This is a genomic window from Streptomyces sp. NPDC005799 (assembly GCF_040630525.1).
Taxonomy (GTDB): Bacteria; Actinomycetota; Actinomycetes; order Streptomycetales; family Streptomycetaceae; genus Streptomyces; species Streptomyces griseorubiginosus_B.
In genome coordinates, this window is sequence record NZ_JBEXXQ010000054.1 from 1 (window position 1) to 54,861 (window position 54,861).

General features: G+C 71.4%; 54 protein-coding genes and 5 tRNA genes (1 of these 59 only partly in view). 22 read left to right on the plus strand and 37 right to left on the minus strand.

Features of this window, described 5'->3' with window-relative positions; translation table 11 throughout:
- Positions 1–92 precede the first annotated feature (92 nt).
- From ABZ453_RS38865 to ABZ453_RS38875, 3 genes are read right to left on the minus strand one after another with little or no spacing between them, the layout of a single operon-like run.
- Positions 93–917 (minus strand): GNAT family N-acetyltransferase, encoded by an 825-nt coding sequence (locus tag ABZ453_RS38865; RefSeq protein ID WP_359022814.1) that lies wholly within the window; start codon positions 915–917, stop codon positions 93–95.
- A gap of 52 nt (positions 918–969) precedes the next feature.
- Positions 970–1,791 carry an aminodeoxychorismate lyase gene (locus ABZ453_RS38870; RefSeq protein ID WP_359022816.1) on the minus strand — a complete coding sequence of 274 codons (822 nt, stop codon included), beginning with the start codon at positions 1,789–1,791 and terminating at the stop codon, positions 970–972.
- A complete protein-coding gene (locus tag ABZ453_RS38875) occupies positions 1,788–2,840 on the minus strand; it encodes a chorismate-binding protein (RefSeq protein ID WP_359022818.1) in 1,053 nt (350 codons plus the stop codon). The genes ABZ453_RS38870 and ABZ453_RS38875 overlap by 4 nt, the downstream gene beginning before the upstream one ends.
- Positions 2,841–3,018: 178 nt before the next feature.
- On the opposite strand from ABZ453_RS38875, the gene ABZ453_RS38880 reads away from it, so the two are divergent.
- From ABZ453_RS38880 to ABZ453_RS38900, 5 genes are all read left to right on the plus strand, one after another.
- Positions 3,019–3,091: transfer RNA gene (locus ABZ453_RS38880), tRNA-Gly, on the plus strand.
- A gap of 39 nt (positions 3,092–3,130) precedes the next feature.
- Positions 3,131–3,204: transfer RNA gene (locus tag ABZ453_RS38885), tRNA-Cys, on the plus strand.
- A gap of 1 nt (position 3,205) precedes the next feature.
- Positions 3,206–3,277 (plus strand) — tRNA-Val (locus ABZ453_RS38890).
- A 23-nt stretch (positions 3,278–3,300) separates the two neighbouring features.
- Positions 3,301–3,372, plus strand: a tRNA-Val gene (locus ABZ453_RS38895).
- Between the two features lie 58 nt (positions 3,373–3,430).
- Positions 3,431–3,502: transfer RNA gene (locus tag ABZ453_RS38900), tRNA-Val, on the plus strand.
- A 53-nt stretch (positions 3,503–3,555) separates the two neighbouring features.
- On the opposite strand, the gene ABZ453_RS38905 is transcribed toward ABZ453_RS38900, so the two are convergent.
- The 4 genes from ABZ453_RS38905 to ABZ453_RS38920 form a co-directional block, all read right to left on the minus strand.
- Positions 3,556–3,858, minus strand: coding sequence for a zf-TFIIB domain-containing protein (locus ABZ453_RS38905; protein WP_133044921.1), 303 nt, complete (start codon positions 3,856–3,858; stop codon positions 3,556–3,558).
- An 80-nt stretch (positions 3,859–3,938) separates the two neighbouring features.
- Entirely contained in the window at positions 3,939–4,898 is a 960-nt protein-coding gene (locus tag ABZ453_RS38910; protein WP_359022820.1) for an aminoglycoside phosphotransferase family protein, read from the minus strand.
- A gap of 465 nt (positions 4,899–5,363) precedes the next feature.
- On the minus strand, positions 5,364–5,561 hold the full coding sequence (locus ABZ453_RS38915; RefSeq protein WP_356764376.1) for a hypothetical protein: 198 nt from the start codon (positions 5,559–5,561) through the stop codon (positions 5,364–5,366).
- Positions 5,562–5,758: 197 nt separating this feature from the next.
- Positions 5,759–6,034 (minus strand): hypothetical protein, encoded by a 276-nt coding sequence (locus ABZ453_RS38920; protein WP_359022823.1) that lies wholly within the window; start codon positions 6,032–6,034, stop codon positions 5,759–5,761.
- Positions 6,035–6,230: 196 nt separating this feature from the next.
- On the opposite strand from ABZ453_RS38920, the gene ABZ453_RS38925 reads away from it, so the two are divergent.
- Positions 6,231–7,646, plus strand: coding sequence for a protein kinase (locus ABZ453_RS38925; RefSeq protein WP_359022923.1), 1,416 nt, complete (start codon positions 6,231–6,233; stop codon positions 7,644–7,646).
- Positions 7,647–7,686: 40 nt separating this feature from the next.
- Here ABZ453_RS38925 and ABZ453_RS38930 read toward each other — a convergent pair whose 3' ends face one another.
- The 9 genes from ABZ453_RS38930 to ABZ453_RS38970 form a co-directional block, all read right to left on the minus strand.
- Positions 7,687–8,079 (minus strand): NUDIX domain-containing protein, encoded by a 393-nt coding sequence (locus ABZ453_RS38930; protein ID WP_133044925.1) that lies wholly within the window; start codon positions 8,077–8,079, stop codon positions 7,687–7,689.
- Positions 8,079–8,897, minus strand: a complete 819-nt coding sequence (locus ABZ453_RS38935; RefSeq protein WP_240863337.1) for an RNA methyltransferase — start codon at positions 8,895–8,897, stop codon at positions 8,079–8,081. The genes ABZ453_RS38930 and ABZ453_RS38935 overlap by 1 nt, the downstream gene beginning before the upstream one ends.
- A 64-nt stretch (positions 8,898–8,961) precedes the next feature.
- Positions 8,962–10,194 (minus strand): uroporphyrinogen-III C-methyltransferase, encoded by a 1,233-nt coding sequence (gene cobA / locus ABZ453_RS38940; protein ID WP_359022826.1) that lies wholly within the window; start codon positions 10,192–10,194, stop codon positions 8,962–8,964.
- 144 nt (positions 10,195–10,338) lie between these two features.
- Positions 10,339–14,649: a nicotinate-nucleotide--dimethylbenzimidazole phosphoribosyltransferase gene (gene cobT, locus ABZ453_RS38945; RefSeq protein ID WP_359022828.1), complete on the minus strand. Its 4,311-nt coding sequence runs from the start codon at positions 14,647–14,649 to the stop codon at positions 10,339–10,341.
- A 390-nt stretch (positions 14,650–15,039) separates the two neighbouring features.
- A complete protein-coding gene (gene cbiE / locus ABZ453_RS38950; RefSeq protein ID WP_359022830.1) occupies positions 15,040–16,251 on the minus strand; it encodes a precorrin-6y C5,15-methyltransferase (decarboxylating) subunit CbiE in 1,212 nt (403 codons plus the stop codon).
- 68 nt (positions 16,252–16,319) lie between these two features.
- The gene (locus tag ABZ453_RS38955; protein WP_359022832.1) at positions 16,320–16,958 is read right to left on the minus strand and encodes a GNAT family N-acetyltransferase; all 639 of its coding nucleotides are present in this window, start codon (positions 16,956–16,958) and stop codon (positions 16,320–16,322) included.
- Between the two features lie 163 nt (positions 16,959–17,121).
- Positions 17,122–17,958: a MetQ/NlpA family ABC transporter substrate-binding protein gene (locus ABZ453_RS38960; RefSeq protein ID WP_359022833.1), complete on the minus strand. Its 837-nt coding sequence runs from the start codon at positions 17,956–17,958 to the stop codon at positions 17,122–17,124.
- A gap of 77 nt (positions 17,959–18,035) precedes the next feature.
- A complete protein-coding gene (locus tag ABZ453_RS38965) occupies positions 18,036–18,773 on the minus strand; it encodes a methionine ABC transporter permease (RefSeq protein ID WP_359022835.1) in 738 nt (245 codons plus the stop codon).
- Positions 18,770–19,801, minus strand: a complete 1,032-nt coding sequence (locus ABZ453_RS38970; protein WP_359022837.1) for an ATP-binding cassette domain-containing protein — start codon at positions 19,799–19,801, stop codon at positions 18,770–18,772. Before ABZ453_RS38970 ends, ABZ453_RS38965 begins: the two co-directional genes overlap by 4 nt.
- A 363-nt stretch (positions 19,802–20,164) precedes the next feature.
- Between ABZ453_RS38970 and ABZ453_RS38975 the strand changes: the two genes are divergently transcribed.
- Entirely contained in the window at positions 20,165–20,524 is a 360-nt protein-coding gene (locus tag ABZ453_RS38975) for a hypothetical protein (RefSeq protein ID WP_359022839.1), read from the plus strand.
- Positions 20,505–20,948: a hypothetical protein gene (locus ABZ453_RS38980; protein ID WP_359022841.1), complete on the plus strand. Its 444-nt coding sequence runs from the start codon at positions 20,505–20,507 to the stop codon at positions 20,946–20,948. The genes ABZ453_RS38975 and ABZ453_RS38980 overlap by 20 nt, the downstream gene beginning before the upstream one ends.
- On the opposite strand, the gene ABZ453_RS38985 is transcribed toward ABZ453_RS38980, so the two are convergent.
- The 3 genes from ABZ453_RS38985 to ABZ453_RS38995 all read right to left on the minus strand — a co-directional run bounded on the left by ABZ453_RS38985 (position 20,938) and on the right by ABZ453_RS38995 (position 23,227).
- Entirely contained in the window at positions 20,938–21,435 is a 498-nt protein-coding gene (locus ABZ453_RS38985) for a GNAT family N-acetyltransferase (protein WP_359022843.1), read from the minus strand. The genes ABZ453_RS38980 and ABZ453_RS38985 overlap by 11 nt on opposite strands.
- A 58-nt stretch (positions 21,436–21,493) precedes the next feature.
- On the minus strand, positions 21,494–21,988 hold the full coding sequence (locus ABZ453_RS38990) for a sigma-70 family RNA polymerase sigma factor (RefSeq protein WP_359022845.1): 495 nt from the start codon (positions 21,986–21,988) through the stop codon (positions 21,494–21,496).
- Positions 21,989–22,063: 75 nt separating this feature from the next.
- Positions 22,064–23,227: a glycerophosphodiester phosphodiesterase gene (locus ABZ453_RS38995; RefSeq protein ID WP_359022847.1), complete on the minus strand. Its 1,164-nt coding sequence runs from the start codon at positions 23,225–23,227 to the stop codon at positions 22,064–22,066.
- A 330-nt stretch (positions 23,228–23,557) separates the two neighbouring features.
- Here ABZ453_RS38995 and ABZ453_RS39000 point away from each other — a divergent pair, with 330 nt between their 5' ends.
- On the plus strand, positions 23,558–24,229 hold the full coding sequence (locus ABZ453_RS39000; protein ID WP_133045042.1) for a lysophospholipid acyltransferase family protein: 672 nt from the start codon (positions 23,558–23,560) through the stop codon (positions 24,227–24,229).
- Positions 24,230–24,311: 82 nt separating this feature from the next.
- Here the strand turns inward: ABZ453_RS39000 and ABZ453_RS39005 are convergent, their stop codons facing one another.
- From ABZ453_RS39005 to argH, 4 genes are all read right to left on the minus strand, one after another.
- Complete coding sequence (locus ABZ453_RS39005; protein WP_359022849.1) at positions 24,312–25,835, minus strand: MFS transporter; 1,524 nt, start codon at positions 25,833–25,835, stop codon at positions 24,312–24,314.
- Positions 25,832–26,383, minus strand: a complete 552-nt coding sequence (locus ABZ453_RS39010) for a helix-turn-helix domain-containing protein (RefSeq protein WP_359022851.1) — start codon at positions 26,381–26,383, stop codon at positions 25,832–25,834. Before ABZ453_RS39010 ends, ABZ453_RS39005 begins: the two co-directional genes overlap by 4 nt.
- Before the next feature lie 100 nt (positions 26,384–26,483).
- The gene (locus tag ABZ453_RS39015; RefSeq protein ID WP_359022853.1) at positions 26,484–27,455 is read right to left on the minus strand and encodes an aldo/keto reductase; all 972 of its coding nucleotides are present in this window, start codon (positions 27,453–27,455) and stop codon (positions 26,484–26,486) included.
- 42 nt (positions 27,456–27,497) lie between these two features.
- The gene (gene argH / locus ABZ453_RS39020; protein WP_359022855.1) at positions 27,498–28,922 is read right to left on the minus strand and encodes an argininosuccinate lyase; all 1,425 of its coding nucleotides are present in this window, start codon (positions 28,920–28,922) and stop codon (positions 27,498–27,500) included.
- 236 nt (positions 28,923–29,158) lie between these two features.
- On the opposite strand from argH, the gene ABZ453_RS39025 reads away from it, so the two are divergent.
- From ABZ453_RS39025 to ABZ453_RS39035, 3 genes are all read left to right on the plus strand, one after another.
- Positions 29,159–30,064, plus strand: a complete 906-nt coding sequence (locus ABZ453_RS39025; protein ID WP_359022857.1) for a hypothetical protein — start codon at positions 29,159–29,161, stop codon at positions 30,062–30,064.
- A gap of 120 nt (positions 30,065–30,184) precedes the next feature.
- On the plus strand, positions 30,185–30,772 hold the full coding sequence (locus ABZ453_RS39030) for a pyridoxamine 5'-phosphate oxidase family protein (protein WP_359022859.1): 588 nt from the start codon (positions 30,185–30,187) through the stop codon (positions 30,770–30,772).
- 3 nt (positions 30,773–30,775) lie between these two features.
- Entirely contained in the window at positions 30,776–31,480 is a 705-nt protein-coding gene (locus tag ABZ453_RS39035; RefSeq protein WP_359022861.1) for a L,D-transpeptidase family protein, read from the plus strand.
- Here the strand turns inward: ABZ453_RS39035 and ABZ453_RS39040 are convergent.
- Positions 31,467–32,924: a HAMP domain-containing sensor histidine kinase gene (locus ABZ453_RS39040; RefSeq protein ID WP_359022863.1), complete on the minus strand. Its 1,458-nt coding sequence runs from the start codon at positions 32,922–32,924 to the stop codon at positions 31,467–31,469. The genes ABZ453_RS39035 and ABZ453_RS39040 overlap by 14 nt on opposite strands.
- A complete protein-coding gene (locus tag ABZ453_RS39045; RefSeq protein WP_356764337.1) occupies positions 32,921–33,661 on the minus strand; it encodes a response regulator transcription factor in 741 nt (246 codons plus the stop codon). The genes ABZ453_RS39040 and ABZ453_RS39045 overlap by 4 nt, the downstream gene beginning before the upstream one ends.
- Before the next feature lie 149 nt (positions 33,662–33,810).
- Between ABZ453_RS39045 and ABZ453_RS39050 the strand changes: the two genes are divergently transcribed.
- The 5 genes from ABZ453_RS39050 to ABZ453_RS39070 all read left to right on the plus strand — a co-directional run bounded on the left by ABZ453_RS39050 (position 33,811) and on the right by ABZ453_RS39070 (position 38,737).
- Complete coding sequence (locus ABZ453_RS39050) at positions 33,811–35,163, plus strand: ferredoxin reductase family protein (protein WP_359022865.1); 1,353 nt, start codon at positions 33,811–33,813, stop codon at positions 35,161–35,163.
- 19 nt (positions 35,164–35,182) lie between these two features.
- Positions 35,183–35,662: an FMN-binding protein gene (locus ABZ453_RS39055; protein WP_359022867.1), complete on the plus strand. Its 480-nt coding sequence runs from the start codon at positions 35,183–35,185 to the stop codon at positions 35,660–35,662.
- 75 nt (positions 35,663–35,737) lie between these two features.
- A complete protein-coding gene (locus ABZ453_RS39060; RefSeq protein ID WP_356764331.1) occupies positions 35,738–37,120 on the plus strand; it encodes a ferredoxin reductase family protein in 1,383 nt (460 codons plus the stop codon).
- 29 nt (positions 37,121–37,149) lie between these two features.
- On the plus strand, positions 37,150–37,944 hold the full coding sequence (locus tag ABZ453_RS39065; protein WP_359022870.1) for an FMN-binding protein: 795 nt from the start codon (positions 37,150–37,152) through the stop codon (positions 37,942–37,944).
- Entirely contained in the window at positions 37,937–38,737 is an 801-nt protein-coding gene (locus tag ABZ453_RS39070; RefSeq protein ID WP_359022872.1) for an FAD:protein FMN transferase, read from the plus strand. The genes ABZ453_RS39065 and ABZ453_RS39070 overlap by 8 nt, the downstream gene beginning before the upstream one ends.
- 107 nt (positions 38,738–38,844) lie before the next feature.
- Here ABZ453_RS39070 and ABZ453_RS39075 read toward each other — a convergent pair whose 3' ends face one another.
- The 8 genes from ABZ453_RS39075 to ABZ453_RS39110 form a co-directional block, all read right to left on the minus strand.
- Positions 38,845–39,384 (minus strand): arginine repressor, encoded by a 540-nt coding sequence (locus tag ABZ453_RS39075; RefSeq protein ID WP_208779647.1) that lies wholly within the window; start codon positions 39,382–39,384, stop codon positions 38,845–38,847.
- 19 nt (positions 39,385–39,403) lie between these two features.
- On the minus strand, positions 39,404–40,582 hold the full coding sequence (locus ABZ453_RS39080; protein WP_359022874.1) for an acetylornithine transaminase: 1,179 nt from the start codon (positions 40,580–40,582) through the stop codon (positions 39,404–39,406).
- Positions 40,579–41,523, minus strand: a complete 945-nt coding sequence (argB, locus tag ABZ453_RS39085) for an acetylglutamate kinase (protein WP_359022876.1) — start codon at positions 41,521–41,523, stop codon at positions 40,579–40,581. The genes ABZ453_RS39080 and argB overlap by 4 nt, the downstream gene beginning before the upstream one ends.
- Positions 41,520–42,671: a bifunctional glutamate N-acetyltransferase/amino-acid acetyltransferase ArgJ gene (argJ, locus tag ABZ453_RS39090; protein WP_359022878.1), complete on the minus strand. Its 1,152-nt coding sequence runs from the start codon at positions 42,669–42,671 to the stop codon at positions 41,520–41,522. The genes argB and argJ overlap by 4 nt, the downstream gene beginning before the upstream one ends.
- A gap of 88 nt (positions 42,672–42,759) precedes the next feature.
- On the minus strand, positions 42,760–43,788 hold the full coding sequence (gene argC, locus ABZ453_RS39095; protein WP_359022880.1) for an N-acetyl-gamma-glutamyl-phosphate reductase: 1,029 nt from the start codon (positions 43,786–43,788) through the stop codon (positions 42,760–42,762).
- Positions 43,789–43,833: 45 nt separating this feature from the next.
- Positions 43,834–44,226, minus strand: a complete 393-nt coding sequence (locus ABZ453_RS39100; protein WP_359022882.1) for a GtrA family protein — start codon at positions 44,224–44,226, stop codon at positions 43,834–43,836.
- Positions 44,227–44,237: 11 nt separating this feature from the next.
- The gene (locus tag ABZ453_RS39105) at positions 44,238–45,188 is read right to left on the minus strand and encodes a glycosyltransferase family 2 protein (protein ID WP_359022884.1); all 951 of its coding nucleotides are present in this window, start codon (positions 45,186–45,188) and stop codon (positions 44,238–44,240) included.
- A gap of 22 nt (positions 45,189–45,210) precedes the next feature.
- Complete coding sequence (locus ABZ453_RS39110) at positions 45,211–47,823, minus strand: YfhO family protein (protein ID WP_359022886.1); 2,613 nt, start codon at positions 47,821–47,823, stop codon at positions 45,211–45,213.
- Between the two features lie 212 nt (positions 47,824–48,035).
- Here ABZ453_RS39110 and ABZ453_RS39115 point away from each other — a divergent pair, with 212 nt between their 5' ends.
- Positions 48,036–48,488 carry a DUF6314 family protein gene (locus ABZ453_RS39115; protein WP_359022888.1) on the plus strand — a complete coding sequence of 151 codons (453 nt, stop codon included), beginning with the start codon at positions 48,036–48,038 and terminating at the stop codon, positions 48,486–48,488.
- Here ABZ453_RS39115 and ABZ453_RS39120 read toward each other — a convergent pair.
- The 3 genes from ABZ453_RS39120 to ABZ453_RS39130 form a co-directional block, all read right to left on the minus strand.
- Positions 48,470–49,063 (minus strand): histidine phosphatase family protein, encoded by a 594-nt coding sequence (locus ABZ453_RS39120; RefSeq protein ID WP_133044961.1) that lies wholly within the window; start codon positions 49,061–49,063, stop codon positions 48,470–48,472. The two genes, ABZ453_RS39115 and ABZ453_RS39120, sit on opposite strands and share 19 nt — an antisense overlap.
- 103 nt (positions 49,064–49,166) lie before the next feature.
- Positions 49,167–49,604, minus strand: a complete 438-nt coding sequence (locus ABZ453_RS39125) for a GNAT family N-acetyltransferase (RefSeq protein WP_359022891.1) — start codon at positions 49,602–49,604, stop codon at positions 49,167–49,169.
- Between the two features lie 40 nt (positions 49,605–49,644).
- Positions 49,645–51,081 carry a PLP-dependent aminotransferase family protein gene (locus tag ABZ453_RS39130; RefSeq protein WP_359022893.1) on the minus strand — a complete coding sequence of 479 codons (1,437 nt, stop codon included), beginning with the start codon at positions 51,079–51,081 and terminating at the stop codon, positions 49,645–49,647.
- Between ABZ453_RS39130 and ABZ453_RS39135 the strand changes: the two genes are divergently transcribed.
- On the plus strand, positions 51,080–52,012 hold the full coding sequence (locus tag ABZ453_RS39135) for a DMT family transporter (RefSeq protein WP_359022895.1): 933 nt from the start codon (positions 51,080–51,082) through the stop codon (positions 52,010–52,012). The genes ABZ453_RS39130 and ABZ453_RS39135 overlap by 2 nt on opposite strands.
- 90 nt (positions 52,013–52,102) lie before the next feature.
- Entirely contained in the window at positions 52,103–52,297 is a 195-nt protein-coding gene (locus ABZ453_RS39140) for a DUF1918 domain-containing protein (protein WP_133044965.1), read from the plus strand.
- Between the two features lie 9 nt (positions 52,298–52,306).
- Here the strand turns inward: ABZ453_RS39140 and ABZ453_RS39145 are convergent, their stop codons facing one another.
- Positions 52,307–53,581 (minus strand): family 10 glycosylhydrolase, encoded by a 1,275-nt coding sequence (locus ABZ453_RS39145; RefSeq protein ID WP_359022897.1) that lies wholly within the window; start codon positions 53,579–53,581, stop codon positions 52,307–52,309.
- A 186-nt stretch (positions 53,582–53,767) separates the two neighbouring features.
- Here ABZ453_RS39145 and ABZ453_RS39150 point away from each other — a divergent pair, with 186 nt between their 5' ends.
- Positions 53,768–54,628 (plus strand): 3-hydroxybutyryl-CoA dehydrogenase, encoded by an 861-nt coding sequence (locus ABZ453_RS39150; protein ID WP_359022899.1) that lies wholly within the window; start codon positions 53,768–53,770, stop codon positions 54,626–54,628.
- 224 nt (positions 54,629–54,852) lie between these two features.
- Positions 54,853–54,861, plus strand: the beginning of a protein-coding gene (locus ABZ453_RS39155; protein ID WP_133044968.1) for a hypothetical protein. Its footprint extends 249 nt past the window's final position; only the first 9 of its 258 coding nucleotides appear in the window; it begins with the start codon at positions 54,853–54,855; the stop codon falls past the right edge of the window.

Sequence of the window (54,861 nt, forward strand, 5' to 3'; positions counted from 1 at the left end):
GGGCCACCGGCCTGCCCACCCGAGAAATCTCTGCCCTGAACGAGCCGAAAGGGTCCGTCAGCAAGCTGACGGACCCTCATGCAAGATCGAGGCTAGATCAGATCCTTCTGCAGGTTGTGGGAGGTGGTCTCGTAGCCGAGCGACTCATAGAGCCGCTCGGCCGGGGCGTTGCCGGCGAAGACGTGCAGGCCGATCCGGTCCTTTTCGGCGGCGATCGCCTGGATCTCGGCGAGCAGCATGAGCGCCCGTCCGTGGCCGCGGCCGCGCCGGCGGGCGTCCGCCTCGACATCGAGCACGTACGCCATCTCCGACCACAGCCCCACCCACAGCGTCCCGACCGGCACGCCCTCGTGCTCCAACACGCTGATCAGGGTGTTCTCGCTGGCCAGACCGTCGGGCAGGAACGTGGCGTGGCCCTCGACGGCCTTCTTGCGAGCCTCCTCGGCGGACACTCCCCGCTCGACCATGCTGCGGACATACTGCTCGGCCTGGTACTCGATCCAAGGGCCGTACTCCGCCTCGGTCATGGGCCGGGCCGAGCTCCCCGTGGGCAGTTCCGGCGGGGTCGGCCCCAGCCGCTTGACCATGTTCCGGCTCCTGCGGACGTAGCCGAGTGCCGTGGCGAGGCGCAGGGCTCCCTCCGCCTCGCCGGGGACGGGTGCCTCGACGCGCTTGCAGCCCCAGGCCCGGGCGATCTCCTCCGCGGCCAGCACCGCCACCGTGCCGCGTCCGCGTCTGCGGTCCGGCTCCTCGATGCGCAGCTCGGTCAGCCGGGCCACCGTCGGGCCGAAGCCGGGGTCCGTGGACAGCCGTATCCCGCCCACGGGACGACTGTTCACACAGACCTGGTAGCGGCGCGACTGTGTGCCGTCCGCGTGGCGCTGAAGCGGCTCGGTCGGCCGCAGGGTCGTGGTCATCAGGGGTGTTCTACCCGCCCGGCAGGCTCGCGTCAGCCCGTTTTCCCGGGCCTCACGGGTCCAGGTCGGCGCCGGACCGCTCGTCGAAGATCCGCATGGCCTTGGCCGTCACCGGGCCCGCCGCGCCCGGCAGTTCGCGGTCGTCGACGCGGTGGACGGCCTGGACGTCGCGCAGGCTGGAGGTGAGGAAGACCTCGTCGGCCCGCTCCAGGACGTCCAGCGGCAGGTCGCTCTCCCTGGCCCCGGTCCACTCGACCGCCAACGCGCGCGTGATGCCCGCGAGACAGCCGGAGGCGAGCGGCGGGGTGTGGATCTCACCGTCGAGGACGACGAAGACGTTCGACCCGGTGCCCTCGCAGAGTTGGCCGACGGTGTTGGCGAACAGGGCCTCGGAGGCGCCGTGTTGGTGGGCGCGGGCGAGCGCGACGACGTTCTCGGCGTACGAGGTCGTCTTCAGGCCGGCCAGGGCGCCGCGTTCGTTGCGGGTCCAGGGGACGGTGATGACGGCCGTGGAATCCGGGCGGCGGGCGGTCTCGCCGAGGGCGACCACGAGGGTCGGGCCATGCTCGCCGCGGTCGGAGCCGAGGGGGCCGTGGCCGCCGGTGTAGGTGATGCGCAGCCGGCCGAGGGGTAGCGGGTTGGCCTGAAGTACGGCGGCGCAGGCGCGGCGGATCTCCTCGTGGTCGGGGTCGGGCAGACCGAGGCCGCGGGCCGAGCGGGTCAGCCGGTCGAGATGGCGGGTCAGCGCGAACGGCCTGCCGTCCACCGTCTTCACCGTCTCGAAGATGCCGTCGCCCACCGTCAGCCCGTGGTCGAACACGGACACGCGGGCGGACTCGATGTCCCTCAGCCCGCCGTCGAGCCAGATCTTCACGTCAGTCCCTCTCCGCTCACCAGGTCTCTGCCCGACGCTACCTCCAGCAGTCGGGCCGCCTTCAGCTCGGTCTCCCGCCACTCCCCCTCGGGATCGGAACCCCAGGTGATCCCGGCACCGGTCCCGAACCGCAGCACGGCCGTGCCGTCGGAAGCCCGGTCGATCCAGAACGTACGGATGCCGACGGCCAGCTCCCCTCTCCCCCGGTCGGCGTCCACCCAGCCGATGCCTCCGCAGTACGGGCCGCGGGGGGCGGTCTCCAGGACGTCGATGATCCGCAGGGCGCTGGACTTGGGGGCGCCGGTGACGGAGCCGGGCGGAAAGGCCGCCGTCAGCAGCTCGGGCCAGCCGGCACCGGCGCCCAGCTCGCCGCGGACCGTGGAGACGAGGTGGACCAGGCCCGGGTGCTTCTCCACCGCGCACAGGTCGGGAACGGTGACGCTGCCGGTGGCGCACACACGCCCGATGTCGTTGCGGACCAGGTCCACGATCATCACGTTCTCGGCGTAGTCCTTCTCCAGCAGGTCCGCCTCGGTGCGCCCGGTGCCCTTGATCGGCCCGGACTCGACGATCCGCCCGTCGCGGCGCAGGAACAGTTCGGGCGAGGCGGTGGCGATCTCGACGCCGTACCCGGGCAGCCGGATCGTTCCCGCGTACGGCGCCGGGTTGCCGCGGGCCAGCAGCGCGGTGAGGGCGTCCACGTCGGCGTCCGGCGCGACGGGTGCGGTCAGCACCCGGCAGAGGTTCGCCTGGTAGACCTCGCCGGCCTCGATGTGCTCCCGGATCCGGCGCACACCGGCCGTGTACGCGGCGCGGTCGAGGGAGGACGTCCAGTCACCGGGCCCGGGTCCCCGCCACTCCCCCGGCACCGGCGCGGGCACCGGCTCCTGTCGTACGTCCCGGAAGCGGGCGCAGGTCAGACGGCCCTCGAAGTCCGCGACGACGGCCCAGAAACCGGTGGAGTCGAGGGCCGCGGGGTCGCTGGTGACGTCGAGGAGGCCGGTGGCGACGCGGGTGCCGAAGCGGGCGAGGGGAGGTAGGTCGAGCACGCCGTCGAGTCTAGGGTGGGTGTCCGAAAGGTGACCTCGGCATGTCCCCGCGGATGCCCAGGCCACGCCCGTGAGCAGGCGCAGCGCAGCACGCTGCGCAAACGCGTTTTTGTACTGGCCCGGGAATCCGCTAGAGTTCAACACGTCGCCGGGCCGCGGGAGCGGAACGAAACGACAAGCGGACGTAGCTCAGTTGGTAGAGCGCAACCTTGCCAAGGTTGAGGTCGCGAGTTCGAGCCTCGTCGTCCGCTCGAAGGATCAAGGGGATCTTCCCGGACCCCCGCACTCCTGGTGGAGTGGCCGAGAGGCGAGGCAACGGCCTGCAAAGCCGTCTACACGGGTTCAAATCCCGTCTCCACCTCCAAGGACGATTAGCTCAGCGGGAGAGCGCTTCCCTGACACGGAAGAGGTCACTGGTTCAATCCCAGTATCGTCCACTGGAGCCTCACGGCTTCGACCCGCGCGATTAGCTCAGCGGGAGAGCGCTTCCCTGACACGGAAGAGGTCACTGGTTCAATCCCAGTATCGCGCACGCAGTACATGTGATCTTTTCGGCCTCGGCTTCGACTCGGCTGTCGATCACGTACCGAGGACGATTAGCTCAGCGGGAGAGCGCTTCCCTGACACGGAAGAGGTCACTGGTTCAATCCCAGTATCGTCCACACACGAAGAAGCCCCCGGCCCTGCGGCCGGGGGCTTCTTCGTGTGCCGGACGTCAGCTGGAGAACAGCATGTGACCGAAGCTCTTGTGGCGGTGGTGACCGCCGTGGTGGCCTCCGTAGTGACCGCCTCCGTGGCCGCCGTGCGGGGCGCCCCATGCGGGCGCGGGCGGGGCCGGGTAGGCCTGCGGGGCGGGCGGGGGCGGCGGCGCCGGCTGGGACCACTGCGACTCCAGGCGGGTCAGCGCCTCCAGCTCGCCGTAGTCGAGAAAGATCCCCCGGCAGCCGCTGCACTGCTCGATCTGGACGCCGTTGCGGTTGTACGTGTGCATCGGCGCATGGCACTTCGGACACTGCATGCTCGGCTCAACTCCTCGCCCGTCGGTCCTGCTTCGCGTTTCCCCAGGACAGACTCCGTCCTGGCGCGCTCGGTTGCACCTTACTTCGCGGAATCGGGGGGCAACTGCGGCGGGACGGAACCCATTCGGGCACATGCGTCGATCACCGACATCTCGATCTCATCCAGGCGGCGGTCCTCCGTGATCGCCTTGGTGACGGCCCGGGCGGCGGTCTGGACGGTGAGGGCGCGGGCCGTGGTGTCCAGCGCGGGCCAGGGGTCGCCCGTGGCGGGGACGGCCGTGCCGCCTTCCGCACGATAGGTGTCGAGGAAGCGGGTCCACTCGTCCGGCGGGAGGAGACCGCAGGCGTACCAGGCCGCCGGGCGGGCGAGGTCCCAGGCGGGGACGCCGGTGCCGAGGTCGTCGACGTCGATGAGGCGCCAGGGGCCGTCGGGGGCGGGGTGGCGGACGAGCTGGCCGAGGTGGAGGTCGCCGTGGCAGAGGGTGGTGGCGTCCGGCATCGGGGCCTCGGCGCGGGCCCAGGCGGGGAGGGTGTGCCAGGCGCGGAGGACCAGGCGTGCGGCGGAGTGGGGTGCGGCGGCGGTCGCGGTGGCGCTGATGAGGCGGGCGATGGCGTGGGCCGCCTTGGCGGGGCCGCGCATGGGTGGGACGGGGGTGGGGGGTGGGGTGCGGTGGAGGTGGGCGAGAAGGGTGGCGGCGGCTTCCCAGGGGGCGGCGTCTGGGTCGTCCGGGTCCACGGGGGTGCCGTAGGGCCAGAAGGTGACGAGGCGGTTGTGCAGGGCGGTGGGGGTGGAGGTGAGGGGAGGGAGGAAGAGGCTGGGGAGGTGGGCGGCGGTTTTGAGGCGTGGGGTGAGCGTGGTGTGGGACGTGTTGGGGGCGTGCGCCTTGGCGACGGTGTTCGCGTGGCGGACGACCGTGGTGTCGGGGCGGTCGGCGAGGGTGGTGGTGGGGCAGGGGCAGGTGGGGGCGGGGTTGGGGGTGAGAGTGTGGGCCTTGGCCTTGAGTTGGGTGGTGAGGTCGGGGAGCAGGGGGGTGGTCACGGGGTGTGGCTCCCTGGGGCGGGGTGTGTTGCTGGCGGAAGCGTACGGGGGGTGGGGCGGGTGGCGCTGTGGCTGGGGTTTCTCGCCCCCGCCGCCCCTACCCGTCCCATCCTCCAGGGGCTGCCGCCCCTTCGACCCCGCTCTCAGGCGGGCTCCGCCCCCTGGACCCCCGCCGGGGCTGCGCCCCTGGACCCCATCGGGGTTCCGCCTCTCGAGCCCATCGGGGCTGGGCCTCTCGACCCCATCAGCGCTCCGCCCCGGACCCGATCGGTCCTTCGGGCCCCGTCCTCGAACGCCGGACGGGCTGAAGACGCATGAACCGGCAGCCGGAGACGGGAAAAAGCAATGCCGGCGCAGCTCCCCAGCTGCGCCGGCATTTTTGCCGTCCGCCGCACCCCCGTCCCCACGGGGTTTCATGGGTGGATGTCCCCGCCCGGACCGCTCTTCCGGGCCTGGGGTCGCCGCTCAGCGCCCCAGCATCACGCCCACGGACGACGCCTGTGTGGCCACTGTCTCCCAGCCGTCGAAGACGAAGAAGAGCAGGGCCGCCAGGGGGAGGACCATGATCGTCGCCACCAACGGGTGGCGCCGGCCCGTGCGACGCGGACGGAGCGTCGTGCGCTCCAGCCTGCGGAACTGTGTCCGCGGTGCCGTCAGAGCCATGGTCCCTCTCCTGACCGTCTCAGTTGTCGTTGGCAGCGGCGGGTGTCTGACCTCGGGGGACGAGTGCTGCACCCGCCGCTTGACCTCAAATCTAGGCTTCCGGCGCTCTTCGCACGTCATGCCCTCGTACCGATTGCCGGGCCTCCCGGAGGATGAGCCGTGCGGTGGTGAGTACTCCCCTGGGTGGAGACGGGGACCTAGGTCTCAGGGTCTTCCCCGAGGGGACGCCCGCCGTGTACCGGCTTTTCCGAACTGTCCTCCCTGGGTACCGGCTGCTCCACCAGCGCCAGGACCCGGTTGGCCATGAAGCGGGCCGTGCGGACCACGGAGCCGTTGCGGGTGACTTCGCTCACTTCCACGACACCGCGCCGTACCGCCGTCTCCACCCTGCGGCCCGCTCTGCTCGCCACCACCTCGTAAGTGCGGGTCGTGTCCCCCGCGTCCACCACTATCTCCACGCGATCACCCTTCACGGGTTCAATCCCCCTTCTGTGATGGATGGTTGGGAGACCGGCAGGCATGAAGTGCGGTTGGTTCCGGGCCCCCTGACCACCCTTCAAGTCTCCCACCCGGCACTGACAATCGATCGGGACGAGAGGGCGCGGCCTCTGCGCGCGGGCGGCCGTGGAAACGTAAGCTGTGCCACGTCACACGGACCGGGCAGCGGGGATGAACATGGCGATGATGCGCCTGAGGCGCGAGGACCCGCGCGTCGTCGGCTCGTTCAAGCTTCACAGACGGCTCGGCGCGGGTGGGATGGGCGTTGTGTACCTGGGCTCCGACAAGAAGGGGCAGCGGGTCGCACTGAAGGTCATCCGGCCGGACCTGGCGGAGGATCAGGAGTTCCGCTCGCGGTTCGCGCGTGAGGTGTCGGCCGCGCGGCGGATCCGGGGCGGGTGCACGGCCCGGCTGGTCGCCGCCGATCTGGAGGCCGACCGGCCCTGGTTCGCCACCCAGTACGTGCCCGGGCCCTCGCTGCACGACAAGGTCGCCGACGAGGGTTCGCTGAGCGCGGCCGAGGTCGCCGCGATCGGGGCCGCCCTGTCGGAGGGGCTGGTCGCGGTGCACGAGGCCGGCGTGGTGCACCGGGATCTCAAGCCGTCCAACATCCTGCTGTCCCCCAAGGGGCCGCGGATCATCGACTTCGGCATCGCCTGGGCGACCGGGGCGTCGACGCTCACCCATGTCGGCACGGCCGTCGGCTCGCCGGGCTTCCTCGCGCCCGAGCAGGTGCGCGGGGCCACGGTCACGCCGGCCACGGACGTCTTCTCCCTGGGCGCGACCCTGGCGTACGCCGCCATGGCCGACTCGCCCTTCGGACACGGCAGTTCCGAGGTGATGCTGTACCGGGTGGTGCACGAGGAGCCGCAGCTGCACGGCGTACCGGACGCCCTGGCTCCGCTGGTGCGGGCCTGTCTGGCGAAGGACCCGGAGGAGCGGCCCAGCACGCTGCAGCTGTCGCTGCGTCTGAAGGAGATCGCCGCGCGCGAGGCGCAGGGGCTCGGTGAGGCAGGGCCGCCCTCGCCGCGTGCCGCGGAGGCGGACCGGCCCACCGGGCGGCTCGCCGACACCTATCCCGACCAGCAGCGGCGCCCGCAGGGGACGCCGCCGCCGAGGGGTACCTCGCCCTCGTCCCGGGGTTCGGCTCCGGTGCGGGGCGGTGGGGTTCCCTCGCGGGGTTCCGGTCCCGCGGGTCCGGGCAGTGGATCGCGGGACTCCGGCGTCTCCGGCCCGGGCGGTGCGGCACGGAACGGCGCGGCGCCTTCCTCGCGGGGTGGCTCCGCGCGCTCCGGCGCGCGGCCCACGCCGGCCTCGCGGGGCGGCACCCGCTCCGGCAGCGGGAACCGGCCCGCACCGCGCAGTGGTACGGGGCGTCCGGCGCCCAGGACCACGGGGACGGGCCGGCGTCCGGCCAATCCGCGGCTGCTGCGGCAGCGGCTGTTCGTCTTCGTCGTCGTGACACTGCTGGTCGCGCTCGGCATCGCCGCGGCACAGGGCTGCCAGGGGCCGGCGCACGGCCTGGGCGGCGGCCGGGGTGTCGTACAGGAGCAGCAGCGTCAGGCCGGGGAGCCGGGGCGCGCATAGGCGCGCCGTCCGGGCACGTTGCTGACGGCAGAGCCAGACGTCACAGCCCCGGAAGGATGCGCTCGAAGAACTCCAGGTCGCCCTCGAAGACGGGGGTCAGAGTCAGGAACTCCTCCGGGGTGACCCAGCGGAAGTCGGCGACCTCGGCCGGGTCGGGGACCACCTCGCCGGTGGGTGCGTCCGCCGTCCACCAGTGGAGGCGGAACACGCCGTCGTCGGTGTCGGACTCCCAGACCTTGGCGAGGGGTACGGCGGTGAGGCCGACCTCTTCCCTGATCTCCCGGACGACGGCCTCCCGCTGGGTCTCCCCCGGTTCGACCTTGCCGCTCAGGGGCTGCCAGTAGCCGGGGCGGGCGACCGACGCGGCGCGGCATATCGCCAGGACGCGGTCGCCGCGGCGCAGGACCGCGACGATCGCCTCGCGCTGCGCCATCAGCCCTGGGGGCGGCCGGTGGCCACCGCGTAGAAGGCGACCGCGGCCGCCGCGCCCACGTTCAGGGAGTCCACGCCGTGGGACATCGGGATGCGGACCCATTCGTCGGCGGCGACCAGGGCCTGGGTGGACAGGCCGTCCCCCTCGGCGCCGAGCATCAGGGCGACGCGGTCCATCTTGTGCGGGGCGGCCTCGTCGAGGGATCTCGCCTTCTCGTCCGGGGTGAGCGCGAGGAGGGTGAAGCCGGCCTCGCGGACCGACTCCAGACCTTTGGGCCAGGTGTCGAGGCGGGCGTAGGGCACGGAGAAGACCGCGCCCATGGAGACCTTGACGCTGCGGCGGTAGAGGGGGTCGGCGCAGTCCGGGGACAGCAGGACCGCGTCCATGCCGAGGGCCGCGGCCGAGCGGAAGATCGCACCGATGTTGGTGTGGTCGTTGACCGACTCCATGACGACGACCCGGCGGGTGGTCTGCAGGAGTTCGGCGGCCGTGGGCAGGGGTTTGCGCTGCATGGAGGCGAGTGCGCCGCGGTGCACGTGGTAGCCGGTGACCTGCTCGGCGAGCTCGGGGCTGACCGCGTACACGGGCGCCGGGAGTTCGTCGATGACGTCCCGCATCACGTCGACCCACTTGGCGGACAGCAGCATCGAGCGCATCTCGTACCCGGCGTCCTTGGCACGTCTGATGACCTTCTCGCCCTCGGCGATGAACAGGCCCTCGGCCGGTTCTCGTTTGCGGCGCAGTTCCACGTCGGTCAGGCCCGTGTAGTCGCGCAGGCGGGGGTCGTCGGGATCCTCGACGGTGATGAGATCGGCCACAGGGTGATACTGCCTTGTCCTGGGTGTGGTGCCAACGGCTCGGAACGGGTTGTGTTACCCGGGGTTACTCGACCGCTCGCGGGCCCACTCCCACGACCTCACCGATGACGATGACCGACGGCGCCTTCACCCCGTGCGTACGGACCGCCTCCGCGACCGTCGCGAGGGTCGCGTCCACCCGGCGCTGGGCGGCCGTGGTTCCCTCCTGGACCAGGGCGACCGGGGTCTCCGGGGCCTTGCCGTGGGCGACCAGGGTCTCGGCGATCTTCCCGATCTTGTCGACGCCCATGAGGACCACCAGCGTGCCGGACACCTTCGCCAGCGCCGGCCAGTCGATCAGCGACCGCTCGTCGTCGGGGGCGACATGCCCGCTGACCACGGTGAACGCCTGCGCGAGCCCGCGGTGGGTGACCGAGATGCCGGCCGCGCCCGGCACCGAGATGGAGCTGGAGATGCCGGGGACGACCGTGCAGGGGATGCCGGCCTCGGCGAGCGCCTGGATCTCCTCCATGCCGCGGCCGAAGACGAAGGGGTCGCCGCCCTTGAGCCGGACGACCGACCTGCCCTGTTTGGCGTGCTCGATCAGCGCGTTGTTGATGGCCTCCTGGGCCATGAAGCGGCCGTAGGGCAGCTTCGCCGCGTCGATCACCTCGACGTGCGGCGGCAGTTCGGCGAGCAGGTCGCGCGGGCCGAGGTGGTCGGCGATGACGACGTCGGCCTCGGCCAGCAGCCGGCGGCCGCGGACGGTGATGAGGTCCGGGTCGCCGGGTCCGCCGCCGACGAGGGCGACGCCGGGTGTGCGGCCGCGGTGGTGCGGGGCGACGAGGGTACCGTCGCGCAGCCCCTCGACGACCGCGTCGCGGATGGCCGCGGTGCGGCGCGGGTCAGGGCTGTGCGTGTCGGTGGTCAGGACGGCGACGGTGACGCCCTCGCTGTGGCCGGTGGCCGGCGTCCAGGCCGTCGCGGCCTCGGCGTCGTCGGAGCGCACGCACCACACCCGGTGGCGTTCGGCCTCGGCGGAGGCCCGGGTGTTCGCCTCGCGGTCGCCGGTGGCGATGAGGGCGTACCAGGCGTCGGCGAGGTCGCCCTCCTCGTAGGGGCGCCTCGCCCAGGTGATCTCACCCGCGTCCGCCATCGCCTCGACGGAGGGGGTCGCCTCCGGGGAGACGAGCAGGACGTCCGCGCCCGCCGCGATCAGGGCCGGCAGCCGGCGCTGGGCGACCTGGCCGCCGCCGAGCACGACCACTTTGCGGCCCAAGAGGCGGAGACCTACGGGGTAGGCGGGGTGTTCGGCCATGAGGTGCGGCTCCTCGTCCTGCTGGCAATGCGATGGGCGCTACGGCACTGGAGCAGCCCTGACGTGCGGATTTCGATGATGGGGTTCAGCGTACGGCCGGGGTGGGACGCGCGCAGGAGCGCGTACCCCACCCCGGTACGGGAGCTACTTCTCGGTGACGCCCGCGGAGTCGAAGGTCGCCACCTCGTGCATGGCCCGGGCCGTGCTCTGCACCAGCGGCAGGGCGAGCAGGGCGCCCGTGCCCTCGCCGAGCCGGAGGTCGAGGTCGACCAGGGGGCGCAGGCCCAGCTTGTTGAGGGCCGCCACATGGCCGGGCTCGGCACTGCGGTGACCGGCGATGCAGGCCGCGAGGACCTCGGGGGCGATGGCGCGGGCCACCAGGGCGGCGGCGCCGGCGCTGACGCCGTCCAGGATGACCGGCGTGCGCAGGGAGGCGCCGCCGAGCAACAGGCCCACCATCGCCGCGTGTTCGAAGCCGCCGATCGCGGCGAGCACGCCGATGGGGTCGGCCGGGTCCGGCTGGTGGAGTTCGATGGCGCGCCGCACGACCTCGGTCTTGCGGGCCAGCGTCTCGTCGTTGATGCCGGTGCCGCGGCCGGTGACCTCGGCGGGGTCGGTGTCCGTGAACACCGAGATGAGCGCGGCGGACGCGGTGGTGTTCGCGATGCCCATCTCGCCGGTCAGCAGCGCCTTGTTGCCGGCCGCCACCAGGTCACGGGCCGTCTCGATGCCGACCTCGATGGCCTGCCTGGCCTCCTCGCGGGTCATGGCGGGGCCCGTGGTCATGTCGGACGTGCCGGCGCGGACCTTGCGGGGCAGCAGGCCCGGGGTCGCGGGAAGGTCGGAGGCGACACCGACGTCCACGACGCACACCTCGGCGCCGACCTGACCCGCGAAGGCGTTGCAGACCGCTCCGCCGCCGAGGAAGTTGGCCACCATCTGGGCGGTGACCTCCTGCGGCCAGGGGGTGACGCCCTGGGCGTGCACGCCGTGGTCGCCGGCGAAGATCGCGACGGCCGCGGGCTCCGGGATCGGCGGCGGGCACTGGCGGGACAGCCCGGACAGCTGGGCGGAGATGATCTCCAGCATGCCGAGCGCGCCGGCCGGTTTGGTCATCCGCTTCTGCCGCTCCCAGGCCTCGCCGAGCGCCTTGGCGTCCAGCGGGCGGATCTGGGCGACGGTCTCGGAGAGCAGGTCGTGCGGCTCCTCACCGGGCAGGGCACGGCGGCCGTACGTCTCCTCGTGCACGACCCAGGACAGCGGACGGCGCTTGGACCAGCCGGCCTGCATCAGCTCGGGCTCGTCCGGGAACTCGTCGACGTAGCCGACGCACAGGTAGGCGATGACCTCCAGATGCTCGGGCAGACCCAGCGCGCGGACCATCTCCCGCTCGTCGAAGAAGCTGACCCAGCCGACGCCGAGGCCTTCGGCGCGTGCGGCGAGCCAGAGGTTCTCGACGGCGAGGGCGGCGGAGTACGGCGCCATCTGCGGCTGGGTGTGCCGGCCGAGGGTGTGCCGGCCGCCGCGGGTCGGGTCGGCGGTGACGACGATGTTCACCGGGGTGTCGAGGATGGCCTCGATCTTCAGTTCCTTGAACTGCTTGGCCCGCCCCTTGGGGAGCGACTTCGCGTACGCGTCCCGCTGGCGCATGGCCAGTTCGTGCATGCTGCGCCGGGTGTCGGCGGAGCGGATGACGACGAAGTCCCAGGGCTGCGAGTGGCCCACGGACGGGGCGGTGTGCGCGGCCTCCAGGACGCGGAGCAGCACCTCGTGCGGGATGGGGTCGGCGCGGAAGCCGTTGCGGATGTCGCGTCGTTCGCGCATCACCTTCAGCACGGCCTCGCGCTCGGCGTCGTCGTAGGCGGGCGCGGCCGGGCCGGTGGACTGGCGGACTTCTTCCACGGGGGCCGTGCTCTCTTCCTGGTCGGCGGCCCGGGTGTCCAGGTCGTCCGCGTGCTGTACGAGTTCGGGATCGGCCTCGCGCGGGGCGGGGACCGGCGCGACCGCCTCCGGCGCGTCCTCCGGGGGGAGGGTGAGCGCGTGGGGCGGGGTCGGCGCGAGATGGGGCGTGGTCGGGACCGAGCCCTCCACGGGGACGAACTGCCCGAGGGACTGGCCGGCTTGGGGCTCCGCCGTGAGTCCGGGCTGCTCCTCGGTGGCCGTTACGGCGGAGTCCGCGGAGTCTGTGACGGCTACGGGCTGGGGCGCGTTCGCCAAGTCCGCCGAGAGGGAAGCGTGGTGCTCCGGGGCGTTCATTACGGGGCCCTGAAGGGCGGTCGCCGGGTCCGGGATCGGGCTCGCGGCCGCTACGACCTGGAGGTCGGCGGGCGTGATCGGCTCCAGGCCCGGGGCGGGCTGTCTGTCCACGTGCTGGGACCGCGCGGGGACATCCGTGGAAACCGTGTCCTCGGCCGGCGCCGGAGAACCGTCCGCCGGGTGAGACGTGTGGGGAGCCGCCGGGAAGGGGGTGCTCTCCGGAGCTTCGGGGGTTACGGCGGTGTCGGGGCCCTGCGTCGGTACGGCCGTGTCGGTCGGCTGGGCGGGCGCGAGGTCGGCGGAGTCCGCGGCCTGGCCGGCGTCCGGCGCCATGACCTCCGGCGCCTGGATGGCCTCGACCGTGTCGGACACATCGCCGGCCTCGGATCCGCCGACGCCGCTCTCCTGATCGCTTTCGGGCGCCGCGAGCTCGGCGAGCTGGTGGTCACTCGCGAGTGCCGCGGGCTGAGCGTCCTCGGCCGGCTCGGTTGCCGGAACCGGTACGGCCTCCGTGAGCCGATCGGCGTCCGGGCCGGCCTCGCCTCCCAGGGCCGCCACGGTCTGCGCGGCAGGCGCGGCCTCGTCGGCCGGCCCGCCGTGCGGGTCGCCTTCGGCGCGGGGAGCCGGCTCCGCCTCGGGAACCGAAGCGGTCGTATCGGCCTGCTCAGCGACGGCTTCCGGGGTGGGCACGGCACCCGCGCCCTCTCCACGGGCAGCGGCGGAGCCGTCCGCGACCGGGTGCCCGGCTGCCACGACGCCGGCCGTCACGGGCCCGCCGTCCGCGGAGCCGGGGGCGGCCCCGAGCTGACCGCTCTGCGAGCTGTGCGCGGCACTGTCGGCGTCCGCGGACGCCACGACGGAACCGCCGAGAGCGACCTCGCCGTCCGGCCCGGAGCCGACACCATGCGCGAGCGCGGCGCTCAGCGCGGACTGGGCGGCATCACCGGGCACGGCGCCATGCCCGGACTCGGCGCCATGGCCGGGGTCGGCGACCTGGCCGGCCTCCGCACCCTGGCCCGGCTCACTCTCGTTTCCGGACTCCACACCGTGACCGGGCACACCGCCCTGTCCGGGCTCCTCGGCATGGCCGGGCCGAGCGACCTGTCCGACCTCCAGGCCCTGACCAGGCTCACCCTCGTGTCCGGACTCCGCGCCATGTCCGAGCACACCGCCCTGCCCAGGCTCCTCACCGTGACCAAGCGCACTGCCGTGCTCGGGCTGCGCGCCATGGCCGACCAGATCGCCCTGCCCGGGCTGGACGCCGTGGTCTGGCACAGCGCCCTGCCCAGGCTCCTCGCCATGGCCGAGTTCGCCGGCCTGCGAGCTCAGTCCGCTCGGGCCGCTCTGGTCGTTCGGGCCGCTCCCGGCACCGGGGGCGACGGCGTCGCCCTGCCCGGCCTCGGCCAGTGGCTCACCGTGCTGGGTCGCAGCACCATGGGCGTTCCCCGCAGCAGGCTCCGGACGGCCGAGTTCCCCGCCGTGCCCCGCCGCGGCCTGCGTGTTCTCGGCTCCGGTCATGGCCTGGGCGAACTCGCCCTGCGCGACGTACCCGGTCTCCTGTCCCTGGACGGCAGTGGCCTCGGTCGTGATGCGGGCCATCACCGCCTGGGCGGCGCCCAGGGGCTCCGCGGGGTGGCTCGGGGACGGAACAACCGTTTCCGCAGCCGGTGTCCCGGGGGCCACCGAGGGCTGGGGCGGGGCGCCCCAGGGGGCCGCACCCTGCGGGGGCGCGTCGAGGTATTCGGGGCCGACCGTCGGCGGACCGGGGTGGCGGACCGGGGCGCCCGCGGGGCCGCGGTCGGCGAGGGAGCGGACCGGGCTGGCGGACGCGTCGGGGGTGGGCGGGCCGAGGTGCAGCGGGCGGCGCGGGGTGATCGGCGGGATCGGCACGGACGGGGCCGCGGGCGCCGGGGCCGGGTCGGGCAGGCGGACGCCGCCGAGGTCGACCGAGCCGCTGTCGCGGCCCGCCGTCTCGTGCGGGCCCGGCTCGTGCACGGTCTCGACGACCGGCTCGGGCGCGGGCGGGGCGACCTCGTTGCCCCAGGGGCTCTGCGCGCCCGGCAGCAGCAACAGGTCTTCGTCCTCGGCGGTGGTCTCGGAGAGGTAGGTGTACGCACCGTGCGCGGGAACGCCCGGCTGTTCCACCATGCCTGAGTTCTCCGGCAGTCCCTCGCCCGGGACCTGGCCGGTGTCGGTCATGCGTACCCCTCGCCCATCGGTTAGTGCTTCTCGGTCCAGCCACCGGGAACGGCGCACCGACCGCCCCCGCAGTGAAGAACGAGCGTGCGTGCCCAGCGGCACGAACGACCCGCCCGTAAAAGGCGACAAAGCCATTCAGTGGCATTGTCCCGGTCGTCCCGCCGTCGCGACAGCTTGATCCGCGACGGTCCGCTGTGGACTGCGCCACGTTGCGCGTCCTCCGGTTTCGGCGTACCACACCCACCCCAAAAGGGGCGCGTTTTCCGGACATTGACGAACGAAACGCCGGGCCACCCGGTGCGGTACGACGGTCGGCCAGCCTACCGCGAGCGGTACGACGAGCGGATCACCGGGAGGGAAGAAAACAGGATCACTGGGACGGCAGTGGAATCACGGGGCGCGCTCCGGGAGCGCGCCGCTGAGCAGGAACGCGACGCTCCGCTCCGTCTCCGTCCAGGCCCTGGTGTCGAGTTCGACGGACTGCAGCAGGGCGCACTCGACCCGGTAGCCGTGCTCGGTGAGGTCCCGGCCGATGAGTTCGGCCTCGTCGCGGGTGGCCGCGTGGGTGACGATGCGCTGTGGCCGTCGGTCGGCGACCGCGGAGACCACGGCCGCTCCCCCGCCGCCGACGCGCACGACGTCGGGCTCGGGGAGGTTCTCCAGTACGTGCGGGGCGGTGCCCTGCACGACCTGGAGCTGGAGTCCGAAGGCGCGCGCGTTGGCATCGGTCCGTTCGCAGGCGCGCGGGTCGTGGTCGACGGCGATGACGGCGGCGCCGGCGCGGGCGGCCTCGGTGGCGAACGCACCGCTGCCGCAGCCGATGTCCCACACCAGGTCGCCGACGCGCGGGCCGAGCCGGGCGAGTTGGGCGGCGCGCAGCGGTTCCAGTTCGCCCTCGCCCATGAGACCGCCGTAGGACTCGGCGGGCAGCGTCCAGCCGCGGGGGGCCGCGGCGGGGTCGCGGCCGGCGATCCAGCCGCCGCCGTCCGCGGGGCCGGCGGTGCCGCCGACGACGATGACGACGTTCGGGTCGCGCCAGGTGTGGTCGGCGGCCTTGTCGGAGGTGACGACGGTGACCTGTTCGCGTTCGGTGCCGAGTTCCTCGCAGATGACGAAGGTGCGGTGCACGCCCTCCATGAGCAGGCCGAGTTCGGCGGGGCCGGCGCCGGGTGAGGTGAGGACGGCGACCTTGGTGTGGGCGCGGCACACGTTCACCGCGCGTCGCAGGGTGCGGCGGTGGGCGACGACCACTTGTGCGTCGTCCCAGGGCATGCCGGCGCGGGCGAAGGCGGCGGCGACGGAGGAGACGGCGGGGACCACCTCCACCTCGAGGCCGAACTCGGGTGCGCGCAGGGTCCGTACGACGCCGAAGAAGCCGGGGTCGCCGTCCGCGATGACGACCGCGGTGCCGCGGTGGCGGGCGACGCGGCGGGCGGCGAGGGCGACGCTGCCGAGCCGGATGCGTTCGGCGTGGGGCGGTACCTCGGGCAGCGCCAGATGGTGGGCGGCACCGGCCACCAGGGTCGCGGCGCCCAGGGCGGAGCGTGCCGCGGCGGTCAGCGGCGATCCGTCCCACCCGATCACCGTGACGCGGTCGGCCATAGTCGTCGGTCTCCAGGGGATTTACGCAGGTCGGGCTCCGTGAGGGTACCTCTCGGTGCCCCCAGGGTTCAGTTCCAGTCGGTGAAGGAGGTGAAACCACCGGTGTCAGCCAGTTGTTCGCTGACTCCGGCGAGGTCCTCCGGCAGGAGGCTCCAGACGATGACGTCGGTGCGTACGTCGGCCCATTCGCCGTCACCGGTCCTGGCACGGGCTATCCAGGCGTTGCGCAGGATGCCCTCGCTGATGCAGCCGATCTTCTGGGCCACCTGCTGGGAGGCGGTGTTGTCGGCGGCGGTGCGCAGCTCCAGGCGCTCGAACTTCTGGTCCTGGAAGAGCCACTGGGCGGTGACGAGCGCCGCTTCCGAGGCGTAGCCCTCGCCACGGGCCCAGGGGGCGATGACGTAGGCGATCTCGGTGGAGCGGACGCGCCAGTCCGTGTTCCGGAGGTGCACGATGCCGACGAGGCGTTGGGTGAGGAACTCCGTCACCGCGAAGACGATGCCACGGCCCTCGGTCCGTTCGGCCGGGGCGAGTTGGGTGGCCCAGCGGTGGGCGTCGGCCTCGGTGTAGGGGTGCGGGGCGGAGGTCCAGGCGACGACCTGCTCGTCGTTCATCATCTCGACCAGCGCGGACGTGTCGTCCTCGTCGAATGGACGCAGCACCAACCGCTCCGTGCTGATGGAGATGTTGGGGAAGGTGCTCGCCATGCGCCGCTCCGTAACCGCTGGAAAATGTTCAGGGTCCTGCTGAACTGCCCAGCATGCAGCATGGCCCCCCGGAACCGCACCACGGGGTCCACTGCAAGTAAGCGCGTGGACCCCGTGCGTGCCGATACGCCGTATACGTGCCGTCGGCACAGAACGCCCCGGCTCAGAAGGACGGGATGACCGAGCCCTGGTACTTGTCCTCGATGAACTTCTTCACCTCGGGCGAGGTGAGCAGCTTGGCGAGCTTCTTCACGCGCGGGTCCTTCTCGTTGCCCTTCTTCACCGCGAGGAAGTTGCCGTACGGGCTGTTCTTCGCGGACTCCAGGACGAGTGCGTCCTTGGCGGGCTTGATGCCCGCGGAGATGGCGTAGTTGCCGTTGACGACGGCGGCGTCCACGTCGTCCAGGGAGCGCGCGGTCTGGGCCGCCTCGACTTCCTTGAACTTCAGGTTCCCGGGGTTCTTGGCGATGTCCTGCGGGGTCGCCTCGTTGCCGGCGCCGTCCTTGAGCGTGATGAGGCCGTTCGCGGCGAGCAGCTTGAGGGCGCGTGCCTCGTTCACCGCGTCGTTCGGGACGGCGATCGTCGCGCCGCTCTTGAGGGCGTCGGCCTTCTTGACCTTGTGGGAGTAGAGGCCGAGCGGCTCCAGGTGCACCGTGACGACGGGCACGATGTGGGTGCCGCGCTTGGTGTTGAAGTCGTCGAGGTAGGGCTGGTTCTGGAAGTAGTTGGCGTCGACGGAGCCGTCCTCGGTGGCGGTGTTCGGGACGATGTAGTCCTGGAACTCCTTGACCTCCAGGTCGAGTCCGGCCTTCTTCGCCAGGTTGTCCTTCACGTAGTTCAGGATCTCGGCGTGCGGGGTGGGGCTCGCGGCGACGACCAGCGGTCCGCTGTAGTCGGAGGAGCTCGATGCCGAGTCCGAGCCCGACCCGCAGGCGGTGAGCCCGAAGGTGAGGGCTCCGGCGGCGAGGACGGCGGTGCTCAGCTTTGCGGTGTTACGCACGAAAAGTGCCTTTCCTTTTGGGTGCAGTGACCCCGCGGTCGGTGGTGCGGGGAGTCCGAGAGGGGCGCCGGCGGCGCCTACGAGACCTTGGCGACGTCGGCCGCGGCCGGCTCCTCGGCCTTCAGCAGCCGCAGCTTCGGCACGGGTCCGGAGCGTCCGCCCCGGGAGTGCAGCGAGCGGGCCGCGAAGTCGCCGGCGAACTGGATGACGGAGATGACCACGGCGAGGATCGCCACGGTGATCCACATCAACTCGGTCTCGAAGCGCTGGTAGCCGTAGCGGATGGCGATGTCGCCGAGTCCGCCGGCACCGACCGTGCCGGCCATGGCGGAGTAGCCGATGAGGGCGACGATGGTGGTCGTGGTGCTGGCGATCAGCGAGGGCAGGGCCTCCGGTACGAGGACCTTGCGGACGATCGTCCAGGTGTTGCCGCCCATCGACTGCACGGCCTCGACGAGACCGCCGTCCACTTCGCGGACAGCCGTCTCGACCAGGCGGGCGAAGAAGGGGATGGCGCCGATGGCCAGCGGCACGATGGCGGCCTCGCGGCCGATGGTCGTGCCGGTGATCCAGCGGGTGAAGGTCATCAGCGCGACCATGAGGATGATGAACGGCATCGAGCGGGCGATGTTCACGACCTGCCCGATGACCTTGTTGGCGAGGACGTTCTGCAGCAGTCCGCCCCGGTCGGTGAGGACGAGCAGGATGCCGAGCGGAAGCCCGCCGACGACGGCGATCAGGGTGGACCAGCCGACCATGTAGAGGGTGTCCCAACACGCCTGGGACAGCAGGGGCTGCATCTCGGACCAGGTCACTCGGCACCTTCCTTCACCAGCTGGGGCGCGCCCACGATGTCGATCCGCAGGCCCTGTTCGCGCAGGAAGCCGATCGGTACGACGTTGTCCTCGTAGCGGCCGGGCAGTTCGATGCGCATCCGGCCGACCTGGAGGCCGCCGACGGTGTCGATGGCGGCGCCGAGGATCGATATGTCGATGTTGTAGGTGCGCGAGAGCTGGGAGATCACGGGCTGCGTGGCGGCCTCGCCCTGGAAGGTGACGTCGACGACCGTGCGGTCCTCGCCGGTGGCGTCGCCGTCGACCGGGAAGAGCGCGGAGGCCAGTTCGGAGCCGGGGGTGGCGAGCAGTTCGCCGACCGTGCCGGACTCGACGATGCGGCCGTTCTCCATCAGCGCGGCCGAGTCGCAGACCGACTTCACGACGTCCATCTCGTGGGTGATGAGCAGGACGGTGAGGCCGAGCTGCCGGTTGAGGTCGCGCAGCAGCTGGAGGATGGAGCGGGTGGTCCCCGGGTCGAGGGCGCTGGTGGCCTCGTCGGACAGCAGCACCTCGGGGTCGCCGGCCAGGGCGCGGGCGATGCCGACCCGCTGCTTCTGGCCGCCGGAGAGCTGGGCGGGGTAGGCGCTCGCCTTGTCGGCGAGGCCGACGAGTTCCAGCAGTTCCAGCGCCTTGCGCGAGCGCTCCCGACCTGAGGTGCCGAGGATCTCCAGGGGCAGTTCGACGTTGTCCTGGACGGTGCGCGAGGAGAGCAGGTTGAAGTGCTGGAAGACCATGCCGATGCGGCTGCGCGCCCGCCGCAGCTCCTTGCCGGCCCGGGGACCGCGTCCCGCGAGGGCGGTGAGGTCCTGACCGGCGACGGTGACCGTGCCGGAGGTGGGGCGTTCCAGCAGGTTGACGCAGCGGATGAGGGAGGACTTGCCGGCGCCGGACTGGCCGATGACGCCGTACACCTCGCCTTCGCGGACATGCAGGTCGACGCCGTCCAGGGCGGTGACCTCACGGCCGCGTGAGCGGTAGACCTTGGTCAGGCCTGAAGTCGTGATCACTGGGGTTTTCCGTCACTGTCGAGTACGCGGGCGTGGGTGTGCCCGGGTACGGGAGGAAAGTCGTGCGCGGGGGCGGGTCGGTCACACGCGTCGCTCAGGACGCGGGGACATGCCGCGGCGGCTCGCTTCGGGGGGCGAGACTCGGGGTGGTGCGGGGGCCCTCTAGAAGGCGCACATTCGACACGTACAACGAGCACCGGGCGTCATGGTCGCCTCGGTCGCATGGGTGCGGCAGCTCGTCGTGGTCATGCGATCAGTAAAGCAGACGTATGGGAGCGGCCAAGAACGCGTTGTCCACATGGCGGACAGTGCTGGACAGGGGTCGGCGGCGACGGACCATTTCCGCCGTAATAAGGTCACGACATGCTCACCGTCCTGACCCTGGTGACCGGGGTCGCCGCGCTGCTGCTCGCCGCCTGGTGCGGCTGGGCCGCCTATCGGGACCAGCCGACCAAGGACTGGCACTTCATCGGCATGGCCGTGGTGTCGCTGCTGGCCGTGGTGCAGCTGGGGGTCGGGATCGTGCTGCTGGCGCGCGGCGAGAAGCCGGAGCAGGGGACGACGATCTTCGTGGCGTATCTGCTGGGCGCCTTCGCGTGCGTGCCGGCGGCGGGCTTCATGTCGCTCGCGGAGCGCACCCGCTGGGGTTCGGTGACGGTGGCCGCCGGCGGTGTGGTGCTGGCCGTGCTCGAGGTGCGGCTCTATGACATCTGGGGAGGCTGAGGTGGCCGTGACGGAGGAGAAGCCGACCAGGACACGGTTGATCAGCGGGCCGGGCATGCTGCTCGTCTGGTTCTACGGCGTGATGGTCGTCGGTGCGGTCTCGCGCTCCGTCTACCAGATCGCGACCGAGTTCGACCGGGCCCCGCTCGCCTACTCGCTGTCCGCCGTCGCCGGCGTCGTCTACGGCTTCATCACGTACACGCTGGTGCGCGGCGGGGAGACGGCCCGCAAGGCGGCGCAGTTCTGCTGCGCCGCCGAACTCGCGGGCGTGCTGATCGTCGGCACCTGGACGCTGGTCGACAAGTCGGCCTTCCCGGACGCGACGGTGTGGTCGGACTACGGCATGGGGTACGTGTTCATCCCGGTGCTGCTGCCGATCTCGGCGCTGTACTGGCTGCGCAGGAACCGCGCCGTCACGCCGTAGTGGCGTAGGCCTCGGCCGGCTTCTCCAGGACGATCATCGGTACGCCGTCGGCACCCTGGGAGGTACCGACCGTCTCGTAGCCGACGCGGCGGTACAGGCGGAGGTTGCCCTCGCTGCGATGGCCGGTGTGCAGCCGGAACCGCTTGGCACCGCGCTCCTCCACCAGGGCCGTCTCGGCGGCGCGCAGCAGCCGCGCTCCGATGCCGTGGCCCTGCAGACGGGGGTGGACGCAGAGCTTGCCGATGGAGGCGGAGCCGTCCTCGGTGACGTGACCGCGCACCGAACCGACCACCTCCTCGCCGAGGCGCGCGACGAAGACGCAGTCGGAGGCCACCTCCTGGCGGACCGAGTCCAGACTCTGGACGAGCGGGTCGATGCGGTAGTTGCCGTACAGCGCCGCCTCGCTCTGGAAGCACAGGTACTGCAGCCTGAAGATCTGCTCCACGTCCTGCTCGGTCGCCACCGAGATGGTCACGCTCATGCCCATGTGCGCACGCCTCCCGCTCACCTGATCGCCACGTTGTCCCTCACTCCTATCCCCGCGCTCAGCGGGCCGCAACCTCCGATGTGAGCAAACGGCGAAGACATCCCAGACATCTGGAGCGTTCCGGGCCGAGACTTCCTTGTGAGATACCCAACTCCCCCGCGATTTCCCGGTATGTCAGGTCTTTCGGCGAGAGCAGCGCCTCCAGCAGACGCGGACAGCGCCCGGGAAGGCGGCGGACCGCGTCCCGCAGGGCCCGCCCGCGGGCGGCGGCGAGGGCGAGGTGCTCGGGGTCACGGCCGGTGTCGTCCACGGGCTCGTCGGCGTACGGCCTTTCGAGACGGTTCGTACGGCGGCTGCGGCGCACCTCGGAGCGGACGGCCCGGCGCAGCCAGCCGTGCGGGTCGCGGGGCGGCCCGGCGGAGTCGAGACGCTCCAGCAGCCGGAGCCAGACCGCCTGTTCCAGGTCGGCGGGTTCCGTACCGGAGGCATGTGCCTCGGCCGAGGCCTCGGCGGTGAGCAGGGGGCGCAGGGTGGCGAGGAGATCGTGCGTCATATGCGGCACGACGCGGCCGCCCGGGCGGTGGGTTGCCCGGGCGGCCGGCTGTTCACCCCAACCGGAGCCGGACGCTCATCCGTTGACGAAGTCGGCGCGGGCCAGCACGCCCGTGTCGGCGTTGTCGGTGAAGACGCCGTCGATGCCGGTGGCGAAGTACGCCGTGAAGGCGCCGAAGGGGTCGCCGTAGCCGTCGGCGGCCGTGCCCTCGCGGAACTCGGCGGGCAGGAAGGGGTTCTCGTTGCGCATGGTGTAGGGGTGCAGGATCAGGCCGACCTTGTGCGCGTCGGAGACCAGGGTGGTCGGCTTGTCGAGGCTGCCGTCCGCCTTCTTGGTGATGATCAGGTCGAGGGTCGGGCCGAGGCCCTGCGCGTAGCCCGCGATCTCCCTGAGCCCCTTGGGGGTGATCAGGTCGGCGACGGTGCGCGGGTCACCGGCCTCGACGAAGTCCCAGGGACGGGTGGCCGCCCCGGAGAGCAGGACGACCAGCGGATTGTCGACCAGCGTGTTCAGCCGCTGGATGCTGCTCGGCTCGAAGGACTGCAGGATGACCGGCGAGTTCCGCTTGTCCTTGCCGTACTTGTGCAGCAGCTTGGCGACCCGCTCCTCCAGGCCAAGGCCCAGCTTGCGGAAGTAGGTGGGGTGCTTGGTCTCGGGGTAGATCCAGACCTGCTTGCCGCGCTTGCGGGTCTGCTCGTCCTGCCACTTCAGGACTTCCTCGAAGGTGGGAATCTCCCAGCGGCCGTTGTAGAGGGTGTTGTGCGGGCGGTTGGCCGGGATGCGCTCGATCGCGCGCAGCGTCTTCAGCTCGGCGAGCGTGAAGTCCTCGGTGAACCAGCCGGTGGTGGAGACGCCGTCGAGGACCTTGGTGGTCTTGCGGCCGGCGAACTCGGGGTGGTCGGCGACGTTCGTCGTCCCGCCGATCTCCGGCTCGTGCCGGCACACCAGATGACCGTCCTTGGTGGGCACCAGGTCGCCGGCCTCGACGATGTCGGCGCCCAGGTCGAGGGCGAGGTCGTAGGAGCCGAAGGTGTGCTCGGGCCGGTAGCCGCTGGCGCCGCGGTGACCGATGATCGTCGGCTTGGGCAGGCTCTTCAATCCGCCGCCGGTGTGGCCGGCGCCCGACGCTCTCGCCGTGCCGGACAGGCCCAGTACGGCTCCGCCCGCGCCCAGCACCGCCGCGCCGAGGAGCGCGCGCCGCCCGGTGCCGCCTGTCTGCCCGTTCTCCTGCGTTCCCATGAGCGCCTCCGCCGGCGTCGGTCCGTCGTCTGTGTCCGGCGCGATGGTAGGTGGGTCGACATGACGCGAGGGAGGCCTGAACCGGAACAGGTGGGTGACTCGGAATGTCGTAAGCCGTAAGGGCGGACGCGTCTGAACGGGGCGACTTCCGTCACACGGTTCCGGGCCGGTTACGGGCCGGAGACGCGGTGTCACCGCAGGTGAACCAACGTCAACAGTGCGTAAGACCTCGGTGAACGCCGTGTCCCCGATGTGCACGACGCCGGGGACCGCGAGTATCGTCCTCACCTGCACAGACTCATACAGAACCGCTTGACACCGGAGGGCCCGTTGTCCCGCTTCGCGCTCATCAAGGCAGTGCTCGGACCGATCATGCGCCTGATGTTCCGCCCACAGGTGGAGGGCGTGGAGCACATCCCGGGCGACGGCCCGGTCATCCTGGCCGGCAACCACCTCACGTTCATCGACTCGATGATCCTTCCGCTCGTCTGCGACCGGCAGGTGTTCTTCATCGGCAAGGACGAGTACGTCACCGGCAAGACCCTCAAGGGACGGCTGATGGCCTGGTTCTTCACCGGGGTCGGCATGATCCCGGTGGACCGGGACGGCGGGCGCGGCGGCGTGGCCGCGTTGATGACCGGGCGGCGCGTGCTGGAGGAGGGCAAGGTCTTCGGGATCTACCCGGAGGGCACGCGGTCCCCCGACGGGCGGCTGTACCGCGGGCGTACGGGCATCGCGCGCCTCACCCTGATGACCGGTGCGCCCGTCGTTCCGTTCGCGATGATCGGCACGGACAAGTTGCAGCCGGGGGGCGCGGGTATGCCGCGGCCCGGGAAGGTGACCGTCCGGTTCGGTGAGGCGATGGAGTTCTCGCGGTACGACGGGATGGACCGGGACCGGTATGTGCTGCGGGCCGTGACGGATTCCGTGATGGCCGAGGTCATGCGGTTGTCGGGGCAGGAGTATGTGGACATGTATGCGACGAAGGCCAAGGCTGCTTGAGGGCTCGTTGTCGGGTGCGGGTTGTTGGGGGTTGTTCGCGCCCACGCGGCGGTAGCCGCACACCGACACAGTCCCGCGCCCCTTACGAGGCGCTGTCGAGCCGTTGGCCTCGGAGCATGAACCATGCTGCGATCGCCGTCGACAGCAACACGATTGCACCTGCGCCCGCTGCGAGGGACAGGCCGTCCACGAAGGCATCTCGCGCCGCAGAGAGCAGTTGCTGAGCGCTCGTGCCTGACATGCCCTGCGCCGCTTCCACCGCTCCGCCCAGTGACTCGTGGGCCCCTGAAGGCGTGCCCGGCGGAGACGGGAAGCCTCGGTACACGCCCGTCACGATCGTCCCCAGGATCGCGATGCCCAGGGCCGCGCCCAGTTCGTAGGCCGTTTCCGAGACCGCTGAGGCCGCGCCTGCCTGGTCCTTCGGTACGGCGGAGAGGATGACGTCGGCCGTGACAGTGAAGGAGAAGCCGGCGCCGACGCCCACCACGAGCAGGGCCGTGCCGAGCAAGGGGTAGCCGGTCGACTCGGTGATCAGGGTCAGGGCAGCCAGGGCCAGGCCCACCGCCGCGAGGCCGCCGGAGACCACCGCGCGGACCGAGAAGCGGCGAGCCGTCCGGCCCGCGACCAGGCCCGCCGCCACCGCGCCGACCGCGGCGGGGAGTTCGGCCAGGCCCGCCTCGAACGGGCGCCTGCCCTGCACCAGTTGCAGATACTGGGACAGGAAGAAGACCAGACCCGACATGCCGAGGATGGTCAGCAGGTCGGCCAGGACCGCGGCGCTGAAGCCCCGGTTGCGGAACAGCCGCATGTCCAGCAGTGGGGTGGCAAGGGTGAGCTGGCGCCGGACGAACCAGGTCAGGGCCGCCGCGCCGAGGGCGCCCGCGGCGAGAGTCGCCCACGTGAAGCCGTGGGCCGCCGCCTCCTTGACCGCGTAGACGACGCCGATCACGCCGATGAGTGACAGGGCGACGCTGGTCAGGTCCCAGGGACCCGGGTGGGGGTTCCTGGACTCCGGGAGGGTGCGGATGCCGACCAGCACCAGGACCGCCATCACGGGCAGGTTGATCAGGAAGACCGAGCCCCACCAGAAGTGCTCGAGCAGGAAGCCGCCGGCGATCGGGCCGACCGCCGTGCCCGCGGAGGCCGTCGCGCCCCAGATGCCGATCGCGAGACTGCGCTCGCGCGGGTCGTGGAAGATGTTGCGGATCAGGGCGAGGGTCGCGGGCATGAGCGTCGCGCCCGCGACGCCGAGCAGGGCGCGGGCCAGGATCATCAACTCGGGTGTCGTGGCATAGGCGTTGAGGACGGATATCGCGCCGAACGCCGTGGCGCCGCCGAGCAGGATCCGCTTGCGGCCGATGCGGTCGCCGAGGCTTCCCATCGAGACGAGCAGACCGGCGATGACGAACGAGTAGACGTCGCCGATCCACAACAGCTGGGTGCCCGTGGGCCTCAGGTCCTCGCTGATGTACGGGGTCGCGAGACCGAGGACGGTCGCGTCGACGGCCACCAGCAGCACGGCGAGCACGAGGACGGACAGCGCGAGCCAGCGGCCCGGGCGCTTCACCGCCTCGGTCGTGGTCGCCGGCTGCAGGGTGCTGGTCATGATTCCTCTCTCCGCAGTGCGCCACCGAGCAACAACTCGGTGATCATGAAGGTGAAGTCCTTGCGGGCCACCCGGCCCTCCATCACGGCCCAGGCGCCGGAGGCCAGCAGGCCGTAGAGCGCCTCGGTGAGCCAGGCGGGGGTCAGGTCGATGCGGAAGGCACCGCTTTCCTGCCCGCGCCGGAACAGCGCGGAGATGCGGTCGTCGATCCGGGTCCAGCCGGTGTTCTGCTCCTCCCCCTCGAACAACTGGTTCTCGGTGTAGAGGAAGGCGAGCAGGGCGGCCGCCGGTTCGATCGCCACGACCATCCGCCGTACGGCGTCGGCCGCGGGGCCCTCGTCCACGCGGGCCGCGTCCAGGGCGGCCTCGCACTCGGTGATCCCGAGCGACTCCAGCGCCCGTACCAGCGCGTCACGCCCCGCGAAGTGGCGGTGCAGGGTGGCGCGGCTGATCCCCGCCGCCTTCGCGACCTCGTCCATCGTGGCGGTGGACTTGCGGGTCAGCAGGGCCGCGGCGGAGCGCAGGACGTGGGCACGATCGACAGGCATGAGACAAGCATAGCCCATGTGAGACATTTTTGTCTCATTCGATGCATGTGTGACTCACCGATGTGAGTCGAGCGAGGTTTTGACGAGAGCGGTCTCTTCGTCAGTGCCAGGGGAGGCTGCCGCGCTTCGCCCAGTACGCCTGCGGCTCCTCGACGAGGGTCGCGAGGCGGGTCAGCTGGTCCTCGTCGAGGTCGACGACGGCCGCGTGCAGGTTGGAGGCGAGCTGGCCGAGGGTCGCGGCGCCGGAGAGGACGACGCCGGCCCACGGCTGGCGCAGGACCAGGGCAAGGGCGACGGCGTCGCAGCCGAGGGACGTCTCGGCGGCCACCGCTTTGAGGGCGTCCGGTGCGTGCGGTTGCGCGAGGCGGCCGTTGGCCATGCCCTCCTTGACGATCACCGTGAGCCCGGCGTCGTGCGCCTCGGCGAGGGCGGGGGCGGCCGAGGTCTCGAGGGCGTTGTACGTCGACTGGACGGTACGGAAGAGGGGTTCGCCGTCGACCGTCACGGCGAGGGCGGCGCGGATCGCGTCCGCCTGGGCCGGGCCGCTGGTGGAGAAGCCGACGGTGAGGCCCTGGGCGGCGGCCTCCGTGAGCTTGGCGTGGAGTTCCTTGTCAGTGAGGGCCGGGCTGTCCGGGGTCACCGAGTGGATCTGGTAGAGGTCGAGGTGGTCGCCGAGGAGGTCCGCCGTCTCGGCGCGCTGGCGCTCGTAGGTCGCGAGGCTGTGGTCCTTGACCTCGTGCTGTTCGGCGTCCGTGGTCCAGTCGGCGGTGTAGGTGTAGCCCCATTTGCTGCCGATGACCACGTCGTTTCGGCCGGGGTTGTGGTTGAGCCAGTCCGCGAGGAACTCCTCGCTGCGGCCGTAGGAGCGGGCCGCGTCGAAGTAGCGGACGCCCTGGGCGTAGGCGGCGTCGAGGAGTTCGTGGGTGCGGGCGCGGAGGGCTTCTACGGTTCGCTGCTCTCCGAGGTCGTTCTCGCGGCCCAGGTTGATGTAACCGGGGCGGCCGACCGCGGCGAGGCCGAGGCCGATGTGGCAGGTGGGTGTGGTGGCTGTGGCGAGGCGGGCGAAGGGCATACCGACAACGTAACTCGGGATGCCCGTCACAGCCCCGCGCCCCTAACGGCGTTCCGCCCACGCGTGCTGAGAGGCGACGTTCTCCCTAACCTCCGCCAGCTGGACGGCGACCGCGCTCGGGGCCGTGCCGCCCCTGCCGTTACGGGAGGCCAGGGCGCCCGGGACGTTCAGGACGGACCGCACGTCCGGGGTGAGGTGGGCGGAGATCTTCGCGAACTGGTCGTCCGTCAGGTCGTTGAGTTCCTTGCCCTCGGCCTCGGCGGCCTTGACGCACTCGCCCGCCACCTCGTGCGCCACGCGGAACGGGACGCCCTGCTTGACCAGCCACTCGGCGATGTCGGTGGCGAGGGAGAAGCCGGCCGGGGCCAGTTCCTCCATACGGTCGCGGTGGACGGTCAGCGTGGCCATCATGCCGGTGAAGGCGGGGAGCAGGACCTCCAGCTGGTCGATGGAGTCGAAGACCGGCTCCTTGTCCTCCTGGAGGTCCCGGTTGTAGGCCAGCGGGAGCGCCTTGAGCGTGGCCATGAGACCCGTCAGGTTGCCGATCAGACGGCCGCTCTTGCCGCGGGCCAGCTCGGCGATGTCGGGGTTCTTCTTCTGCGGCATGATCGACGAGCCCGTGGAGAACGCGTCGTGCAGGGTCACGAAGGAGAACTCCTTCGTGTTCCAGATGATGATCTCCTCGGCGATCCGGGAGATGTTGACGCCGATCATCGCGGTGATGAAGGCGAACTCGGCGACGAAGTCGCGGGAGGCCGTGCCGTCGATGGAGTTGCCGACGCTGCCGTGCTCGAAGCCGAGGTCCTTCGCCACCGCCTCGGGGTCGAGACCGAGGCTGCTGCCCGCGAGGGCGCCGGAGCCGTACGGGGAGACCGCGGTGCGCTCGTCCCACTGGCGCAGCCGCTCGGCGTCCCGGGACAGGGACTGGGCGTGGGCCAGGACGTGATGGGCGAACAGCACCGGCTGGGCGTGCTGGAGGTGGGTGCGGCCGGGCATCGCCACGTCCGGGTGGGCCTCCGCGAGGCCGATCAGCGCGTCCTGGAGGTCGGCGATCAGAGCGCCGATCGTGCGGGCGTGGTCCCGCAGGTACATGCGGAAGAGGGTCGCGATCTGGTCGTTGCGGGAGCGGCCCGCGCGCAGCTTGCCGCCGAGCTCGGGGCCGACGCGCTCCAGCAGACCCCGCTCCAGCGCCGTGTGGCAGTCCTCGTCCGCCATCGTGCCCACGAACGAGCCGTCGGCGACATCGGCCTCCAGCTGGTCGAGGCCGGTGATCATCCGGGTCAGCTCGTCGTCCGTGAGCAGCCCCGCCTTGTGCAGCACGCGCGCGTGGGCACGGGAACCGGCGATGTCGTACGGCGCCAGCCGCCAGTCGAAGTGGACGGACGCGGACAGCTTCGCCAGGGCCTCGGAGGGGCCGTCGGCGAAACGGCCGCCCCAGAGCCGGACGTCACCGCTGTTGCTGCTCACTTGCGTTGCTCCTCGGGGTCGGTCGGGGTCAGTCCAGGCGCTCACTGACATGCATGATTATGCAGAGGTGTGCATGATTCGTCAATTCAAGGGATCGTCGCGCGGCAATCTCGAGTTGACTTGAACATGCGTAACCGCTTTCCCGTATCTCTCGCCGAACGCAGGCGCCGCGTTTGTAAACACCAGTCACACACCGGTGACAGAACTGTCACTCCAGACCCGAGTGAGGCATCCGCATGTCCAGGGCTCTTCCGAAGTACAACAAGCGTCGCGTCGCGATCATCGGCGGCGCCGCCGCGGTGGCGCTGTCCGGAGCGGTCATCGCCGGTACCGCCCTCGCCGGGACCCCCTCCAAGAGCAGCAGCGGGAACAACGCCCGGACCCTGGCCGCGTCCCCGGGCACCATCACCTGCCCCGATGTCGCCTCGAAGCTCCCCGCGATCCCGGCCTCCGCCCAGGCCGAGGTCACCCGGAACCTCACCCTGCTGCAGACCCAGATCGACGAGGCCAACAAGCGCCTGGTCGACACGGTGGGCCAGGGCGGACCGAACTTCGTGAACAACGCGATCCTGGGCCCGCTCAAGGACAAGCGCGTCGCCACGATCAACCGCATCGCCACGGCCATCGGCCGTACGGCGGCCAAGCCCACCGGCCTGGACTCGCTCGCGCCGTGCGCCCTCAACGCGGTCGGCGGGGGCAACGCGAACGCCGGCAAGGCGAACACGGGCAACGCCAACGCGGGCAACAAGGCGAACGCGGGCGGCAAGGCCAACAACGGCGGCAAGGCCAACGCCGGCGGGGCCGCGAACACCAACGCGGGCGGACAGACCGGCACCGGCGCCGCGGGCGTGGGCACCATCACCTGCCCGGACGTCGCCTCCAAGCTCCCCGCGATCCCGGCCTCCGCCCAGAACGAGGTCACCCGGAACCTCACCCTGCTGCAGACCCAGATCGACGAGGCCAACAAGCGCCTGGTCGACACGGTGGGCCAGGGCGGACCGAACTTCGTGAACAACGCGATCCTCGGCCCGCTGGCGGACAAGCGGAAGTCGACGATCGACCGCATCGCCATCGCGATCGGCCGCACCTCGACCAAGCCGACCGGCCTGGACTCCCTGGCGGCCTGCACGCTCACCAAGTGACGTGACAGGCGCTGTGGCCGCCCCGATGGAGCGCCGGCCGGGGCGGCCGCGGCGGGATCCGGCACCCGGACCCCGCAATTCCTTAGACAGGCGAAAGGATGGCGTTCATAATCGTCAGGCGTGGGAAAGACTTATGAGCGCATAGACGGCAGGCTGCGTACGTTCATCGAGGCGCAGCCTCTTTTCTTCACCGCGACCGCCCCGCTCTCCGGCGACGGCACGGTCAACCTCTCCCCCAAGGGCCTGACGGGCTCGTTCGCCGTGCTGGACGAACTCACCGTGGCCTACCTGGACTTCGCCGGGTCCAACGCCGAGACCATCGCGCATCTGCGGGAGAACGGGCGGATCACGCTGATGTGGTGCGCGTTCCAGGGACCGCCGAACATCGTGCGGGTGCACGGGCGCGGCGAGCCGGTCTTCCGTGACGACCCGCGGTTCGGTCAACTCCTCACCCACTTCCCGGACATCGACGAGAGCCGGCACGGGCTGCGCGCGATCATCGTGGTGCGCGCCGAACTCGTCCGTGACACCTGCGGTTACGCGGTGCCCTTCATGACGTACGACGAGGACCGCGACCTGCACGGCAAGCGGTTCGCGCGCGAGGACGACGCCTCGCTGAACGCCTACTTCACCAAGAAGGAGCACATCGCGACCAGCCTGGATGGCCTACCCGGGCTGCCGTTGCCGCTGCCGCCCTCTACGGTCTGAGCCATGCGAACCTCTGCTGTCGCCGGCGCTCTGGCGTCCGCGTCCCTGCTGGTCCTCGGTGCCGCCGCGCCGAACCCCGTGGCACCGCTTCCCGCGCGCATGGCGGACACCGGGGGCGGTACTCAGCTGATCACCGCCGTGGCCCCGACGAGGAGTTCGACCACCGGCACCCTCACCTGGTGGGACCACAGGAACGGGCGGTGGGTGAAAGCCGGTTCCGCCTCCGCCCGCTTCGGGGCGAAGGGGCTGGTCGAGGGGGCCTCACGGAAGCAGAACACGAACACCACGCCCACCGGGCTGTACGACCTTCCCTTCGCCTTCGGGATCAAGGGCGCACCCAGTGGCACCATGTACAAGTACCGCCCGGTGCACGCGAGTTCGTGGTGGTGCGAGGACAACGCATCGCGTTCCTACAACCGTTGGACCGAGCCGCGTCCGTCAGACTGCCGGGCGTCGGAGTCGGAGCGGCTCGGCGCCTACCCGACGCAGTACGCGTACGCCCTCGTCATCGGGTTCAACTACCAGCAGCCGGTGCGGGGACGCGGAGCCGGCATCTTCCTGCATGTCAACGGGCGCGGGGCGACGGCGGGTTGCGTGTCCGTGCCCGGTGACGCGATGCGGGCGATCCTGCGGTGGGCCGCTCCCGGGAAGAAGCCGCACATCGCCATCGGCACGGCGAGCGGGAGCACGGCGATCACTCGGTACTGATGCGCAGGGTGAACGTCGTCGACCCCGGCCTGCTCTGAAGCTCCACGCTCCCGCCGTGCGCCTCGGTCACCGCCGCCACGATCGACAGGCCCAGGCCCGCTCCACCGCCCGAGGCGTCCGCGCGGCGGCGGTGGTCGGCCCGGGTGAAGCGTTCGAAGACGCCGGGCTGGATGTCCTCGGGGACTCCGGGCCCGTCGTCGTGGACGTGCAGGACGGCGGCGGAGTCCTCGGTCTCCAGGGTCACCGTGACCTTCGTGCCCGCGGGAGTGTGCAGACGCGCGTTGGCCAGGAGGTTGGCCACCACCTGGTGGAGGCGGTGCCTGTCGCCGACGACGGTGACCGGTTCCTCGGGCAGGTCCAGCTCCCAGCGGTGCTCGGGGCCCGCCGCCCGGGCGTCGGTGACGGCGTCCAGGACCAGCATGGTGAGGTCGACGGGCTGCCGTTCCAGCGGTCGGCCCGCGTCCAGTCGGGCCAGCAGCAGCATCTCGTCGACCATCTCGCCCATCCGGGACGACTCCGCGGCGATGCGTTCCAGGGCTCGGTTGATCTCCGGCGGTACCGGGCCGGGGTGCAACAGGGCCAGTTCCGCGTGGCCGCGGACGGAGGCGACCGGGGTGCGCAGTTCGTGGCTGGCGTCGGCCGCGAAGCTGCGCAGCCGCTCCTCGCTGGCGTGCCGTTTGGTGAGCGCGTCCTCGACATGGCCCAGCATCCGGTTGAAGGCCCCGGCCACCTGGCCCACCTCGCTGCGCGGGTCGGACTCCGGTGCCCGGGGTGGCAGGGCCACCTCGCCGCTGGCGAGCGGGAGTTCGCTGACCCGGGTGGCGGTGGACGTGACCCGGCTGAGCGGTCGCAGCGACCAGCGGACCCAGAAGGCGCCGACCACGCCGGTGACGGTGAGCGCGGCGCCGAAGACGATCCCCGAGACCAGTTCCAGTCGGTGGACGGCGGCCTCCACCGGCTCCAGCGGCAGTCCGGTGAGCAGTACGTCTCCGTCGGCGCCCCGGGAGGAGACGATCCGGTAGGCGTGCAGGGCGGAGAGGCGGACGGTGTGTCCTCGGCCGTCGGCGGGAATCCCGGCGAGCCGCTTCTTGTCCTGCGCGCTCAGCGGGACGTGCTGGATGCCTTCGGAGCGGACGACCGCCGCGTCGGTGACCGTCCCGTCGACCAGCCGGGCGCCCAGGGTGCCCGTGGACTGCTGGCGGGTGTCGCCGTGTTCGTCGCCGTCGTGGTCGTCGGGCTTCAGCTTGTACTCCAGGCTCACGGCGAACTGGCTCCCGGCCTCGGTCAGCTGCTGGTCCAGCCGGCTGATGAGGAACCCGTTCAGTTCGAACACCGCGGCCACCCCGACCGCGGCGCAGCTGACCGCGAGCAGCACGACCAGGCCGACGGTGAGCCGGGCCCGCAGGGTGCGGGGCCGGGGCAGGCGCCGCCACGGCACCCTCATGACGCCACCGGCTTGAGCACGTACCCGGCGCCGCGCACCGTGTGGATCATCGGCTCGCGGCCGGCGTCCACCTTCTTGCGCAGGTAGGAGATGTACAGCTCGACGACATGGGCGCGGCCGCCGAAGTCGTAGGACCAGACCCGGTCGAGGATCTGCGCCTTGCTGAGGACCCGGCGCGGGTTGCGCATGAGGAAGCGGAGCAGCTCGAACTCGGTGGGCGACAGCTCGATGAGTTCGCCGGCGCGGGTGACCTCGTGGGAGTCCTCGTCCATGACCAGGTCGCCGACCGTGAGATGAGGGCCCTCCTCCAGCTGACGGGCCATGCCGGCACGGCGCAGCAGACCGCGGACCCGGGCGACGACCTCCTCCAGGCTGAAGGGTTTGGTGACGTAGTCGTCGCCACCCGCGGTGATGCCGGCGATACGGTCCTCGACCGCGTCCCGGGCGGTCAGGAACAGCACGCAGACGTCCGGTTTCACGGCGTGCAGGGAGCGCAGCACGGCGAAGCCGTCGGTGTCCGGGAGCATCACGTCGAGGACGACCGCGTCCGGCATCAGCTCGCGGGCCTCGGCGAGCGCGGAGGCGCCGTCGCCGGCCGCGCGGACCTGCCAGCCCTCGTAGCGCAGGGCGCCGGAGAGCACCTCGGCGAGATCGGGGTCGTCGTCGACGACGAGGACGCGCAGGGGGGTGCCGTCGGGGCGGGTGAGGGCGGGACGGCCGGATCTGGTGGTGTTCATCTCCTCCCCAGGATCACCCCTCGCGCCCGCGTCACGCAGCGGACGACCCTCTGAGTTTCCTCTGAGTGGGCTCGGTGAGGGTCCTTTCAGAGGGTGCTCAGAGGTTGCGGAGGCACAGTGGCGTCCCGGACAGGTGAAAGGACGCACAGATGACCACCGTGTACGAGCGCAGGGCGGCACCGCGGGTCGCGCCGCCCGCCGGGCGCTCACCAGCGGGCGCCGTGCTCGCGCTGCTGTGGGCCGGTGCGGCCGCCGTGGTCGCGATGTGGTGGGCGGACACCGGTTCGGTGGTCGGCGCCGCGGGCTGGCTGACCGGGGCCGGGCGGATCGCCGGACTGCTGTGCGGGTACGCCTGCGCGGTGCTGGTCGGGCTGATGGCGCGGGTGCCGCTGCTGGAGCGCCGGGTCGGCTCGGACCGGGTGGCCCGCTGGCACGCGATGGCCGGCCGCTACACGGTCTGTCTGCTGGTCGCACACGTCGTGCTGATCCTGCTGGGGTACGCCGCCCAGGACCACGCCACGTTCTGGCACGAGGCGATCACGGTGGTCACGGACTATCCGGAGATGCTCAAGACCACCGCCGGCACGGTGATCCTCTTCGCGGTCGGCATCACCTCGGCGCGCGCCGTGCGCCGCCGGACGAGCTACGAGTTCTGGTACTACGTCCACCTGCTCACCTACGGCGCCGTGTTCCTGGCCTTCAGCCACCAGTTGGTCCTCGGCAACGAGTTCAACGGCCACCGGATCGCCACGGCCGCCTGGTACGCGCTGTACCTCGGGGTCGCCGCCCTGGTGCTGTGGTTCCGACTCCTCGCACCGGTGCGGCTGAACCTGCGCCACCGGCTGCGGGTGCAGTCCGTGCACCGGGAGGCGCCGGGCGTGTACTCGGTCGTCGTCCACGGACGGCGGCTGGACGAGATGGGCGCGCGGCCCGGGCAGTTCTTCCGCTGGCGGTTCCTCGGCGAGGGCATGGGCTGGACGTCGACGCCGTACTCGCTGTCGGCGCCGCCCCGCCCGGACCTGCTGCGGATCACCGTCAAGGCGCTCGGCGACCACAGCGCGGCCGTCTCGCTGCTGCGGCCCGGCACCCGCGTGTGGGCGGAGGGGCCGTACGGCTCGATGACCGAGGACCGGCAGACCTCGCCCAGGTCCCTCCTGATCGCGGCCGGCGTCGGCATCACCCCGCTGCGGGCCCTGTTCGAGACGCTCCCGGGTGAGGTGACGCTGCTGTACCGGGCCCGGACGGCCGAGGACCTGGCCCTGGGCGCGGAGCTGGAGGCCATCGCCCGGTGGCGTGGCGCGAAGGTGCTGTACGCGCTCAACGGACCGGCCGGACAGCGCCCGAACCTCACCGCGCAGTCGCTGCGGGCGACCTTCCCCGACCTGGCCGGCCACGACGTCTACATCTGCGGTCCGCACGGTTTCGCCCGGGACCTGTACGAGGAGCTGCGCGCCGCCGGGGTCCCGGACCGCCGCATCCACCACGAGTCGTTCGAACTCTGAGACCTGCGAGGCCGTAGAAGTGCACGCGCTGAAGAAGAACCGCCCGCTGCGCCGGATCGTGCTGGCGAGCGCCGCCACCGTCTCCGGGATGGTGCTGCTGCTGTCCCTGAAGCCGCACAGCACGCCGACGGCCGCCCTGGCGGTCCCGGCGCCCTCCAGCAGTTCGAGCGCCTCGAGCGAATCCAGCAGTTCGGGCGGCTCCGGAGGGTCGACCACCACCGGCACGAAGACCGTCACCGGAAGTACGGTCCAGACCCGCTGGGGCCCCGTCCAGGTGAGGATCACCGTCAAGAGCGGCAAGCTCACCGACGTGACCGCGGTGCAGTACCCCACGGACAACCCGCGCGACCAGGAGATCAACAGCTACGCCCTCCCCCAGTTGCGCAGCGAGGCCCTCCAGGCCCAGAGCGCGAACATCGACACCGTCTCCGGGGCCACTTACACGAGTGACGGTTACCGCCAGTCACTCCAGTCCGCCCTGGACTCGGCACGCGGCTGAACGCACCGGCGTCACGGCACGTATCTCTGGGCCAAGGGACCACGCCAACCCCCTTGCCCCCGCCCCGGAGGAACAGTGACCACCACGCTCGCAGGCGGCCGCGCCGCCCGCCGCCAGACGATGCGCCGCATCCGCCCGCGCCGCTCCCCGGCGACCGTCCTGCTGCTCGCCGTATGGGCGGGCGCGGTCGGTGTGCTGTGGCTGTGGTGGATGAACACCCCGTCCATCGCCGACCAGAACGGCAAGATCCTCAACGCGGGCCGGATCACCGGTCTGCTGGCCGGCTATCTGATGGCACTGGTCGTGCTGCAGATGGCCCGGGTGCCCGCGCTGGAGCGGCGGGTCGGCTCGGACCGCGTGGCCCGCTGGCACGCGATGAGCGGCCGCTACACGCTCTGCCTGGTCTTCGCGCACGTCTTCCTCATCATGTGGGGCTACGCGCTGCAGGCCGGCAAGTCGCTCGGCGACATCGTCCAGCAGACGATCGACTCCATCAACCAGCTGCCGGACATGGGCAAGGCGGCCATCGGCACCGGCCTGTTCGTGCTGATCGGCCTGACCTCGATCGGCCCGGTCCGCCGCCGGCTGCCGTACGACACCTGGTACCACGTGCACCTGCTGACGTACGGGGCCGTGTTCCTGACGTTCTGGCACCAGATCACCACCGGCAACGACTTCGCCGTCGAGCCGACCGCCAAGACCTTCTGGTACGCCCTGTACGGCTCGGTCACCGCGCTGGTGATCTGGTACCGCATCCTCGTCCCGATCCGGCTCAACATGCGGCACCGCATGCGCGTCGAGGCGGTCATCGAGGAGACGCCGGGCATCGTGTCGGTGCTCATCGGCGGGCGGAAGCTGCACCGGATGGGCGCGGAGGCGGGGCAGTTCTTCCGCTGGCGGTTCCTCGCGCCGGGCATGCGGTTCAGCTCCCACCCCTACTCGCTCTCCGCGGCGCCCCGACCGGACATGCTGCGGATCACCGTCAAGGCGATCGGCGACCACAGCGCCCGGCTGCGCGAGCTGACGCCCGGCACCCGGGTGTGGGCCGAGGGGCCGTACGGCGCCATGACCGCCCAGCGTCGCAGCCGCGGCAAGGTGCTGCTGGTGGCGGGCGGTGTGGGCATCACGCCGATGCGGGCACTGTTCGAGACGCTGCCGGGCGCGGCCGGCGACATCACCCTGCTCTACCGGGCCAACACCACCCAGGACCTGGCCCTGTGGGACGAGCTCGCCGCCATCGCCGACGACCGCGGCGCCCGGCTGATGTACGCCGTGAACAGCCCGGACGGGGAGCGCCCCGACATCTCGGCGGACCGGCTGCGGCAGAAGCTGCCGGACATCGACAAGCACGACGTGTTCATGTGCGGGCCGGCCGGGTTCGCGCAGTCCGTGTACGAAGCACTGCGCGGCGCGGGAGTGCCCGCCCGCCGCATCCATCACGAGTCGTTCGAGATGTGAGCGACGGGATTCCAGGAGCCCAGGTACCGATGAAGAAGAGTCACCCCATCCGGCGTGTCGTGCTGGCCAGCGCCGCCACCGTCTCGGGTGTCGTGCTGCTGCTCTCGCTGAAGCCGGCCTCCGACCCCGGCGCCCAGGCGGCGGGTGCGGCACCGCAGCAGACCGCGGGCGCCCAGGCCTCGCCCCAGGGCGGCACCGGGTCGAGCGGGACGGCGTCCGGCACGATCGACGGCAACGTGGCGCAGACGCAGTACGGCAACGTGCAGGTACGGCTGACGGTCGCCAACGGCAAGATCACCAAGGCCGAGGCGATCCAGGCGCCCAAGGGCGGCACCAGCGACCAGAAGACGGCCCTGTCCATCCCCAAGCTCACCCAGGAGACGGTCACCGCGCAGAGCGCACAGATCGACGCGGTGTCCGGGGCGACGTACACGAGCAACGGCTACAAGCAGTCGCTGCAGTCCGCGCTCGACAAGATGAAGGCGAGCGCCGGGTCGGCGCAGAGCGGCGGCTCGGGCTCGTCCTCCGGTGCCGCTTCCGGTGCCGCGCAGGCCAAGACGGTGACCGGTGCCGTCGCACAGACCCAGTACGGCCCGGTCCAGGTCCGTATCACCGTCGCGAACGGCAAGATCACCAAGGCGGACGCGGTGCAGGCGCCCAAGGGCGGCCTCAGCGACCAGAAGACGGCCCTCGCGATCCCCAAGCTCAACCAGGAGGCGGTGGCCGCGGGCAACGCGCAGATCGACTCCGTGTCCGGGGCCACGTACACCAGCGGCGGCTACAAGCAGTCGCTGCAGTCCGCGCTGGACCAGGCCGGTGGCTGAGTCGGTGGCGGAGTCTGCGGAAGCTCCCGCCGCGGTGCGTCATGCGGAGGAGGTCATGGGGACCGTCTTCTCCTTCGACGTCCGCGGCGGGGAACCCGGTGCGGTACGGGCGGCACTCGGGGAGGCGATCTCCGGGCTGCACCGGGTCAACGCGGTGTTCAGCACCTACCGCGAGGACAGCCAGGTCTCCCGGCTCGCCCGCGGTGAGCTGACCCTGCCGGAGTGCGACGCCGAGGTCGCGGAGGTGCTCGACCTGGGCGCCGAGGCCGAGCGGGTGAGCGGTGGCTGGTTCAGCCTGCGCTACGAGGGCCGCCTCGACCCCACCGGCATCGTCAAGGGCTGGGCGGCCGAGCGCGCGGCCCGTCGGCTGCGGGCGGCCGGCGCGACCGGGGTGAGCGTCAACGGCGGCGGCGACGTGCAGATGTTCGGCACGCCGGAACCCCACCGCCCCTGGCGCGTGGGCATCGCCGACCCGCTGCGCCCCGGCGGACTCGCGGCGGTGGTCTCGGCGGCCGGCGCGGACGAACTGGCGGTCGCCACCTCCGGCACGGCCGAACGCGGCGCCCACATCGTCGACCCCCGCACCGGCCGCTCCGCGGTGACGGACCTGGTAGCGGTCACGGTGGTCGCCCCCACCCTCACCTGGGCGGACTGCTGGGCAACAGCGGCCTTCGCCATGGGCTCCAGGGATGGCCTGCGCTGGCTGGAGTCACTGCCCGATGTGGAGGCGCTGCTCATCACGGCCGGGGACGAGGTCAGATGCACCGGAGGCCTCGCATCCCGACTCGGGTAAGCGGAAGGCTTCCAGGGGCGCGGGGCTGTGTCGGACATGCGGCCACCGCCGCGTGAGCGCGACCAACCCCCCGCCGCCCGCAGTCGGCACACAACCGCCGGATTCCTTCAGTGGCCGTTCTGAGCCAACCTCAACAAATGCTCCGCCAAAGCCTGTCCCCCCGTCGGCTCCCGGCTGATCAACAGCAACGTGTCGTCACCCGCGATCGTCCCCAGAATGTCGTGCAGCTCCGCCTGATCGATGGCCGAGGCAAGGAACTGCGCGGCCCCCGGAGGGGTCCGCAGCACGACGAGGTTCGCCGAAGCCTCCGCGGAGATCAGCAGCTCCTGCGAGAGCCGCCGCATCCGCTCCTCCTTCGCCGACTCCCCCAGCGGCGCACGAGGGGTACGGAAACCCCCCTCGCTCGGCACCGCGTAGATGAGGTCACCGTCGTTGTTGCGGATCTTCACCGCGTTCAGCTCGTCCAGGTCCCGGGAGAGCGTCGCCTGAGTGACCGTCAGCCCGTCATCGGCGAGCAGCTTCGCCAACTGGCTCTGCGACCGCACCGGTTGCCGGTTGAGGATGTCCACGATCCGGCGGTGCCGCGCGGTCCGCGTCTGCGGCACGGCAGGCCCGGCGTGTTGTGCGTCGTCCTGCGCCTGACTCATCGTCGTCCCATTCTCCGGCTCATCCGTCCCCGTCGAGGATGCCGGGCAGCGCCCGAAGGAACGCCGCCACCTCGTCGTCGCCGAGATTCAGCGGCGGCATCAGCCGTACGACGTCGTCGGCGGGCGCGTTCACCAGGAACCCGGCCTCCTGAGCCGCCTGTCGCACCCGGGGCGCGTGCGGCTCGGTGAGCACGATACCCAGGAGCAGGCCCGCGCCCCGGACATGCCCGACCAACGGGTGGCCCAGTGCCTCGATCCCGTCCCGCAACGCCCCGCTCTGCCGCTTGACGTTCTCCAGCAACCCCTCGTTCGCGATCGTGTCGAGCACGGCGAGCCCAGCGGCGCACGCGACCGGGTTGCCGCCGAAGGTCGTCCCGTGGTGCCCCGGCTGCAGCAGCTCGGCGGCCCGCCCGAAGGCGACGGTCGCGCCCAGCGGCAGCCCGCCCCCGAGGCCCTTCGCCAGCGTCACGACGTCCGGCAGGACACCCTCGTGCGCCTGGTACTCGAACCAGTGCCCGGTCCGCCCGACCCCGGTCTGCACCTCGTCCAGGACCAGCAGCGCACCGTTCGCGGCGGTGATCGCGCGGGCGGCCTTGAGGTAACCGGGCGGCGGGACGACGACGCCGATCTCGCCCTGGATCGGCTCCAGGATCACCAGCGCGGTCTCCTCGGTCACCGCCGCGGCCAGGGCCTGCGCGTCGCCGTACGGCACGTGCGTGACCTCGCCGGGCAGCGGCAGGAACGGCTCCCGCTTGCCCTGCTGGCCGGTCATCGCCAGGGCGCCCATGGTGCGGCCGTGGAAGGCGCCCTCGGTGGCGACCACGTGGGTGCGCCCGGTCAGCCGGCCGATCTTGAAGGCGGCCTCGTTGGCCTCGGCCCCGGAGTTGCAGAAGAAGACCCGGCCGTCACGGCCGAAGAGCTGCAGGAGCCGTTCGGCGAGCGTCACGGTCGGCTCGGACATGAAGAAGTTGGAGATGTGCCCGAGGGACGCGATCTGCGTACTGACGGCCTCGACGATCGCCGGGTGGGCGTGACCGAGCGCGTTGACCGCGATTCCACCGACGAAGTCGAGGTACTCGTTGCCGTCGGCGTCCCAGACCCGGGCGCCCTCGCCGCGCACGAGGGGCAGCAGCGGGGTGCCGTAGTTGTTCATGAGCGAGCCCTGCCAGCGCTCGCTCAGCTCCTGGTTGTGCGTCATACGGCATCCCCCTCTTTTTCGTCTTGTTTGTCTTGTGCGTCTTGTTCGTCTTGTCCGTCGGGCACGACCATCGTGCCGATGCCCTCGTCGGTGAAGATCTCCAGCAGGATCGAGTGCTGGACCCGGCCGTCGATGACCCGGGCGGTGGTGACGCCGTTGCGTACGGCGTGCAGACAGCCCTCCATCTTCGGCACCATCCCGGAGCTCAGCTCCGGCAGCAGCTTCTCCAGCTGGGAAGCGGTGAGGCGGCTGATCACCTCGTCGCTGTTGGGCCAGTCCTCGTAAAGGCCCTCGACGTCCGTGAGGACCATGAGCGTCTCCGCCCCAAGCGCAGCAGCGAGTGCCGCAGCCGCCGTATCAGCATTGACGTTGTAGACATGTCCGTCGTCCTGGCTACGGGCGATCGACGAGACGACCGGGATCCGGCCGTCGGCGAGCAGTGCCTCGATCGCGCCCGTGTCGATCTCGGTGATCTCGCCCACCCGCCCGATGTCGACCAACTCGCCGTCGATCTCGGGCTGGTGCTTGGTGGCGGTGATGGTGTGCGCGTCCTCGCCGGTCAGTCCGACGGCGAGCGGCCCGTGCTGGTTGAGCAGGTTGACCAGCTCCCGCTGCACCTGCCCGGCCAGCACCATCCGTACGACGTCCATGGCGTCCTCGGTGGTGACGCGCAGGCCGGCCTTGAACTCGCTGACGATGCCGTGGGTTTCGAGCGCCCGGCTGATCTGCGGGCCGCCGCCGTGCACGACGACGGGTTTGAGCCCGGCGTGGTGCAGGAAGACGACGTCCTGGGCGAACGCGGCCTTGAGGTCCTCGTCGATCATGGCGTTGCCGCCGAACTTGATGACGACCGTCCTGCCGTTGTGCCGGACCAGCCAGGGCAGCGCCTCGATGAGGATCTGGGCCTTGGGGAGCGCGGTGTGCTTACGCGTGGTGCTCATGACGAGTAGGCGCTGTTCTCGTGGACGTAGTCGGCGGTGAGGTCGTTGGTCCAGATGGTGGCGGTCTCGGAGCCGGCGGCGAGGTCGGCGACGATGTGCACCTCGCGGTAGCGCATGTCGACCTTCTCGCGGTCCTCGCCCACACCGCCGTTCTTGCAGACCCAGACGCCGTTGATGGCGACGTTCAGCCGGTCCGGCTCGAAGGCGGCCTTGGTGGTGCCGATCGCGGAGAGCACGCGGCCCCAGTTGGGGTCCTCGCCGTGCACGGCGCACTTGAGCAGGTTGTTGCGGGCGATGGAGCGACCCACCTCGACGGCGTCGTCCTCGCTCGCGGCGTTGACGACCTCGACCTTGATGTCCTTGCTGGCGCCCTCGGCGTCCCGGATCAGCTGCTGTCCGAGGTCGTCGCAGACGGCCCGCACGGCCTCGGCGAACTCCTCGTACTCCGGGGTGACTTCGGCGGAGCCGCTGGCCAGCAGCAGCACGGTGTCGTTGGTGGACATGCAGCCGTCGGAGTCGACGCGGTCGAAGGTCGTGCGGGTCGCTGCCCGCAGCGCCCTGTCCAGGACGTCGTCGTCGAGTGCCGCGTCCGTGGTGAGGACGACCAGCATGGTGGCGAGGCCGGGGGCGAGCATGCCCGCGCCCTTCGCCATGCCGCCGACCGTCCAGCCGTCCTTCGTCACGACGGACGTCTTGTGCATGCTGTCGGTGGTCTTGATGGCGATGGCGGCCTTCTCGCCGCCGTGCTCGGAGAGTTGGGCGGCGGCCGTCTCGACTCCCGGGAGCAGCTTGTCCATCGGGAGCAGGACGCCGATGAGGCCGGTCGAGCAGACCGCGACCTCGATCGCGCCCCGCCCCAGCACCTCGGCGGCCTTCTCGGCGGTCGCGTGCGTGTCCTGGAAGCCCTTGGGGCCCGTACAGGCGTTGGCGCCACCGGAGTTGAGGACGACGGCGGAGACCTGGCCGCTCTTGAGGACCTGCTCGGACCACAGGACCGGCGCGGCCTTCACACGGTTGGAGGTGAAGACGCCGGCGGCGGCGCGGCGCGGACCGTTGTTGACCACGAGGGCCAGGTCCGGGTTGCCGTTCTCCTTGATCCCGGCGGCGATGCCCGCCGCCGTGAATCCCTTGGCTGCCGTGACGCTCACTGCATCTCCTTGTTCGCTTCTCCGCCCGTGCAGCGCAGAGGTGGGGCTTTCGTCGTTGCCTGCAGCCCGGTGGCTGCACGTGCGTCGCTCACGGTGCGACTCCGATCGTGGAAAGACCCGTCGTCTCGTCGAGACCCAGGGCGAGGTTCATGCTCTGGACGGCACCGCCCGCGGTGCCCTTGGTCAGGTTGTCGATGGCGCTGATCGCGATGATGCGGCCGGCGGCCTCGTCGTACGCGACCTGCACCTGAACGGCGTTGGAACCGTGCACGGACGCCGTGGCGGGCCACTGGCCCTCGGGCAGCAGGTGGACGAAGGGCTCGTCGGCGTAGGCCTTCTCGTAGGCGGCGCGGACGGACTGAGCCGTCACTCCGGCGACCGCCTTGGCGCTGCACGTGGCGAGGATGCCGCGGGACATCGGGGCGAGGGTCGGCGTGAAGGAGACGGAGACCCGCTCCCCCGCGGCCGCGCTGAGGTTCTGGACGATCTCCGGGGTGTGCCGGTGACCGCCGCCGACGCCGTACGGCGACATGGAGCCCATGACCTCGCTGCCCAGCAGATGCGGCTTGGGCGTCTTGCCGGCGCCGGAGGTGCCGGAGGCGGCGACGATCACGGCCTCGTTCTCGGCGAGGGAGGCGGCGTAGGCCGGGAAGAGGGCCAGCGAGGCGGCCGTCGGATAGCAACCGGGTACCGCGATGCGCTTGGACCCCTCCAGCGCCGCGCGGGCACCCGGCAGTTCGGGCAGGCCGTAGGGCCAGGTCCCGGCGTGCGCGGAGCCGTAGAACCGCACCCAGTCGGCCGGGTCCTGCAGCCGGAAGTCGGCGCCCATGTCCACGACCAGGACGTCCGGGCCGAGCTGTTCGGCGACGGCGGCGGACTGGCCGTGCGGCAGGGCGAGGAAGACGACGTCGTGGCCGGCGAGGACGTCGGCGGTGGTCTCCTCGAGCACCCGCCCGGCCAGCGGCAGCAGATGCGGCTGGAGCGCGCCGAGCGTCTGGCCGGCGTTGGAGTTGCCGGTCAGGGCCCCGATCTCGACCTCGGGGTGCGTGAGCAGCAGACGCAGGAGCTCTCCGCCCGCGTATCCGCTCGCCCCGGCCACCGCCGCACGTACCGCCATGTCATCCTCCTCCTGGATGGCATGACTATACGTTTCGATGCACGTTTATGCAATCCGACTGGGCTCCGCCCCCACCAGGGCGTTCTCCGCCTTCGGCAGCATGATCCAGCGCGAGACGACGAAGGTGATCGGGATCGCCGCCATGGAGGCGATCAGCGGGGCGTACCGGCTGCCGAGGCCCAGGAGGTCGACGAGCACGTATACCCCCACCGTGGTGACCACGAAGTTCGCGGCGTTGGTGAGGGGGAAGAGGAGGAATTTCCGCCAGGTGGGCCGGGTCCGGTAGGTGAACCTGGCGTTCAGGAAAAAGGAGCCGACCATGCTGAGCGCGGTCGCCAGAATATGCGCGACAAGATAAGGGAAACGTGGGAGGAACAGCAGGTAAAAACCGTAGTACGTGCCGGTGTTCACCACGCCTATGACGGCGAAGGTCAGCATCTGCCGAGAGATCACGGAATGAGGTCTTTCGCTCGTTTCACGTTGGTCGCCTTCACCAGGAAGTGCGGACGTCCCTTGACCTCGTAGTAGATCCGCCCGGTGTACTCCCCGATCACGCCCAGCATGATCATCTGTACCCCGGCGAGTCCGGTGAGGGCCGTGATGATGGTGACATAACCGGGCGTCGACACACCGTTGATGATGGCGGCGCCCACGATCCACGCGGTGTACGCGGCCGCGCACAGCAGCAGGGCGAAGCCGAGGTGCAGGGCGGCGCGCAGCGGACGGTTGTTGAAGGAGATCAGTCCGTCAACGCCGTAGTTGAGCAGGCTGCGCATGCTCCAGGAGCTGCGGCCGGCCTCGCGGACGGCGTTCTCGTAGTCGAAGGTGGTGCTGGGAAAGCCGACCCAGGCGAACAGGCCCTTGGAGAAGCGGTTGTACTCGGTGAGGTCCACCACCGCGTCCACCACGCGCCGCGACAGCAGCCGGAAGTCGCCCACGCCGTCCTTGAGTTCGACGTCCACGAGACGGTTCACGAGCCGGTAGTACAGGCGCGCGGTGAGGGTGCGGGTGAAGCGGTCGCCGGTGCGGGTGCGGCGGGCGATGACCTGGTCGTAGCCCTCGGCGCGCAGCTCGATCATGCGCTTGATGAGCTCCGGCGGGTGCTGGAGGTCGGAGTCCATGACGACCACGCAGTCGCCGGAGGCGTGGCGCAGGCCGGCGAGCAGGGCTGCCTCCTTGCCGAAGTTGCGGCTGAAGGACACGTACCGCACCCGGGCGTCGAGGTCGGCCAGCTTCTCCAGGACCAGGAGCGTGCGGTCGCGGCTGCCGTCGTCGACGTACACGAACTCCATGTCGTGGCCGAGCGGCAGCAGGTCCTCCGCGACCTGCTGGACCGCCTCGTGGAAGCGTTCTATGACGTCTTCCTCGTTGTAGCAGGGCGCGACGATCGATATGAGCATGGGTTTTCCCCCTGAGTGCGGGTCAGAGTGCGCCGGACACGCGCTCGCGCGGCCGGATCGTGGCGGACGAGGAGGGCTCGGGGGTCCGCCGTCGGCGGACGGCGGTGAGGACGCCGAGCAGGGCCAGGGTCAGCAGCGAGGCCGCCCCGACGACCGTGCCGAGCCGCAGCCCGGGCGGACGGAAGGTGCAGGTGAGGCTGGACGATTCGCCGTCGAGCGGGACGGCGATCAGACCGTGGAACTCCTTGGCCGGTTGGGCGTCGCCGCCGCCCGCCGCGCAGCGCCAGCCCGCGATGCGGGGCGCCGCGACCACGGCGGTTCCCTTGCTGCCCGCGGGGAGTTCGGCGTGGATCGTGCCGTCGGAGACGGTGACCCGGGTGGCACCGGTGGCCTTGAGATGGTCGACGGCGGAGCGCAGCCGCTCGGTGTCCAGGCAGCCCACGGCGCCGTCCGGGACGAGACCGGGGCGGTTGGGGGTCAGGGTGATGCGCAGCCGCCCGGACGGGGGGACCTGGCCGAGTGGCTCCATGGCGGCGCGGTTACGGGGGTGGAGCGAGCGGAAGCGTGCGGTGTCCTCGCCCAGCCGCGCGGTGCCGGAGAACCGGGGGGCCCAGAGGTAGGCCTGGCTGCCGGCCGGGCAGCGGGCCGTGATCACCGGCCTCTTGGCGGCGCTCCCGGAGCCCACCTGGCCACCCTGGACCGGCTGCCCGGAGTCGTCCCGCAGGACGATCGGGGGGACGGTGTAGACGCGGGAGCCCAGCAGCAGCTCCTGGTTGCGGTACGGCGACTCGCCGAAGCCGCCGGCGGCCGCGGTGGAGGGCCGTACCGTCACCAGCGGCGCTACGGCCTCCCGGGAGACGGTCGGTGCGGTGCCGTCCTGCGGGAACCAGTCCTGGTGCGGGTCGGGCGGTGAGTGCACCCGGGCGCCGATCGAGAAGATCGCGTCGGTCACGGCGTTGTCGAGGCTCTGCAGGCTGCGGCCGCGGGAGGTCCAGCCGCCGCCGAGGGCGGTGAGCGTACGGCTGAGGACGTTCGAGGTGAGGCTGCTGTAGTACTGGGCGCCCTGGCCGCCGACCAGCATCGGATCGTTGGCGACGGTCTGCTCGCGACCGGCGTCGGTGCGGTACGCCGGCCAGTCGTCCCTCTGCGCGATCAGCTCCGACTGGCGCTCCTGCCGCTGCCCCCAGGGCGCGTAGTTGTCCATGTGCCGCAGGCGTTGCCGGGAGGCGTCGGCGGAGGTGGCCATGGCCTCCCCGAACTGGCCGCCGAACAGCAGGGCCACGGCGAGGACGGTGAACGCGGTACGCAGTCCGCGCCTGGCGGTGTCGGAGGCGGTGTCCGCGAGCCGCAGCAGGACCAGTCCGCCCAGCGCGCCCACGACGGCGAGTGACAGCACCACCCAGGTGAGGTGCTGCACCAGGGCACTCCGGCTCGCGACGGCGGTGATCAGCGCCAGCAGACCCGTCGCCGCGCCCAGGGCACGCCAGTCCGGCGGCCCGTACGACAGCGCGTGCCAGGCGGCGACCACCACCAGTCCGCACAGGACGAACGCCTGCCGGTACGGGCTGCCCTGCGGGGTGGCGAAGGCGTGCCAGACCAGATGGGTCGGCTCCCACTGCAGCGACAGCGTCACCGCGACGACCAGTGCCGTCCAGGCGACGCGCACCCGCACCGGGACCGCCCGGTGGAAGGGCAGGGCGAGGGCGAGCAGAAGGGCGGCGGTGCCCGCGTAGACCGCGGGACTGCCGAAGGTGTACGTCGTCGGCAGCAGACGGGCCAGCAGGTCCTCCGTCGACACGGGCGTGAAGTCCACGACCCGGCCCGGGTAGGCGTGCTTGGTGCCGAAGTAGATGACCGTCACCAGCGGGGCGGCCAGGCCCACGCCCAGCGCCACGGTGGCGGCGGCGCGGCCGGCGGCCCGCAGTCGCTGCCTGCGCGAGAGGTCGGAGAGCCACAGCCTGAGCAGCAGCACCAGACCGGCGGCGAGGGTGGCCATGTAGGCGGTGTAGAAGTTGGCGATCCACGCCTCCGTCACCACCAGCACGCCGAGCAGCGGCCGGCGGCGCCGCAGCGTCCACTCGCCGACCAGGCAGAACAGCGGCAGCGCGATCAGCCCGTCGAGCCACATCGGGTTGTACGAGGCGACGGCCACGCTCCAGCCGCACAGCCCGTACGAGGCGCCCAGCAGACCGGCCGCCCACCAGCGCCCGGAGCGCAGGCTGAGCAGCAGCCAGGCCATGGCGGCGCCGGCGGCGGCCGTCTTCAGCACGGTGATCACGTACACCGCGAGGTCGATCTCGTGCCGCGGGAAGACGCCGACGAGCAGGGCGAACGGGCTGCTGAGGTAGGTGCCCAGGTCGGGCAGGAAGCTGGAGCCGAAGCCGGACTGCCAGTTGATGAAGAGGCCGCCGTCGGCCTTGCCGTGCAGCAGGTCCCACAGGTGGGCGTGGAAGGGTACGTACTGGTTGCCGAGGTCGTTGACGTCGCGGGTGCGGGGTCCGAAGGGGTAGCTGCGGGCCGCCGCGTCGGCCACGCAGAACACGGTGGTGGTGAGGACCGCCGCGAGCAGCGCGGCGGCCCCCCTGGTCCTGAAACGGCCGCCCGAAACGGCTTTGGACAGGGTCGAGCGGCTCATTCCTTGGTACTCCCCGCGGGTTATCGATTCGACGGCTTAGACGGTCCGCGAATGCGATCGGTTGTTCCGTACGCGGAAAGAATCAAGCCGATTTCGAATGCCCCTCAGGGTTTACGTATGGGTCGGTTAACGGACGGGAAACAGCAATTTCCCGGCGCGTAATTTAATGATGAATTCGCCGGAGGATGGGCGAGGGGCGTAGGGTCACGGGCATGGATGGACGGGGAGATTTCTGGCCCGTGGCGGACGTGCTGGGGTATCTGGCGGGGCGGTGGCGGGTGGATCGTGTCGTGCGGGACCTCGTCGGTGGGGACGAGGGTCGCTTCGAAGGGGGCACCGCGTTCAGTCCGCTGGAGGGCGGTGGGCTGCTGCACCTCGAGGCCGGGACGTTCGTCTGGCAGGGGGTCGCGCGGCCCGCCGAGCGGACCCTGCGTTTCCTGCCGGGGAGTGCGCCGGGGACGGCCGATGTCCGCTTCGGTGACGGGCGGCCCTTCCACGACCTGGATCTCAGCACCGGCCGGCATGTGGCCGACCACCCCTGCGCGGCCGATCTCTACCGCGGTGAGTTCACCGTCCGGGACGCGGACCACTGGCGGACGGTGTGGCGGGTGGGCGGCCCGGCGAAGGACCTCCTGCTGACGACCGACTACGCCCGCGTGGGCTGAGCCGGCACTCCGTCGAAGCGGAGGTTCCAGCGCCCGGCATGGCCTGTGACGGTGGTCGTCGACAGGGGGCGGACGTCGATGTTCCAGTACGTGGACGGCGGCGCCTTCAGCGCGTACACCAGGGCGGCCCGGATGACGGACGGCTCGGCCACGGCGACGATCCGCCCGCCGTCGTCGACGGGCCGGGTGTCGAGCCAGTTGCCCACCCGGGAGATGAACTCCACCAGCGACTCGCCCCCGTGCGGGACGGCACGCGGGTCGGCGAGCCAGGCGTCCACCGCCTCCGGCTCGCGGGCCATCGCCTCGCCCAGGGTCAGCCCCCGCCAGCGGCCCATGTCGCAGTCGCGCAACGCGAGCTGCACCAGGGGCGCGTACCCGAGGGCGTCGCCGGTCGCGCGGCTGCGGGGTGTGGGCGAGCAGTAGCGCAGCTCGGCCGCCGCCAGGGGGATCAGATCGGGGGCGACGCGCAACACCTCGTCCCACCCGGCCTGGTCGAGCGGCCGGTCGTCCTCGAAGCGCTCCGCGAGCAGCGGCGAGCTGCGCGCGGCGGCGACGAACGTGACGCGAAGTTGCATGCGGCGATGGTGAGTCGCGAGAGTGCGCAGGTCAAGGGCTGTTGCGCGTGAGTGACCCAGGGTGGCCGAGAACTTACTTCAAGGTCAGGACCTGGCGGACATTTCACTCCAGGACCAGCGCCATCCAGATGTCGGGCTGGGCGAGCGGCTCGAAACCGAGCTTGGCGTAAACGCCGTGCGCGTCGGCCGTGGCGAGCAGGACGCGGCGCAGCCCGAAGGGCAGCAGGTGGTCGCGTACGGCGCCCACCATCGCCGTACCGATGTCCTTGCCGCGCACGGACCGGTCGACGTAGACGTCGCACAGCCAGGCGAAGGTCGACCGGTCGGTGACGACCCGGGCATAAGCGACCTGATCACCCGAAACCGTGTCATACACCCCAAAGTTCAGCGAACTCGCGACCGCCCGGTCATGCTTCTCACGCGGGCGGCCCTTCGCCCAGTACGCGTCGGTGGACAGCCACCGGTGCACCCGGTCGACGTCCAGGCGGTCGGGGTCGGTGGATATCTCGTAGCCGTCGGGGAGGCTCGGGGCGTCGTTCATGGCGGGATGCTCGCAGGACGCGGCGGCCGGCGTCGAACGGTTATCCCAGCGCTTCGTCGCAGGCCGTGCGCAGGCGCCGGACCCCTTCGGTGATCTCCCCGGTCCCCGCGACCGCGGCGAAGCTCAACCGGACGTGGGCGGCCGGGGGTTCGGCGCTGAAGTAGGGGCGGCCGGGGGTGATGGCGACGCCCGCGCGCAGGGCGGCCGAGGTCAGCGCGCCGTCGTCGGTGCCGTCGGGCAGGCGCAGCCAGAGGTGGTAGCCGCCGGAGGGGATGTGCGGCAGGGCGAGTTCGGGCAGGTCGAGGCGGAGGGCCGCGGTCATGGTGTCCCGGCGGGTCTTCAACTCCGCCGAGATCGCGCGGAGATGGCGGGGCCAGGCCGGGGAGCCGACGAGTTCGAGGGCCGCTTCCTGCAGCGGGCGGGGGACGAAGAAGGTGTCGACGACCTGGATGGCGCGCAGGCGTTCGAGAACCGGGCCGCGGGCGGCGAGCGCGCTGACCCGGAAGCTCGGCGAGGTCGCCTTGGTCAGCGAGCCGACGTGGACGACGACTCCGTCGGGGTCGTCGGCGACGAGCGGGCTCGGCAGCGGTCCGGAGTCCTCGTGCACGAGCCGTCGTACGAAGTCGTCCTCCACGACGAAGGCGCCGGCCGCGCGGGCGATGCCCAGCACCTCGGCCCGGCGGTCGGGGGCGAGGACCGCGCCGGTCGGGTTCTGGAACAGGGGCTGGCAGACGAGGACACGGGCGCCGGTCGCGCGGAAGGCGTCGGCGAGGAGGGTCGGCCGGACGCCGTCGGGGTCCATGGGGACCGGCACCGGTCGCAGGCCGGCCGACCGGGCGATCGCCAACATGCCCGGGTAGGTGGGGGATTCGACGAGCACCGGCGCTCCCGGCGGGGCGAGGGCGCGCAGGGCCGTCGTCAGCGCGGACTGGCCGCCCGCCGTGATCAGCACCTCCGCCGCGGTGACCCCGCCGCCGAGACCGCGCGCGAACCACTCGCGCAGTTCCGGCAGCCCTTCCATCGGTGGCCGCCCCCAGGCCCCGGGCCGGCGTCCCGCACGCGCCAGGGCGGCCGCCATCGCCCGCTCCGGCTGCAGGGAGGGGTGCAGATAGCCGCCGTTGAACTCGATGACGCCGGGCGGCGGCGCGGCGAGGGACACCACCACACCGGAGGCGTCCACCGTGCGCGGTACGAGGTCGGCGGCGCCGTCCGCGCTCAGGGCGACCTCCTGCCAGGAGGTGTCTCCGGCGGGAGCGGTGGCGGCACGCGGCTCGGCACGGTAGGCGCCGGCGCCGGGCCGGGTGACGACCAGGCCCTCGGCCGCGAGCTGGGCGAGGGCACGCGAGACGGTCACCGGGCTGACGCGGAACCGCTCGACCAGGGCACGGCTCGACGGGAGCTTTCCACCGGACGGATAGCGGTTCAGTTCCCGCTTCAGCTGATTCGCCAGTTCGCCGACGCTGCTACGCTCTTGCATGAGAGCACAGAGTAGCGCTACTGCGGCCACGCCGATAGCAGTCGACACCCCGGTCGGCGTCCCCTCGAAGGTGCCGGGCACCGGGGGAACCCTCCAGGCCGCCCTCGGTGTCACCGCCTTCTCGCTCACCTTCCCGGCCACCGCCTGGGGACTGGAGGGGTTCGGGCCCTGGGCGCTGGTCGCCGTGCGGTGTGTGCTGGCCGCGGTCATCGCGGGCGGGTGTCTGCTGGTCCTGCGGGTGCCGGCGCCGCAGCGGCGGCACTGGGCGGGGCTCGCGGTGGTCGCCGCGGGAGTGGTGGTCGGGTTCCCGCTGCTGACCACGCTCGCGCTGCGGACGTCCACCACCGCGCACGCTGCCGTCGTGGTCGGGCTGCTGCCGCTGACGACCGCGTTGCTGTCCGCCCTGCGCATGGGCAGCCGGCCCTCGCGCACCTTCTGGACGGCGGCGCTCGCGGGTGCGGCCGCGGTCGTCGCGTTCACCGTGCAGCAGAGCGGCGGGGCACTGACGGCCGCCGATCTCTATCTGTTCGCCGCCCTGTTGGTGTGCGCCGCCGGGTACACCGAGGGCGGCCGGCTGGCCCGGGTGATGCCGGGCTGGCAGGTGATCGGCTGGGCGCTGGCGCTGTGTCTGCCGGCCGCCGTGCCGGCCGCGGCGGTTGCTCTGTCGTACGAACCCGCGCACCTGACCGCGCACAGCGTGGCCGGGCTGTTGTGGGTGGCGGCGGGCTCGCAGTTCCTCGGTCTGGTCGTCTGGTACCGGGGCATGGCGGCCATCGGCATCCCCAAGGCCAGCCAGTTGCAGCTTGCCCAGCCCCTGCTCACACTGGTGTGGTCGGTGCTGCTGCTGGGCGAGCACCTGACGGTGGCCGCCCCGCTGACGGCCGCGGCGGTACTGGTGTGCATCGCCGTCACCCAGCGGGCGCGGGGTTGAGGACGTTCGGCCCGCTTCCCAGGAAGCCCCCGCGCCGTAGACTCAAGGCCACGGACCGCTGCTCCCGCACTTGGTGAGGAGGCCCTACAGATGCGTGCAACCGTGGGCGACCAGCTTGTCCAACACGGCAGGGTGGTAGGCCAGCACGACAAGGTCGGCGAGATCGTCGAGATCCTGGGCCAGGAGGGCAACCCCCCGTACCGCGTCCGCTTCGAGGACGGGCACACGGGTATCTGCTCTCCCGGCCCGGACACCGAGATCCGCCACAGGGAAACACAACGCTGATCCGCCGGTTCAGCGCGGGGGTCTCGCCGGCTGCTGGTAGTGGTCGGCGACCACCCGTGCCATCGCGCCGATCCGGTCCCTCGCCACGTCCCCGGCGGCGAACAAGGCATGCCCGCGGACCTGTGGGTACTTCGCGGCCAGGGTGAGGTGCCGGGACAGTTCGGCGGGGTCCTGCCAGGCGGCGGGCTGGGCCGGGTCACCGGCCTTGTAGAGCGCCTCGCCGATGTACAGCTGCGTCGGTGTGCCCTTGGCCACCTCCGCCCACCAGGGCACGAGCGTGGCGTAGTCGGCGGCGGCGAAGCCGATGTTCCAGTAGATCTGCGGGCAGATGTAGTCGATCCAGTGCTCGCGCACCCACTTGCGGGTGTCCGCGTGCAGGTCGTCGTACGTCTGCACGCCCGCCCTGGTGTCCGAGCCGCGCGAGTCGGTGGCGCTGTTGCGCCACACGCCGAACGGGCTGATGCCGAACCGGGTGCCGGGGCGGGTCCGCCTGATCCTGGCCGCCGTCTCGCGCACCAGCTTGTCGATGTTGTCCCGGCGCCAGGCGGCCCGGTCGGAGAAGGCGCCGCCGTAGCGGTCGTAGGCCTCGTCGTCGTCGAAGGTCTGGCCGGCCACCGGGTAGGGGTAGAAGTAGTCGTCGAAGTGCACGGCGTCGACCGGGTACTTCCGGACCGCGTCGAGGATCGCGTCCTCTACGAAGGCCCGCACCTGGGGGAGTCCGGGGTTGTAGTACATCTTTCCGCCGTAGGTCACCACCCAGTCCGGGTGCCTGCGCGCGGGGTGCGAGGCGACCAGCTTCGTCGGGTCGGTGTGGTTGGCGACGCGGTACGGGTTGAACCAGGCGTGCAGTTCCAGACCGCGCGCGTGGGCCTCCTTCACCGCCGTGCCCAGCGGGTCCCAGCCCGGGGTCTTGCCCTGGGTGCCGGTGAGGACGTCCGACCAGGGTTCGTAGGGCGAGGGCCACAGCGCGTCGGCCGTCGGTCGTACCTGGAGGATCACGGCGTTGAGGCGGTCCTCGACGGCCCGGTCGAGGATCGCGGTCAGCTCGGCCTTCTGCCGGTCCACGGTCAGGCCCGGCTTGGACGGCCAGTCCCGGTTGGTCACGGTCGCCACCCACACGCCCCGCAGCTGACCCGACGCCTTCCGCCGGCCCGAGTCGTCCGAGGTGTCCGAGCCGCCCGCCATCGCCGCACCGGCCGCCATCGCGCCACCCCCCGCCACGAGCGCCGACAGGGCCGTCACCGCGAACGCCCGTCTCGACAGCCGAGTCCTCCGGTGCAGCATTCCCCTACCTCCAGATGCCCAATGCGTGTCCGGGCGCGATTCTCGGCCCGGGCCGTGTCCCGCGTCAGACTGCCACGCGGTACCCGAACGATCGATCAACGATCGCCGGAGGTAACGTGCAGGTTTGGAGCAGGGACCGGACCACGGGGAGACCTGCCGGATTCGTAGATCAGCGAAGGGGACGATGTGACCGACATCGAACGCGTCGGAGTGGTCGGCTGTGGCCAGATGGGAGCGGGCATCGCCGAGGTGTGCGCCCGGGCCGGACTGGATGTGAAGGTCGCCGAGACCACCGGTGAGGCCCTGGAGATCGGCCGGACCCGGCTGTTCAACTCCCTGTCCAAGGCGGCGGAGCGCGGCAAGATCACCGAGGAGGAGCTGGCGACGACCCTGGCGCGGCTCAGCTTCACCACCGATCTCGGCGAGTTCGCCGACCGGGATCTGGTGATCGAGGCCGTCGTGGAGAACGAGCAGGTGAAGACGGAGATCTTCCAGGTGCTCGACCAGGTGGTGACCCGGCCCGACGCGATCCTGGCCTCCAACACCTCCTCCATCCCCCTGGTGAGGCTGGCGGTCGCCACCTCGCGGCCGGACCAGATCGTCGGCATCCACTTCTTCAACCCCGCGCCGGTGCAGAAACTCGTCGAGTTGATCCCGGCGCTCACCACGTCCGAGGGCACGCTCAGCCGCGCCCAGGTCTTCGCCGAGAAGGTCCTCGGCAAGCACGCGATCCGCGCCCAGGACCGCTCCGGCTTCGTGGTCAACGCGCTGCTGGTGCCGTATCTGCTCTCCGCGATCCGGATGTTCGAGTCGGGCATCGCGGGCCGTGAGGACATCGACAACGGCATGGAGATGGGCTGTGCCCACCCGATGGGCCCGCTGAAGCTGTCCGACCTGATCGGCCTGGACACCATAGTCTCCATCGCCAACTCGATGTACGAGGAGTACAAGGAGCCCCTCTACGCCGCTCCCCCGCTGCTGCAGCGCATGGTCGACGCGGGCCGGCTCGGCCGCAAGACCGGCTCGGGGTTCTACACCTACGGCTGACGACCGCCAGCCCGGTGCACAGTGCCCGCTCCAGGGTGCTGCTCACACAGTGCGACGGACAGGGGCCCGGCACTCTTCGGAGTGCCGGGCCCGCGCCGTTCACACGCCGTGTGCGCACCGGGCCCGCATATGCCGACCGCACACTCTCCCCACCTGCCCACCAGGCGAGTTGACTCATCATGCGCATGCACCTGATGAGAGACGAGCAAGGAAAGGAGCGGTTCGTGACCGCC

Bases quoted from the DNA above. Each gene is read 5' to 3' on its own strand.
- ABZ453_RS38865 (WP_359022814.1), bottom strand. From the start codon at position 917: ATGACCACGACCCTGCGGCCGACCGAGCCGCTTCAGCGCCACGCGGAC.
- ABZ453_RS38905 (WP_133044921.1), bottom strand. From the start codon at position 3,858: ATGCAGTGTCCGAAGTGCCATGCGCCGATGCACACGTACAACCGCAAC.
- ABZ453_RS38915 (WP_356764376.1), bottom strand. From the start codon at position 5,561: ATGGCTCTGACGGCACCGCGGACACAGTTCCGCAGGCTGGAGCGCACG.
- ABZ453_RS38925 (WP_359022923.1), top strand. From the start codon at position 6,231: ATGAACATGGCGATGATGCGCCTGAGGCGCGAGGACCCGCGCGTCGTC.
- ABZ453_RS38930 (WP_133044925.1), bottom strand. From the start codon at position 8,079: ATGGCGCAGCGCGAGGCGATCGTCGCGGTCCTGCGCCGCGGCGACCGC.
- cobA (WP_359022826.1), bottom strand. From the start codon at position 10,194: ATGGCCGAACACCCCGCCTACCCCGTAGGTCTCCGCCTCTTGGGCCGC.
- cobT (WP_359022828.1), bottom strand. From the start codon at position 14,649: ATGACCGACACCGGCCAGGTCCCGGGCGAGGGACTGCCGGAGAACTCA.
- cbiE (WP_359022830.1), bottom strand. From the start codon at position 16,251: ATGGCCGACCGCGTCACGGTGATCGGGTGGGACGGATCGCCGCTGACC.
- ABZ453_RS38955 (WP_359022832.1), bottom strand. From the start codon at position 16,958: ATGGCGAGCACCTTCCCCAACATCTCCATCAGCACGGAGCGGTTGGTG.
- ABZ453_RS38975 (WP_359022839.1), top strand. From the start codon at position 20,165: ATGCTCACCGTCCTGACCCTGGTGACCGGGGTCGCCGCGCTGCTGCTC.
- ABZ453_RS38980 (WP_359022841.1), top strand. From the start codon at position 20,505: ATGACATCTGGGGAGGCTGAGGTGGCCGTGACGGAGGAGAAGCCGACC.
- ABZ453_RS38985 (WP_359022843.1), bottom strand. From the start codon at position 21,435: ATGGGCATGAGCGTGACCATCTCGGTGGCGACCGAGCAGGACGTGGAG.
- ABZ453_RS38990 (WP_359022845.1), bottom strand. From the start codon at position 21,988: ATGACGCACGATCTCCTCGCCACCCTGCGCCCCCTGCTCACCGCCGAG.
- ABZ453_RS38995 (WP_359022847.1), bottom strand. From the start codon at position 23,227: ATGGGAACGCAGGAGAACGGGCAGACAGGCGGCACCGGGCGGCGCGCG.
- ABZ453_RS39005 (WP_359022849.1), bottom strand. From the start codon at position 25,835: ATGACCAGCACCCTGCAGCCGGCGACCACGACCGAGGCGGTGAAGCGC.
- ABZ453_RS39010 (WP_359022851.1), bottom strand. From the start codon at position 26,383: ATGCCTGTCGATCGTGCCCACGTCCTGCGCTCCGCCGCGGCCCTGCTG.
- ABZ453_RS39015 (WP_359022853.1), bottom strand. From the start codon at position 27,455: ATGCCCTTCGCCCGCCTCGCCACAGCCACCACACCCACCTGCCACATC.
- ABZ453_RS39025 (WP_359022857.1), top strand. From the start codon at position 29,159: ATGTCCAGGGCTCTTCCGAAGTACAACAAGCGTCGCGTCGCGATCATC.
- ABZ453_RS39035 (WP_359022861.1), top strand. From the start codon at position 30,776: ATGCGAACCTCTGCTGTCGCCGGCGCTCTGGCGTCCGCGTCCCTGCTG.
- ABZ453_RS39040 (WP_359022863.1), bottom strand. From the start codon at position 32,924: ATGAGGGTGCCGTGGCGGCGCCTGCCCCGGCCCCGCACCCTGCGGGCC.
- ABZ453_RS39045 (WP_356764337.1), bottom strand. From the start codon at position 33,661: ATGAACACCACCAGATCCGGCCGTCCCGCCCTCACCCGCCCCGACGGC.
- ABZ453_RS39050 (WP_359022865.1), top strand. From the start codon at position 33,811: ATGACCACCGTGTACGAGCGCAGGGCGGCACCGCGGGTCGCGCCGCCC.
- ABZ453_RS39065 (WP_359022870.1), top strand. From the start codon at position 37,150: ATGAAGAAGAGTCACCCCATCCGGCGTGTCGTGCTGGCCAGCGCCGCC.
- ABZ453_RS39075 (WP_208779647.1), bottom strand. From the start codon at position 39,384: ATGAGTCAGGCGCAGGACGACGCACAACACGCCGGGCCTGCCGTGCCG.
- ABZ453_RS39080 (WP_359022874.1), bottom strand. From the start codon at position 40,582: ATGACGCACAACCAGGAGCTGAGCGAGCGCTGGCAGGGCTCGCTCATG.
- argB (WP_359022876.1), bottom strand. From the start codon at position 41,523: ATGAGCACCACGCGTAAGCACACCGCGCTCCCCAAGGCCCAGATCCTC.
- argC (WP_359022880.1), bottom strand. From the start codon at position 43,788: ATGGCGGTACGTGCGGCGGTGGCCGGGGCGAGCGGATACGCGGGCGGA.
- ABZ453_RS39100 (WP_359022882.1), bottom strand. From the start codon at position 44,226: ATGCTGACCTTCGCCGTCATAGGCGTGGTGAACACCGGCACGTACTAC.
- ABZ453_RS39105 (WP_359022884.1), bottom strand. From the start codon at position 45,188: ATGCTCATATCGATCGTCGCGCCCTGCTACAACGAGGAAGACGTCATA.
- ABZ453_RS39110 (WP_359022886.1), bottom strand. From the start codon at position 47,823: ATGAGCCGCTCGACCCTGTCCAAAGCCGTTTCGGGCGGCCGTTTCAGG.
- ABZ453_RS39115 (WP_359022888.1), top strand. From the start codon at position 48,036: ATGGATGGACGGGGAGATTTCTGGCCCGTGGCGGACGTGCTGGGGTAT.
- ABZ453_RS39120 (WP_133044961.1), bottom strand. From the start codon at position 49,063: ATGCAACTTCGCGTCACGTTCGTCGCCGCCGCGCGCAGCTCGCCGCTG.
- ABZ453_RS39125 (WP_359022891.1), bottom strand. From the start codon at position 49,604: ATGAACGACGCCCCGAGCCTCCCCGACGGCTACGAGATATCCACCGAC.
- ABZ453_RS39135 (WP_359022895.1), top strand. From the start codon at position 51,080: ATGAGAGCACAGAGTAGCGCTACTGCGGCCACGCCGATAGCAGTCGAC.
- ABZ453_RS39130 (WP_359022893.1), bottom strand. From the start codon at position 51,081: ATGCAAGAGCGTAGCAGCGTCGGCGAACTGGCGAATCAGCTGAAGCGG.
- ABZ453_RS39140 (WP_133044965.1), top strand. From the start codon at position 52,103: ATGCGTGCAACCGTGGGCGACCAGCTTGTCCAACACGGCAGGGTGGTA.
- ABZ453_RS39145 (WP_359022897.1), bottom strand. From the start codon at position 53,581: ATGCTGCACCGGAGGACTCGGCTGTCGAGACGGGCGTTCGCGGTGACG.